Source organism: Streptomyces durocortorensis (assembly GCF_031760065.1).
In the GTDB taxonomy this organism is placed as follows: Bacteria; Actinomycetota; Actinomycetes; order Streptomycetales; family Streptomycetaceae; genus Streptomyces.
Map to the genome: position 1 here is coordinate 1,421,905 of NZ_CP134500.1, position 57,537 is coordinate 1,479,441.

Consider the following 57,537-nt stretch of genomic DNA (forward strand, 5'->3'; position numbering starts at 1 on the left):
ATTCATGTACGAGAACGGCTGCGTGTACGGGAACGTCCTGGACCTCCGACGGGAAGGCACCCCCCATGCGCACCCGCACTCCGTTCACCGTCCTGCTCGCCGCCTCCCTCGCGACCGGCTGGCTCGCCCTGACCTCCACCGCGAGCGCCTCCCCCACGACGAACACCGCAGCCATGATCGACGTGTCCACCGCCGCCCAGCTGAAGTCGGCGCTCACCTCCGCCTCCCCCGGCGACACGATCCGGCTCGCCGATGGCACGTACACCGGGAACTTCAAGGCCACCCGGCCCGGCACCTCCGGGGCCCGGATCACCCTGACCGGTTCCAGCAGGGCGGTCCTGACGGCGGGCGGCGGCTACGGGCTCCACCTGAACGGAGCGTCGCACTGGACCGTCCAGGGGGTCACGATCAAGGGCGGCCAGAAGGGCATCATGGCCGACGCGGCGAGAGGCGTCGTCATCGACTCGGTGACCGTGCACGATCTGGACATGGAGGGAGTCCACTTCCGTAAATCCTCCAGGGACGGCGTCCTGAAGAACTCCCGCATCTACGACACCGGACTCAACGGCCGCGGCATGGGCGAGGGCGTGTACGTCGGGTCGGCCGGTGATCTCTCCGACCGGAGCGACAACGTGCAGATCCTCAACAACACGATCGGCCCCGGTGTCGGCGGTGAGAACATCGACATCAAGGAAGGGACCACCGGCGCCCGGATCATCGGCAACACCTTCGACGGCAGCGGTCTCACCGGCGCCAACTACGACGACTCCTGGGTCGACGTGAAGGGCAACAACGTCCTGGTGGAAGGCAACAAAGGGTCCCGCACCACCAACAACGGCTACGAGACCCACACCCAGCAGAGCGGCTGGGGCTGCGGCACAGTCTTCCGCAACAACACCTCGAACCTGTCCGGTGCCACCGGCGGCCGGCAGCTCGCCATCAACGTCACCAACAACAGCGCCGGCTGCCGCACCACCGTGTACGCGAGCAACACCGTCACCGGCGGCAAGGGTCTGACCAACATCGCCGTCACGCCGTAGACGCGCGAAGAAGCCCCGCATACGCGAGTGAGGCCCGCCCCCCGAAGGGAACGGGCCTCACTCAGTGCTCTACAGCCTTACCGCAGCCGATGAGCCGTCGGGGTCGGAGCGTCAGCTCTGGCCGCCCGCCAGCTTCTCGCGCAGCGCGGCCAGGGCCTCGTCCGACGCCAGGGCGCCGGAGTTGTCCGCCGACTCCGAGGAGTACGAGCCGCCACCGGAGCCGCCGGAGGCGGCCGGAGCAGCGCCGGCCGGGGCGGCAGCGCCCTCGGCAGCGGCAGCCTCGTCGGCCTCGCGGGACTTGATGACCTGGGCCTGGTGCTGCTCGAAGCGCTGCTGCGCCTCGGCGTACTGCGTCTCCCAGACCTCGCGCTGCGCCTCGAAGCCCTCGAGCCAGTCGTTGGTCTCGGGGTCGAAGCCCTCGGGGTAGATGTAGTTGCCCTGGTCGTCGTAGGACGCGGCCATGCCGTACAGGGTCGGGTCGAACTCGACCGAGGCCGGGTCGCCACCGAAGGACTCGTTGGCCTGCTTCAGCGAGAGGCTGATGCGACGGCGCTCAAGGTCGATGTCGATGACCTTGACGAAGATCTCGTCGTTGACCTGGACGACCTGCTCCGGGATCTCCACGTGGCGCTCGGCCAGCTCGGAGATGTGGACCAGACCCTCGATGCCCTCGTCGACGCGGACGAACGCACCGAAGGGAACGAGCTTGGTGACCTTACCCGGGACGACCTGACCGATCTGGTGCGTCCGGGCGAACTGCTGCCACGGGTCTTCCTGCGTCGCCTTGAGCGACAGGGAGACGCGCTCGCGGTCCATGTCGACGTCGAGGACCTCGACGGTGACTTCCTGGCCGACCTCGACAACCTCGGAGGGGTGGTCGATGTGCTTCCAGGAGAGCTCGGAGACGTGCACGAGACCGTCGACGCCACCCAGGTCCACGAAGGCACCGAAGTTGACGATCGAGGAGACGACGCCGGAGCGGACCTGACCCTTCTGCAGGGTGGTGAGGAACGTCTGGCGCACCTCGGACTGGGTCTGCTCAAGCCAGGCACGGCGGGACAGGACCACGTTGTTGCGGTTCTTGTCCAGCTCGATGATCTTCGCCTCAAGCTCCTTGCCCACGTAGGGCTGGAGGTCGCGGACACGACGCATCTCGACGAGCGACGCCGGGAGGAAGCCGCGGAGGCCGATGTCGAGGATGAGACCACCCTTGACGACCTCGATGACGGTACCGGTGACGATGCCGTCCTCTTCCTTGATCTTCTCGATGGTGCCCCAGGCACGCTCGTACTGAGCGCGCTTCTTCGAGAGGATCAGGCGGCCTTCCTTGTCCTCCTTCTGGAGAACCAGGGCCTCGATCTCGTCGCCGACCTTGACGACCTCGTTCGGGTCGACGTCGTGCTTGATCGAGAGCTCGCGGCTCGGGATGACACCTTCGGTCTTGTAACCGATGTCGAGGAGAACCTCGTCCCGGTCAACCTTGACGATGACACCGTCAACGATGTCGCCGTCGTTGAAGTACTTGATCGTCTCGTCGATCGCCGCGAGGAACGCGTCCGCGTCGCCGATGTCGTTGACCGCAACCTGCGGAGTGGTGGCGGTGGTCTCGGTGCTGCTCGTCATGTGGGAAAGGGCTCCGGTACGGACAGAGAGTCGTAGGTACTGCTACGCCGAAAGCCCGTATCGCCTCTGCAGAAGCCGGACAGCCTGTAAAGCGCCCTACCCGTTTCCGGGGGAGGTGCCTCGACAACCGAGGGGACATGCAACAGACGCGAGCGCGGCCTGCTAGGTCTGAGGCGCGCAGGCTCGCAGCGCAACTTGTAGCATACGGGGGCAGCCGGACAGGGTCAATGCGCGAAGGCGCATACCCGGGGCACATCGCCCCATTCCCGGCGCAACTCATGTTCTCCGAGGCCGCATCGGCCCGAACACACTACGGCACGGCGTCGCGGACACGCGTCCGTACCCCCCGGGGCACACCCCCTGGTACGTACCGCGCGCGGCGGGTGAAGGCAAACTACAACGACGGGCACGATGAGCCAAGAGATCCACGGGACCCACTCCGCAGAGGCCGCCGGACCCGCCGAGCCGGAGGCCACCCGGCGGGCGGCGGACGAGGCGGAGAGCAGCCGGGCCAGCCGCGGCTGGTGGGACCGGAACGCCGACGAGTACCAGACGGACCACGGGAGCTTCCTCGGGGACGACCGCTTCGTCTGGGGCCCGGAGGGGCTGGACGAGGCGGAGGCCGCCCTGCTGGGCCCCGCGGCCTCGCTGAAGGGCCTGGACGTGCTGGAGATCGGCGCCGGGGCCGCCCAGTGCTCGCGCTGGCTGGCCGGCCGGGGCGCCCGCCCGGTGGCCCTCGACCTCTCCCACCGCCAGCTCCAGCACGCCCTGCGGATCGGCGGGAACGTCCCGCTCGTCGAGGCGGACGCGGGCCGGCTCCCCTTCCGGGACGCCTCCTTCGACGTGGCCTGCTCCGCGTACGGTGCGGTGCCCTTCGTCGCGGACCCCGTGCGGGTCTTCCGCGAGGTGCACCGGGTGCTGCGGCCCGGCGGCCGCTGGGTCTTCTCCGTGACCCACCCGGTCCGCTGGGCGTTCCCGGACGAGCCGGGGCCCGAAGGGCTGTCCGTCGCCGCCTCCTACTTCGACCGCGTCCCCTACGTCGAGCAGGACGAGCAGGGCAACGCCGTCTACGTGGAGCACCACCGCACCCTGGGCGACCGGGTCCGGGACGTGGTGGCGGGCGGATTCCGGCTGGTCGACCTGGTCGAACCGGAATGGCCCGCGTGGAACGACCAGGAGTGGGGCGGCTGGTCCCCGCTGCGCGGCAACCTGATCCCGGGCACCGCGATCTTCGTGTGCGAGCGGGACTGAGCCGCCGCTGACGGGCCGGGCCGGGCCGGGCGGAACCCTTGAGGACACTCCGTACGACACTGGGGGCGTGATCCGCACCGAAGCCCTGGAACGTCTGCCCGTCCGCACCGCCGTGCCCGCCCTGGAGCGTGCGCTCGACGACCGGGGCGTCGCCGTGCTGTGCGCACCGCCCGGTACCGGCAAGACAACCCTCGTGCCGCTGGTCCTGGCCGGGCTGACCGGCGACGGGCCGGTGCGCCGGGTCGTGGTCGCGGAGCCGCGGCGGATCGCCGCGCGGGCCGCGGCGCGGCGGATGGCCTGGCTGCTGGGCGAGCGGCCGGGCGGGCGGGTCGGCTTCACCGTGCGTGGCGAGCGGGTGGTGGGGCGGGACACGGTGGTGGAGGTCGTGACCACCGGGGTGCTGCTCCAGCGGCTCCAGCGCGATCAGGAGCTGGCCGGGGTCGATGCGGTGATCATCGACGAGTGCCACGAGCGCCATCTGGACGCCGACACGGTGGCCGCCTTCCTCCTGGACGTACGGGAGGCGATCCGGCCCGATCTGCGGCTGGTGGCGGCGTCCGCGACGACGGACGCGCAGGGCTGGGCCCGGTTGCTGGGCGATGCCCCGGTGGTCGAGGCACAGGGCGTGTCGCATGCGGTGGAGGTGGTCTGGGCGCCGCCCGTGCGGCCGGTGAGGCCGCCGCACGGGATGAGGGTCGATCCGGCGCTGCTGACGCATGTGGCGGCGACCGTGCGGCGGGCGCTGGCGGAGAGGGAGGGGGACGTGCTCTGCTTCCTGCCCGGTGTCGGGGAGATCGGGCGGGTGGCCGGGCAGCTGGCGGGGGTGGACGCCGAGGTGCTCCAGGTGCACGGGCGCGCCCCGGCCGCCGTGCAGGACTCGGTGCTCGCCGGGTCGTCCGGGGGCCGGCGGGTGGTGCTGGCGACCTCGGTGGCGGAGTCGTCGCTGACGGTGCCGGGCGTGCGGGTCGTCGTCGACTCGGGCCTCGCCCGGGAGCCCCGTACCGACCACGCCCGGGGCCTGAGCGCCCTGACCACCGTACGGGCCTCCCAGGCGTCCGGGCGGCAGCGCGCCGGGCGTGCGGGGCGGGAGGCTCCGGGAGCCGTGTACCGGTGCTGGGAGCAGGCCGAGGACGGGCGGCTCGCGCGCTTCCCGGCCCCGGAGATCAAGGTCGCCGACCTCGCGGCGTTCGCGCTCCAGGCAGCGTGCTGGGGCGACCCGGACGCCTCGTCGCTCGCTCTGCTGGACCCGCCGCCCGCCGGGGCGATGGGCGCGGCCCGCGAGGTGCTGGGCGCGGTCGGCGCGGTGGACGCTACGGGCCGGGTCACCGACCGGGGCGTACGGATGTCCCGGCTCGGGCTCCATCCCCGGCTGGCGCGGGCGCTGCTGGACGGGGCCGCGGAGGTCGGGGCGCGGCGGGCCGCGGAGGTGGTGGCGCTGCTGAGCGAGGAGCCGCCGAGGGAGTACGGGGACGATCTCGCGGTGGCGCTGCGGACCGCCCGCCGGGGCCAGGACGGCTACGCGGGGCGCTGGCGGCAGGAGGCGCGGCGGTTGTCGGCCTCGGTGGGCGACACCGGGACAGCACTCCCAGGAACCTCCGATGACGCCGCCGTCGGCCTCGTCGCCGCCCTGGCGTTCCCGGAGCGGGTGGCGCGGGCCCGGGGCGAGGGGGCGTTCCTGATGGTGTCGGGGACGGGTGCGGAGCTGCGGGAGGGGTCACGGCTGCGCAGTGCTCCCTGGCTGGCCGTGGCCGTCGCGGACCGGCCCGCCCACGCGGCCTCGGCCCGGGTGCGGCTGGCCGCGGTGGTCGACGAGGACACCGCGCTCCTCGCCGCCGGGCAGCTGCGGGTGCGGGGCGAGGAGGTCCGCTGGGTGGACGGCGATGTGGTGGCCCGGTCGGTGGACCGGGTGGGGGCGGTGGAGCTGGCGGTACGGCCCCTGAAGCAGCCGGACCCGGAGCTGGTGCGCGGCGCCCTGGTGGAGGGGCTCGGCCGGAACGGGCTCGGGCTGCTGAGGTGGACCCGGGACAGTGAGCAGTTGCGGCTGCGCCTGGCGTTCCTGCACCGGGTGCTGGGGGCGCCGTGGCCGGATGTGTCGGACGGGGCGCTGCTCGCGGATCCGGGTGCCTGGCTGGAGCCGGAGCTGTCGCGGGCGCGGCGGCGGTCGGACCTCGGCCGGATCGACGCGGGCCAGGCGCTGCGCCGGCTGCTGCCGTGGGCGACGGGCGAGGCCGTACGCCTCGACGAGCTGGCGCCGGAGCGGATCGAGGTGCCGAGCGGTTCCCGTATCCGGGTCGAGTACGGCGGCGAGCAGCCCGTACTGGCGGTGAAGCTCCAGGAGTTGTTCGGGCTGGCCGAGACGCCCCGGGTGGCCGGGGTGCCGGTCCTGGTCCACCTGCTCTCCCCCGCCGGGCGGCCCGCGGCCGTGACGGCGGACCTGGCGTCGTTCTGGCAGGACGGCTACAAGGCCGTACGGGCGGAGCTGCGCGGCCGCTATCCGAAGCATCCGTGGCCGGAGGACCCCTCGACCGTACGGGCGACGCGGTTCACCTCGGCGCGGCTCAAGCGCTCGTAGGGATCTTCGGGGTTCGGGAGCGCGCCTCCAGCCAGAGCGCCAGCGCGAGCAGTCCGATACCGAGGCAGAGGAAGCCCCAGGGCAGGTACGAGGTGAGGAGGAGGACCAGGACGCGCTGGGACTTGACCAGGTCGACGGTGTCCGCGATGTAGTCCTCGCGCATCTTCACATGGCCGTCGAACGCGGTGACCGTGTCCTTGGACATGCCCATCTTCTTCGCGTTGCGCAGCTCCTCCTTGTGGATCTCCTCGCCGTTGACGGGGGCGCCGGTGACCGGCTCGACCCAGAACATCCGCTTGGTGGTGTACCAGCGGGTCATGCCGGTCCGGGCGATCTGCTCGGCGGTGACGCCCTCGATGGGCATCTTCTTGGGCATCGGGACCTTCGTCCACGGGATGGTCTGCTCGAAGTAGTAGACCTCCAGGCCGCGGAAGGTGCGGGTGCCCTTGTAGTGGATGGGCGCGGTGGTGCGGGTCTGCGCGTCGAAGTACTCGTAGTCCCGTTTCTCGGTGAGGAAGGGCCACTTGAACTCGATGCCCTCGCGCCGGACGGGATCGCCGTCGACCATCTCGCCGGTGGCGTTGACGGGGGCCTGGCTGTGGGCGTCGAAGATGTAGCGCTCGGGGATCTGGGAGACCATCCTGCCGTCGGGGTCCTGGACGTAGGAGAGCGCGTCCCAGACGACGACGTCGCGCCCGGCGCTGCGTTCGATCTTCTCGGACTCCTCGACGTTGCCCTTGAGGGTCTGGACGATGGTGATCTTCTCGACCTCCTTCGCCTGGAGGGTGGAGTAGTCGAGGAGGGTGGCGGGCTTCGCCTCCAGGACGACTTCCTGGTACTGGTTCGGCGGGACCTTGGCCAGGCGGGGGAACGCGTACCAGCGCAGCAGCGGCGACATGGCGGCGAAGAACACGGCGAAGGCCAGGAGTACGAGACCGGCTCGGCGGCGCATGGTGGTGACCTCTCCGTCTGCGGTGCTACTTCTTCGGGCCGGGGACCGTGGTCAGCAGGGGTTCGGGCGAGGTCTCCCCGGCCGGGGGGCCGACGGCGGTGATCGTGAACACGAGCGCGAGGGCGGCGGCCAGCCCGACGGCGGCGGCGACGAGGGCACGCATGCTCGGCCTCCCGGGACAGTTATCTGATGGATCGTCAGGGTCGGGGCACCGTAGCAACCGGGGCGCGAGATGAGAACACAGCGGACAGCCCCCGCACCGGGTGGGTGCGGGGGCTGTCGGCTTCGGCCGGGCCGGCCGGATCAGGCCTCGGGGGGTGCCGTCTCCTCCGGTGCCTCGACCGTGTCCTCCGGCGCCTGGTCCGTCTCCTCCGCCGCCCGGACCGTCAGCTCGACGACGACCGTGGCGCCGCCCTCGGTGGTGAGGAGCAGCTTGTACGTGCCCGCGGTGTCGTCGGCGAAGATCTCCGGGAGCCGGAGCAGGCCGTCGGCGTCCGTGGCGAGATCCAGGGTCCGCAGCGGCTCGCCGTCCGCGTCCTCCTTGAAGTACGGGCCCTTGTCGTTCTCGACGGGCTTCTCGCCGTCCGTGATCATCGTGGCGGTGACGGCCACTCCGGCGGCGGCAGCGCCCTCGAAGGTCGCCTTGAGAGTGACGGCGTCCTCGAACTTCTCGCCGGGCGCGGCGACGAGCGCCTTCTCGTCGGTCCGGACGATCTCGTCGGCCTGTCGGGCGGTGACGGTCGCCGCGTAGGTCAGGGTGCGCGGCCTGACGGTGCCCGCGACGGCGGTCACGGTGAACTCCCCGGCCTCCTCGCCCGCCTGGAGTTCGGGGGCGGTTGCGGTGCCGTCGGCCCCCGTCTTCACGGTGACGGTCTTCTTGCCGCCCGCGAAGAGTGTTCCGGTGTCCCCGGTGACGGTGAAGGTGACGGGGACCTCGGCGAGCGGGGCGCCGAGCGCGTTGCGGGCGCGGACGGCGATCCGCTCGTCGAACGCGGTGCCCGCGGTGGCGCGCAGCGGGCCGGTGTCCGCGTTCTCCAGGGAGCCGAAGGTCTCGGACGGTGTCGGAGTGGGGGTCGGCGTAGGGGTCGGCGTGGGCGTGGGCTTCGGGCTGGTGGAGCCGCCACCGGGCTTCGAGGGCCCCGGGGTCGGCTTCGTGACGCCCGGCTTGGACGGGGAGGGCTTGGTGCCCGGGGTACCGCTCGGGGTGGGGGTCGGGCTCGGGGTGGAGCCGGACGGGGTGCTCGGGGCGGTCGGCAGCGCTCCGGTGCCGTCGGGCACCTCGTGCGTACCGCGCTGGTAGTACGCGAACCAGGAGCGGACCGTACGCAGATACTCCGTCGAGCGGTTGTAGCTCAGCACCGCCCGGTCGAGGTCGGCACCGACGGCCAGATCGCGGTCGTTCGCGCAGAGGTAGCGCCCGGCGGCGAGCGCCGCGTCGTAGATGTTGTTGGGGTCCTTGCGGCCGTCGCCGTTGGCGTCCTGCCCCCAGGCGGCCCAGGTCGACGGGATGAACTGCATCGGGCCCACCGCCCGGTCGTGGACCGCGTCGCTGTCGTACGCCCCGCCGTCGGTGTCCTTGATCAGCGCGAAGCCCTGGCCGTTGAGGGCCGGGCCGAGGATCGGGGAGATGGTGGTGCCGTTGGCGTCGACGCGCCCGCCACGGGCCTGGCCGGACTCGACCTTGCCGATCGCCGCGAGGAGCTGCCAGGGCAGCCGGCAGGTGGGGTCGGTGGTCGCGACGGTGCTCTCGGCCTGCTTGTACGCGGCGAGGATCGACGCCGGAATGCCCGCCTCCGTGCCGCCTGCCACCGGGAGGCTGCTGGAGGAGCCGGGCTTGTCGGGCGTGACGAGGGGCGGAAGGTCCGTGTAGTAGGGCGAGTTGCCGGTCGCGGCATCGTCCTCGGCGCCCGCGGTGTCCTCACCGGCCGCCGTCGGGTCCCCGCCGCCCGCGGAGCCGCCGGTCAGCGGTGCCGCGGGGGCCTGCGAGGCCGCCAGTGCCGCTACGGCGGCCGCCGCCATCGCGGTGTTCGCGGCCCCCTTGCGCAGACGTCGGCGAATGTGCGCTGCCATACGTTCCGGTCCCTCCCCCTCGAAGGCTGCTCGCGCTCCCCAGCGCAAGGCTCTGCCGACCCTACGGCACCATGTGCGGCCCGAGCGCCGAGCCCTGACCGCTTCTTACTGTTTTCTCATCGTTCCCGCGAGCCCGTTGTCCCAACGGTCACGCAATGGTGCCCGAACGGTCCCGCATACTTGCCGCCATGCCGTTCACGCTCAGTCATGCCGCCGCCGTGCTCCCGGCCATCCGCCGGAACGGGACCGCCCGGTCGCCGCTGATTCCCTCGGCCCTCGTCGCCGGTTCGTTCGCGCCGGACGTCACCTACTTCGCGGACACGGTGATTCCGGGCGCGATGGAGTTCGGGTCCTTCACCCACACGCTCCTGGGCGTCGCCACGGTGAACGTGCTGATCGCCGCGGTGCTGGTCGCGGTGTGGGCGCTGCTTCGGGAGCCTCTGGTGGCGCTGTTGCCCGTACGCGTACGGGGCCGGGTCCACGCCTTCGTCCGGGGGCAGCGCTGGACCCGGGCCTCGTTCGGGCCGTCCGCCCGGCTGTGGTTCGCCCTCTCGGCCGCGATCGGCGCGGCCACGCATGTGGTGTGGGACGCGTTCACCCACCACAGCCGGTGGGGGACCGAGCTGGTGCCGGTGCTGAGCCGGAGCGTCGGCGGGCTCCCGGTGTACCAGTTCGTCCAGTACGGCAGTTCGGCTCTGGCGCTGGTGGTGCTCGGCTGGTTCCTCACCACGGGCCTGCGGCGCACGGCCGCGACCCCGGTGCCGGAGGCGCTCCCGGTGCTCGGCCGGGGCGAACGGTGGGGCGCGATCGGTCTGCTGGCCGGCTGCGTGCTGCTGGGGACCGCCCACCGGTGCGCCCGCTGGTACGCCCACTTCGGAAGAGTCGAGAACCCGCTCGACATCATCCCGACCGCCTGCTTCGGCGCGGGCGCCGGGCTGGCGGCCGGGCTGCTGCTGTACGGGGTGGGGGTGCGGCTGCTGCGGGTGCGGCACGGCAGGGACCCGGGGCGGGCCGTGCCCGTACCGCAGGAGCGGCGCACGGAAGCAGTCGGCCGGGAGTAGCGGCAGCACGCGGAAGGGCCCGGAACCGCACTGGGCGGTTCCGGGCCCTTCCCTGTACGCCGGTCAGTGCGCCGCCGACTCCCAGTCCTTGCCGACGCCGACCGAGACGTCCAGCGGGGCGCGCAGCTCGACCGCGTGGGCCATCTCGTGGCGCAGGATCTCCTCCACCTGCTGCCGCTCACCCTCGGCGATCTCCAGGACGATTTCGTCGTGTACCTGGAGCAGCATCCGCGAGGTAAGCCTCGCCTCGGTCAGCGCCCGGTCCACCCGCAGCATCGCCACCTTCACGATGTCCGCGGCCGTGCCCTGGATCGGGGCGTTGAGCGCCATCCTCTCGGCGGCCTCGCGGCGCTGGCGGTTGTCGCTGTTGAGGTCGGGGAGATAGCGGCGGCGGCCGAGGATCGTCTCCGTGTACCCCGTGGCCCTGGCCTCCTCGACGACCCGGTGGAGATAGTCCCGCACCCCGCCGAACCGCTCGAAGTAGGTGTCCATCAGCACCCGGGCCTCGGCGGGGTCGATGTTCAGCTGCTGGGAAAGACCGAACGCGGAGAGGCCGTAGGCCAGGCCGTACGACATGGCCTTGATCTTGCGGCGCATCTCGGCGTCGACGGCCGGCTTCTCGACGCCGAAGACCTGGGAGGCGACCGTGGTGTGCAGGTCCTCGCCGGAGGTGAACGCCTCGATGAGACCGGCGTCCTCGGAGAGGTGCGCCATCACCCGCAGCTCGATCTGGCTGTAGTCCGCCGTCATCAGGGTCTCGAAGCCCTCACCGACGACGAAGCCCCGGCGGATCGCCCGGCCCTCGTCCGTGCGGACGGGGATGTTCTGCAGGTTGGGATCGGTGGAGGAGAGCCGGCCCGTCGCCGCCACGGTCTGGTTGAACGTGGTGTGGATACGGCCGTCGGCGGCGATCGTCTTGATCAGACCCTCGACGGTGACTCGGAGCTTCGCCTGCTCGCGGTGGCGCAGCATCAGGACCGGCAGCTCGTGCTCGGTCTGCGCGGCGAGCCAGGCCAGGGCGTCCGCGTCCGTGGTGTATCCGGTCTTGGTCTTCTTCGTCTTCGGCAGGCCCAGCTCGCCGAAGAGGATCTCCTGGAGCTGCTTGGGCGAACCGAGGTTGAACTCGCGGCCGACCGCCGCGTGCGCCTCCTTGATCGCCTGCTGCACGGTCCCGGCGAACTGCTGCTCCATGGACTCCAGATGGGCCCGGTCCGCGGCGATGCCGTGCCGCTCCAGACGGGCCAGGAGGATCGAGGTGGGCAGCTCCATGTCGTGCAGGAGCTCCGCCGCGCCCACCTCCTTCAGGCGGGTGGTGAACGCGTCGCCCAGGTCGAGCACGGCCCGCGCCTGCGCCATCAGGGCGTCCGCCTCGGCCCGGTCGTCCGCGCCGAAGGCCAGCTGCCCGTCGGAGGCGGCGGCCGGGGCCAGCTCACGGCCCAGGTACTCCACGGCCAGCGCGTCCAGAGCGAAGGAACGACGGCCCGGCTTCACCAGATACGCGGCGAGCGCGGTGTCCATCGTGACGCCTTCGAGCCGCCAGCCCATCTCGGGGAAGACCCGCATCACGTTCTTGGCGTTGTGCAGGACCTTGGGGCGCGCCGGGTCCGCCGCCCAGGCCTCGAACGCCTTCCCGTCGGCCTCGTCGAGCTGGGTCGGGTCAAGCCACGCGGCGGCCCCGTCGGCGGCGGCGAGGGCGACCTCGGTGACCGTGCCGGCCCCCAGCGACCAGGTGTCGACGGTCATGACGCCGAGCGGCTGCCCGCCGTGCGCCTCCAGCCAGGGGGTGACCTGGCCGGAGCCGAGGACCGCGCCGTCCAGCTCGATCCCCGCGGCGGGGGCGGGCGGCCCTGCCTCCTCCGCACCCGGGTCGACGGCGAGCAGCCGCTCGCGCAGGCTCGGATTGCGGATCTCCAGGACATCGAGGACGCCGGTGACCGCCGTACGGTCGTAGGGGGCGCGCTCCAGCTCGGTGGGGGTCTTCGGCAGCTCCACGTCGCGGACCATCTCGGTCAGCACGCGGTTCATCTTCACCGCGTCCAGGTGGTCGCGGAAATTCTGCCCGGCCTTGCCCTTGACCTCGTCGGCCCGCTCGACCAGCTCGGCGAAGGAACCGAACTGGTTGATCCACTTCGCGGCGGTCTTCTCACCGACCCCGGGAATCCCCGGGAGATTGTCGGACGGGTCGCCGCGCAGAGCCGCGAAGTCCGGATACTGCTGCGGGGTGAGTCCGTACTTCTCGACGACCTTCTCCGGGGTGAACCGGGTCAGCTCGGAGACCCCCTTGGTGGGGTAGAGCACGGTCACGTTCTCCGTGATCAGCTGGAAGGAGTCCCGGTCGCCGGTGACGATCAGCACCTCGAACCCGGCCGCCTCGGCCTGCGTCGCGAGCGTCGCGATGACGTCGTCCGCCTCGAAGCCGTCCACCGCGAACCGGTCCGCGTGCATCGCGTCCAGCAGCTCGCCGATCAGCTCGACCTGCCCCTTGAACTCATCGGGGGTCTTGGAGCGGTTCGCCTTGTACTCAGGGAACTCCTGGGCGCGCCAGGTCTTGCGGGACACGTCGAACGCGACCGCGAAGTGCGTGGGCGACTCGTCACGCAGGGTGTTCGCCAGCATCGACATGAAGCCGTACACGGCGTTCGTCGGCTGGCCCACCGAGGTCGTGAAATTCTCCGCGGGCAGGGCGAAGAACGCCCGGTACGCCAGGGAGTGCCCGTCCATGAGGAGCAGGCGCGGTCGGTTGTCTGCCGTCTTCTTCGATGCCGTCTCAGCCACGCCCCCGATCCTGCCACGGCCCACTGACAATCCGGACCGGGCGACCCCCGTACGGCCCCCACGCACCCTTGACCCGGTGCCCGGCCGGGTGCGATGTCGGTGGTGCGTGACAGGATCGATACCGAGGCAGAACACCCGCGGAAGAAGCGCTCGAAGGGGAGCAGCATCATGGCCACCAAGCCGCCCACCGGTGACCCGGTCCAGGACGCCCCTCAGGTGGAAGCCGCCCCGCACGCCGCGGCCGGGCTGCCCGCCGTCGCCCACTCCCTGCGCATCGCGCGGCAGCAGATGGGTGTGCGCCGCACGGCGCGGACCCTCCTCAAGGTCAACCAGAAGGACGGCTTCGACTGCCCGGGCTGCGCCTGGCCCGAGGGCGAGAAGCGGCACACCGCGGAGTTCTGCGAGAACGGGGCGAAAGCCGTGGCCGAGGAAGCCACGCTGCGCCGCGTCACCCCCGACTTCTTCGCCGCACACCCACTGGCCGACCTCGTCGGGCGCAGCGGCTACTGGCTGGGCCAGCAGGGCCGGATCACCCAGCCGGTGTATCTGGCCGAGGGCGCCGAGCGGTACGAGGCGGTGACCTGGGAGCGGGCGTTCGCAATCATCGCGGAGGAGCTGACGGCCCTCGACTCCCCCGACGAGGCCCTCTTCTACACCTCGGGGCGCACGAGCAACGAGGCCGCGTTCCTGCTCCAGCTCTTCGCCCGCGAGTTCGGCACGAACAACCTGCCGGACTGCTCGAACATGTGCCACGAGTCGTCCGGCTCCGCGCTCACGGAGACCATCGGCATCGGCAAGGGCAGCGTCTCCCTCGAAGACCTCCACCAGGCCGACCTGATCATCGTCGCCGGGCAGAACCCCGGGACGAACCACCCCCGGATGCTCTCCGCCCTGGAGAAGGCGAAGAAGTCCGGAGCGAAGATCATCTCGGTGAACCCGCTCCCCGAAGCGGGCATGGAGCGTTTCAAGAACCCCCAGACGCCCCACGGCATGCTCAAGGGCACCCCGCTCAACGACCTGTTCCTCCAGATCCGGATCGGCGGCGACCAGGCGCTCTTCCGCCTCCTGAACAAGCTGATCCTGACCACGGAGGGGGCCGTCGACACAACGTTCGTCGCCGAACACACCCACGGTTACGAGGAGTTCGCCAAGGCCGCCGAAGCCGCGGACTGGGAGGAGACCCTGACCGCGACCGGGCTCACCCGCGCCGAGATCGAGCAGGCCCTCGCGATGGTCCTCGCCTCGCAGCGCACCATCGTCTGCTGGGCGATGGGCCTCACCCAGCACAAGCACTCCGTTCCCACGATCCGGGAAGTCGTCAACTTCCTCCTGCTGCGCGGGAACATCGGCCGCCCTGGCGCCGGGGTCTGCCCGGTGCGCGGCCACTCCAACGTCCAGGGCGACCGCACCATGGGCATCTTCGAACGCCCCGCACCGGCGTTCCTGGACGCCCTGGACAAGGAGTTCGGCATCACCTCGCCGCGCCACCACGGCTACGACGTGGTGCGCTCGATCCAGGCACTGCGCGACGGCGAGGCGAAGGTCTTCTTCGCGATGGGCGGCAACTTCGTCGCGGCCACGCCCGACACCGCCGTCACCGAGGCCGCGATGCGCCGCGCCCGGCTCACCGTCCACGTATCGACCAAGCTCAACCGCTCCCACACCGTCACCGGCGCCCGCGCCCTGATCCTGCCGACACTGGGCCGCACCGACAAGGACGTCCAGGCAAGCGGCAAGCAGTTCGTGACCGTCGAGGACTCCATGGGCATGGTCCACTCCTCGCGCGGCAACCTCACCCCCGCCGGCCCCCACCTGCTGTCCGAGCCCGCCATCGTCGCCCGCCTGGCCCGCGCGGTCCTCGGACCCGATTCCCGTACGGAATGGGAGGCCTTCGAACGGGACTACGCCACGATCCGCGACCGCATCTCCCGCGTGGTCCCCGGCTTCGAGGACTTCAACACCCGCATCGCCCGCCCCGGCGGCTTCACACTCCCCCACGCCCCCCGCGACGAGCGCCGCTTCCCCACCGCCACCGGCCGCGCCAACTTCACCGCCGCCCCCGTCGAGTTCCCCGAACTCCCCTCCGGCAGGCTCCTGTTGCAGACACTGCGCTCCCACGACCAGTACAACACCACCATCTACGGCCTGGACGACCGCTACCGCGGCATCAAGGGCGGCCGCCGCGTCATCATGGTCAACCCCCAGGACGCGGCCGCCCTCGGCCTCGCCGACGGCGCGTACACCGACCTCGTCAGCGAGTGGAAGGACGGCGTGGAGCGCCGCGCGGAGGGCTTCCGCGTCGTCCACTACCCCACCGCCCGCGGCTGCGCCGCCGCCTACTACCCGGAGACCAACGTCCTGGTACCGCTGGACTCCACGGCGGACACCAGCAACACCCCGGCCAGCAAGTCGGTCGTCGTGCGTTTCGAGAGCCCCCAGGACCCCCGCTGACCACCGGTACCTCCCATTCCTCTAAGCGTTCGCTCAGTCGTCTGATAAGAACAGTGCAGACAGCAATGAACCAGCGCAGACGATCGGAGCCGGACCCATGGGCGAGCACACCGAACCCCTCTTCCCGCAGGAAGTCCTCGACGAGTACGCGGCACTGGGCGTCGACCTGCCCGCGCTCTTCTCCGCCGGTCACCTCGGCGAGCGCATGGGGGTGACCATCGTCGAGGCCGCGGCCGACCGCGTGGTGGGCACCATGCCCGTCGAGGGCAACACGCAGCCCTACGGCCTGCTCCACGGCGGGGCGTCCGCCGTGCTCGCCGAGACCCTCGGATCCATCGGGTCGATGCTGCACGGCGGGGCCGCCAAGCTCGCCGTCGGCGTGGACCTCAACTGCACCCACCACCGGGGGGTCCGCAACGGCCTCGTGACCGGCATCGCCACTCCCGTACACCGGGGACGCTCCACGGCCACGTACGAGATCGTCATCACCGACGAGCAGGACAAGCGCGTCTGCACCGCGCGTCTGACCTGCCTGCTCCGCGACGCCCCGCGGCCCGAGGCCGGCTGACCGCCCGCCCCGCCCGCCACCCCGGGCCGCCTACCGCCGCCCCGGGGCCGCCACACACCGCCATCCCGGGCCGCCCCGTCCGCCACCCCGCGGGCCGGGGCGGCCCGCGCACCGGGGCCGGGTGCCAAGTCCCCGCCCCCGGGCGCCGATCGGTCGTCAGCCTGGCCGGATGCGGCCGAACCGGAACCCATGGCGTCACCGCGAGTGACACCCACCCCGCCCCGCACCACCGCCGGACCAAAATGGTTACCGGGCGGTTGAGTTGAGGCCCCGCCCCACCGAACCGGGGCCCGGACGGCCATGCGACGAGCCCTCCGCCCAAGCCCCACGAGCCATGACGCACCGACCCGCCCTTCCCGACGGGCGCCACACCCTCCGGAAGATCGCCGGACGACGACGCCAGCACCGCCGGGCACCCTCAAGGACAGCCTCCCGCCAAGGGCGAACCCGCCCGGAACTCACCGAAAAAAGTAACCGAGCGTAACGATGGCGCGGGAAGCGAACCGGCCACCCGTCGACACCCCCACCGCATAGCGAACCCGGGGCGTCACAGTACGCACACACAGACCGCCGTCAGCACCATGATCCCCTCAAGCCCCTTAGCAGAGCTGCGCGTTCTCAGCATGCGGTCATTTCACTCTCCTACGCAAACCCCCGCAAATCACCACAGCAATCTCAAGCCTTGCTCAAGGGCATAACAAGAGAGTCACATCCGAGGCCGACCCGTGCCGCACTCCCCCACCTGCGCTTAGAGTCACGGCCAGTCACCGCGCCGCCGGGCGCGTCTGCTGCACGGCCCCCATGTACACCCCCAGTACGGCCCGGCGACCGACACGGCACCTCAAGCAGAGGAGGCCGCGCCAGGGAAAGGACTTTTCGTGCGACACCGTTCTTTGCTCATACTCACTGCCGTGCTCACCACCGGAGCACTGACGCTCACCGCCTGCGGTTCGCGCGACGACAGCAACGGCGACAGCGGTGACGGTGGCAACCAGACCGTCGTCATCGGCCTCGACGCCCCGCTGACCGGCGACCTGTCCGCCCTCGGCCTCGGCATCAGGAACTCCGTCGACCTCGCCGTCAAGCAGGCCAACGCCAAGAAGTACGTCGACGGCGTCACCTTCAAGATCGAGGCCCTCGACGACCAGGCCCAGCCGTCCTCCGGCCAGCAGAACGCCACCAAGCTCGCCGCCAACAAGGAAGTCCTCGGCGTCGTCGGCCCGCTGAACTCGAATGTCGGCGAGTCCATGCAGAAGGTCCTGGCCGACGAGAACCTCGTCCAGGTCTCCCCCGCGAACACCTCGCCCTCCCTCACCCAGGGCCAGGACTGGAACGGCGGCACCAAGGCCCGCCCCTTCGCCTCCTACTTCCGCACCTCCACCACGGACGCCGTCCAGGGCCCCTTCGCCGCGCAGTACCTCTTCAACGACGCCAAGAAGAAGAAGGTCTTCGTCATCGACGACAAGAAGACCTACGGTGCCGGCCTGGCCGGCACCTTCAAGGCCGAGTTCGAGAAGCTCGGCGGCACGATCGCCGGCACCGAACACATCGACCCCGAGACCAAGGACTTCTCCTCGGTCGCCACCAAGGTCAAGAGCTCCGGCGCCGACGTCGTCTACTACGGCGGCGAGTACCCCGCCGCAGGCCCGCTCAGCAAGCAGATCAAGAAGGCCGGCGCCAAGATCCCCCTCGTCGGCGGCGACGGCATCTTCAGCGGCGAGTACATCAAGCTCTCCGGCGCGGAGGGCGAGGGCGACCTCGCCACCTCCGTCGGCGCACCGATCGACACCCTCCCGTCCGCCAAGGAGTTCGTCGCGAACTACGAGAAGGGCGACTACAAGGAGCCCTTCGAGGCGTACGGCGGCTACTCCTACGACGCCGCCTGGTCGATCATCGAGGCCGTGAAGGCGGTCGTCGAAGCCAACGACGGCAAGCTCCCCAGCGACGCCCGGGTCAAGGTCGCCGAGGCCGTCGGCAAGGTCGACTTCGAAGGCGTGACCGGCAAGGTCTCCTTCGACGAGTTCGGCGACACCACCAACAAGCAGCTCACCGTCTACGAGTACAAGGACGGCGACTGGGCGGCGGTCAAGTCCGGCACTCTCACCAGCTGACACCACCAGCCTGACCTTCCACCGGCAGCGCGGGGCGCCGCACACCAGGCGCCCCGCGCTGCTCTATATCCGGCGAAAGACACGGAGGACCCGCGGTGAACGAACTGCCGCAACAGCTGGTCAACGGCCTGCTACTCGGATCGATGTACGGGCTGGTCGCCATTGGCTACACGATGGTCTACGGCATCGTCCAGCTCATCAACTTCGCCCACGGCGAGATCTTCATGACCGGCGGCTTCGGGGCCCTCACGGTCTGGCTCATACTCCCCAGCGGCACCAGCGTCCTGCTCGCACTGCCCCTCATGCTCATCGGCGCGATCATCGTCGCCACCACCATCGCGGTCGGAGCGGAACGATTCGCCTACCGGCCACTGCGCGGCGGACCACGCCTCGCACCACTCATCACCGCCATCGGCCTGTCACTCGCCCTCCAGCAGGCCGTATGGGCCTGGTACCCCGACGCCAAATCCGCCCGCACCTTCCCCGAAATCCCCGGCGGCCCCTTCGAACTCGGCCCCGTCACCATCCAGACCGGTGACGTCTTCCTGCTCATAGCCGCCCCCATATCCATGGCCGTCCTCGGCTACTTCGTCATGAAGACCCGCACCGGCCGCGGCATGCAGGCCACCGCGCAGGACCCGGACACCGCCAAGCTCATGGGCATCAACACCGACCGCATCATCGTGGTCGCCTTCGCCCTCGGCGCCGCGTTCGCCGCCATCGGCGCCGTCGCCTACGGCCTCAAATACGGCGAAGTCCAGTTCCGCATGGGCTTCCTCCTCGGCCTCAAGGCCTTCACCGCAGCCGTCCTCGGCGGCATCGGCAACATCTACGGCGCCATGATCGGCGGCCTCACCCTCGGCGTCGCCGAGACCATGGCCGCCGCCTACGTCGCCGAAATCCCCGGCCTCGAACAACTCGGCGGCCAGTCCTGGGCCAACGCCTGGGCGTTCGTACTCCTCATCCTCGTGCTCCTCTTCCGGCCCCAGGGCATCATGGGCGAGCGCGTCGCGGACAGGGCGTGACCACGATGACCACTACACAGACCACCACGGTCACCGCACCCGCACAGGCCACCCCGGCCACCCGCGGCACCCTCCCACCGCACATCGCACGGGCAACCGCCACCGCCGGCGGCGCACTCACCATCATCTCCGCCTTCCTCGCCTGGACCTGGACCTCCGCCTTCCCCGGCAACCTCACGGTCTACGGCTACCCCGGCGGACTCCAGTGGCTCGTCCTCGTCAGCGGAGCCCTGCTCACCCTCTTCGGCCTCTCCTCCTACGGAATCAAAGGCCTGAACTGGCTCACCCCCCAAGGCGCCGACGCCGCCATCCGGCTCTCCGCCTACGCAGCCCTCGCCACCGCCTGGTTCACGATGGCCGCCATCAGCGTCCAGCTCGGCGGCGCCGTCAACCTCGAACCCGGCGCCTACTTCGCCCTCGTCGCCACCCTCATCGGCTGGCTCGGCGCCCGCTCCCTCCCCTACGAGCGACCCGAAACCACCCCCGCCGACCCCGAGGACACCGGCTTCGGACAGTTCAAGCACAACCTCGGCAACCGCTGGGAAACCTACAAGGGCACCCTCACCACCGGCACCGCCCGCCCCGCGAAAACTCTCCCCTCGTACATCGAGATCCTCATCGTCGCCGTCGTCCTCGCCCTCGGCCTGGTCGTCTTCACCTACGGCATCAGCACCGAGTACGACGAGCTGTTCATCGGCTTCCTCATCACCGCCGGCTTCGGCTTCGCAGCCATCCAGAAAGCCGGACTCATCCAACGCGTCGCCACCCTCACGGCACGCCACCGCAACGTGACCCTCATCGGCGCCTTCGTCGCCGCTGCGGCCTTCCCCTTCACCCAGTCCGACGACCAGTACGCGACCATCGGCGTCAACATCCTCATCTTCGCCACCGTCGCCCTCGGACTGAACATCGTCGTCGGCCTCGCCGGACTCCTCGACCTCGGCTACGTCGCCTTCCTCGGCGTCGGCGCCTACGCCGCCGCCCTCGTCTCCGGCTCACCGACCTCCCCACTCGGCATCCAGCTGCCCTTCTGGCAGGCAATCCTCGTCGGCGCCGCCGCCTCCATGGTCTTCGGCGTCCTCATCGGCGCCCCCACCCTGCGGCTCCGCGGCGACTACCTCGCCATCGTGACCCTCGGCTTCGGAGAGATCTTCCGCATCGCCGTCCTCAACCTCGACGGCACCTCCGGACCCGACGTCACCAACGGCTCCAACGGCATCTCCTCGATCCCGAACCTCAGCATCCTCGGCTTCGACTTCGGCGCCACCCACTCCATCGCCGGGTTCACCATCGGCCGCTTCGCCAACTACTTCTTCCTGATGCTGCTGGTCACCCTCATCGTGGTCGTGGTCTTCCGCCGAAGCGCCGAATCCCGCATCGGCCGCGCCTGGGTCGCCATCCGCGAAGACGAGACCGCCGCCGAAGCCATGGGCATCAACGGCTTCCGCACCAAACTCGTCGCCTTCGCCCTCGGCGCCACCCTCGCCGGCCTCGCCGGAGCCGTACAAGCACACGTCACCTACACCGTGACACCCGAGCAGTACCAGTTCGCCCACGCCGTCCCGCCCAACTCGGCCTTCCTCCTCGCAGCGGTCGTCCTCGGCGGCATGGGCACCATCAGCGGACCCCTCGTCGGCGGCGCACTCCTCTTCCTCATCCCGAACAAGCTCCAGTTCATGAGCGACTACCAGCTCTTCGCCTTCGGGCTCGCGCTGGTCCTGCTGATGCGCTTCCGCCCCGAGGGCCTCATCGCCAACCGCCGTCGACAGCTCGAATTCCACGAGAAGGACGAAGCGCCCGCCACTCTCACCAAGGCAGGGTCCTGACGATGACCACCGACACCACCACCGCCGAGGCAGCAGCCGTGAGCGCACCCGGCGAGACCGTCCTCGACGCCCGCGGCGTCACGATGCGATTCGGCGGCCTCACCGCCGTCCGATCCGTCGACCTCACCGTCAACTCCGGTGAGATCGTCGGCCTCATCGGCCCCAACGGCGCAGGCAAGACCACCTTCTTCAACTGCCTCACCGGCCTCTACACCCCCACCGAGGGCGAAGTCCTCTACAAGGGCACCGTACTCCCCGCCAAATCCTTCAAGATCACGGCGACCGGCATTGCCCGCACCTTCCAGAACATCCGCCTCTTCTCCAACATGACCGTCCTGGAGAACGTCCTCGTCGGACGCCACACCCGCACCAAGGAAGGCCTCTGGTCCGCCCTCCTGCGCGGCCCCGGCTTCCACCGCGCCGAGGCCGAGTCCAAGGCCCGCGCCATGGAACTGCTGGAGTTCATCGGCCTCGACCACAAGGCCGAACACCTCTCCCGCAACCTCCCCTACGGCGAACAGCGCAAGCTGGAGATCGCCCGCGCGCTCGCCAGCGAGCCCGGCCTCCTCCTGCTCGACGAACCCACCGCCGGCATGAACCCGCAGGAGACCCGCGCGGCCGAAGAACTCATCTTCGCCATCCGCGACAAGGGCATCGCCGTCCTCGTCATCGAGCACGACATGCGCTTCATCTTCAACCTCTGCGACCGCGTGGCCTGCCTCGTCCAGGGCGAGAAGCTGGTCGAAGGCACCGCCGCCGAAGTCCAGGGCGACGAACGCGTCGTCGCCGCCTACCTCGGCGAACCCTTCGAAGGCGACCCGGGCGCGGCGGAAGTCGCGGAAGTCGAAGCCGCGGAGGCCCACACCACGGCCACCACCGCACCGGAGACCACCGAGGCCACCACCCCGGAACCAGCCGCTCCGGACGCAGAGGCCCCGGCGGCAGAGGCCCCGACGGCAGACACACCGGAGGCAGACGCCGCGTCCGACACCACCCCGGACACACCCGGCGCGAGCACCAGCAAGGAGAACGACCGATGACCGCACTTCTCGAAGTCGAGGACCTGCGCGTCGCCTACGGCAAGATCGAGGCCGTCAAGGGAATCTCGTTCAAGGTCGAGGCCGGCGAAGTCGTCACCCTCATCGGCACCAACGGCGCCGGCAAGACGACAACACTCCGCACCCTCTCCGGACTGATCAAGCCGCTCGCCGGCCAGATCAAATTCAACGGCAAGTCCCTGCGCAAGGTCCCGGCCCACCAGGTCGTCTCCCTCGGACTCGCCCACTCCCCCGAAGGCCGCCACATCTTCCCCCGCATGTCCATCGAGGACAACCTGCGCCTCGGCGCCTTCCTCCGCAAGGACAGCGACGGCATCGCCAAGGACATCCAGCGCGCCTACGGCCTCTTCCCCATCCTCGGGGAACGCCGGAAGCAGGCCGCGGGCACCCTCTCCGGCGGCGAACAGCAGATGCTCGCCATGGGACGCGCCCTGATGTCCCAGCCCAAACTGCTCATGCTCGACGAACCCTCCATGGGCCTCTCCCCGATCATGATGCAGAAGATCATGGCAACCATCACCGAACTCCGCGACCAGGGCACCACCATCCTGCTCGTCGAGCAGAACGCCCAGGCGGCACTCTCGCTCGCCAACAACGCGCATGTCATGGAGGTCGGCAACATCGTCCTCTCCGGCACCGGACAGGACCTGCTGCACGACGACTCCGTCCGCAAGGCGTACCTCGGCGAGGACTGACGTCCTTCCCGTACGCGAGAGGCCCGCACCCCGGTTCTTCCTCCGGGGTACGGGCCTCTCTCCTTCGTACGTACGCGCGTACGGGGCGGGCTACTCGGCCGCCTTCTTCTCCTCCGCGTCCGCGATCAGCGCCTCCGCAAGCTGCTGCATCGACATCCGGCGGTCCATCGACGTCTTCTGGATCCACCGGAACGCGGCAGGCTCGGAGAGCCCGTAATCCGTCTGGAGGATGCTCTTCGCCCGGTCCACCAGCTTGCGGGTCTCCAGCCGCTGGGACAGGTCCGCGATCTCGCTCTCCAGCGCCTTCAGCTCCGCGAACCGGGAGACGGCCATCTCGATGGCGGGCACCACGTCGCTCTTGCTGAACGGCTTCACCAGATACGCCATGGCCCCCGCGTCCCGGGCCCGCTCGACCAGGTCGCGCTGCGAGAAGGCGGTGAGCATGAGGACGGGCGCGATGGACTCCTCGGCGATCTTCTCGGCGGCGGAGATCCCGTCGAGGACCGGCATCTTCACATCGAGGATCACCAGGTCCGGCTTGTGCTCCCGGGCCAGCTCGACGGCCTGCTGGCCGTCGCCCGCCTCACCGACGACGGAGTAGCCCTCCTCCTCCAGCATCTCCTTGAGGTCGAGGCGGATGAGGGCCTCGTCCTCGGCGATGACGACGCGGGTCGTCAGCGGCGGGACGTGCGACTTGTCGTCGTCGACGGCGTCTACGGGCTGGGGCGACTCGGGGGTGGTCACGGGGCTCCTTGGGAAGGACAGGGGTGCAGCTCCCAAGAGCCTACCTAGTTACGGTATGTTTGAGGCACGGAGGGTCCTCGGTATCCTTCGTTTCGAAGGGGCCCCGGTAGCCCAGCGGCAGAGGCGATGGATTCAAAACCCATACAGCGTCGGTTCGAATCCGACTCGGGGCACTTCTCCTTCGATTCCAAGGTCGAGCAAGAATTTCGTGATCTTCACCCTTGCCGGTGAACGTACCTTCGATCCGGGTACGCGCCTTCGAAGGTCGCAGGAAACTGCGCCGCATGCAGCAGCACAACCCCTCGATACGTGACGAAGCGCTTACCCTCCTGCGGAGCGGAACCGCCAATCGAGCAGTGGCGGAACACCTCAACGTCCCACGCGGCACTGTCGGCTGGTGGCTACACGAGGACCGCAAGCGACGCGGAGTGCAGTACGAACAGCCCACCGACTGCCCCGTGTGCACGGGCCGGGAGCTTGATCACCCCGCCTACGGCTACTTACTGGGGCTGTACCTCGGCGACGGCCACATCACGTCGAAGCCCAAGCAGCATCACCTGTCGATCTTCTGCGACGCCATCTGGCCGGGCGTGATCGACGAGGCGGAATCAGCCATGCGCAAAGTCATGCCCCTGCCACGCACCGGTCGGCGCCAGAGGAACAACTGCGTCGAGGTGAAGTCGTACAGCAAGCACTGGACCTGTGCCTTTCCTCAGCACGGGCCGGGCAAGAAGCACGAACGGCCGATTGTCCTCGAACCGTGGCAGCAGCAGATCGTCACCGCTCAGCCCTGGCACTTCGTCCGCGGCCTCATCCACTCCGACGGCTGCCGGAACATGAACTGGACGACCAGGATCGTCCAGGGTGAACGCAAGCGGTACGAGTACCCCCGCTACTACTTCACCAACGCCTCCGACGACATCCGTCGGCTCTACACCGACGCCCTCGACGCGCTCGGCGTCGCCTGGACGCACTGCACACGCGCGGGCAAGCCCTACAACATCTCCGTAGCCCGACGGGCATCCGTCGCCCTCATGGATGCGCACGTCGGGCCTAAGTACTGAGCCGCCCTACTTCGGGCTGTCGTCCTCGCCGATGTGGTGGACGCGGACCAGGTTCGTGGAGCCCGCCACACCGGGCGGGGAGCCGGCCGTGATCACCACGGTGTCGCCCTTCGCGCAGCGGCCGATGCGCAGGAGTTCCTCGTCGACCTGGGCGACCATCGCGTCCGTGGAGTCGACCTTCGGGCCGAGGAAGGTCTCGACGCCCCAGGTGAGGTTGAGCTGGGCGCGGGTGGCTTCGTCGGGGGTGAAGGCGAGGAGGGGGATGGGTGAGCGGTAGCGGGAGAGGCGTTTGACCGTGTCGCCGCTCTGGGTGAAGGCGACGAGGAACTTGGCGCCGAGGAAGTCGCCCATCTCGGCGGCGGCCCTGGCTACCGCGCCGCCCTGGGTGCGGGGCTTGTTGCGTTCGGTGAGGGGCGGGAGGCCCTTGGCGAGGATGTCCTGCTCTGCCGCTTCGACGATGCGGGACATGGTGCGTACGGTCTCGATGGGGTATTTGCCGACGCTGGTCTCGCCGGAGAGCATCACCGCGTCGGTGCCGTCGATGATCGCGTTGGCGACGTCGGAGGCTTCGGCGCGGGTGGGGCGGGAGTTGTCGATCATCGAGTCGAGCATCTGGGTGGCGACGATGACCGGTTTGGCGTTGCGCTTGGCGAGTTTGATGGCGCGCTTCTGGACGATCGGGACTTGTTCGAGGGGCATTTCGACGCCGAGGTCGCCGCGGGCGACCATGATGCCGTCGAAGGCGGCGACGATGTCGTCGATGTTCTCGACGGCTTGGGGTTTTTCGACCTTGGCGATGACGGGGAGGCGGCGGCCTTCTTCGTCCATGATGCGGTGGACGTCGTCGATGTCGTGGCCGGTGCGGACGAAGGAGAGGGCGATGATGTCCGCTCCGGTGCGCAGGGCCCAGCGGAGGTCGTCGATGTCCTTTTCGGAGAGGGCGGGGACGGAGACGGCGACTCCGGGGAGGTTGAGTCCCTTGTGGTCGGAGACCATGCCGCCTTCGATGACGGTGGTGTGGACGCGGGGGCCGTCGACGTCGGTGACTTCGAGGGTGACGCGGCCGTCGTCGACGAGGATGCGTTCGCCGGTGGTGACGTCGGCGGCGAGGCCGTTGTAGGTGGTGGAGCAGATGTCGCCGTTGCCTTCGTTTTGGAGGGGTTCGACGGTGATGGTGAAGGTGTCGCCGCGTTCAAGGAGTACGGGGCCTTCGCGGAAGCGTCCGAGGCGGATCTTCGGGCCTTGAAGGTCGGCGAGGATGCCGACGCTGCGGCCGGTTTCCTCGGACGCCTTGCGCAGGTGGTGGTAGCGCTCTTCGTGTTCGGCGTAGGTGCCGTGGCTCAGGTTGAAGCGGGCGATGTCCATTCCCGCTTCGAGCAGGGCTTTGATCTGGTCGTATGTGTCGGTTGAGGGTCCCAGGGTACAAACGATTTTCGCTCGGCGCATACGTCGAGCCTAAACCTTACCTACGGGTAGGTATTTGGCTCCGTGTGACACCTCAACAACCTTTGAGTGAAGGGTTATTGACAAGTGTTGAATTGTGCGGCGGGGTGCTCTGATGAGCGTTTATCCGAGGTCCGGCGGGATGAGGGTGAAGGACGCTTCGACGTGGGCGTCGACGGTCTGGCGTACGGGTTCGAGGTCGACGGGGGCGGCGTCGGCGGTGGCTTCCGTTCCGGAGCCCCGGAAGGGCATGGCCGTGCCGGCGAAGGCGGCGCGGGTGAGGTGGCCTCCGGTGTGGGTGCCGGTGTCGCTGAGTTCGAGGAGGGCGCCGAGGCGGGTGTCGAGGGCGTCGGCGTATTCGCGAGCCCGTTGAAGGGCTTCCTGGACGGCTTGTCGGCGGGCGGCCGCGTGGACGGGGGATGTCGGGCGCAGGGCCCACCAGGGGCCGTCGACGCGGGTGAGGTCGTGGTCGGCGAGGCGGGTGATGAGTTCACCGAGGGTGGTGAAGTCGTTGAGGGTGACGGTGAGTTGGATGCTGCCGTGGTAGGCGCGGATGCGTTCGGCGCGGCCGCGGCGGGTGAGTTCGGGGTTGATGGTGAGGGTGCCGGTTTCGAGCTTTTCGATGGCGTCGCCGTAGGTCTTGATGAGGTCGAGGGCGGTGGCGTTGCGGCGGGTGAGGTCGTCGAGGGTGGTGCGGCGGTCGGTGCCGCGGGCGGTGAGGGTGACGGCGATGTGGGCGGTCTCGGGGTCGACTTCGAGGTGGGCTTCGCCGCGGACGGTGACGTGGGGGGTGGTGGGGGTGCCGTAGGGGTGGTGGGTGGCGGGGGTGGGGGTTTCGGTCATGCGTTCACTGTGGCACGGGGGGTGGTGTGTCGTGGTGTGTGGCGTGGTCATCTGATCGAAACCTGCGTGGGGTGTTGTGCGTGGTGGGTGCCGGGTCAGAATCTACGCGCGTTGCCCTACTGAATGAGGAGTGAAGAGATGCCGTTGAACCGTAGGACGTTTCTGGGCCGTTCGGCTGCCGCCGGTGCGGGTGTGGCGATGGCGGGCGGTGCGGTCGTGGGCTCGGCCGGTGCGGCGGAGGCGGCGGAGGCGGGGCGCGGGCACGGGCACGGGCACGGGCGGCCTGCGAAGCGGTACTCGTTCACGGTGATGGGCACGACCGATCTGCACGGGAACGTCTTCAACTGGGACTACTTCACGGGCGCGGAGTACGACGACGCCGCCCACAACGACGTCGGTCTGGCGAAGATCTCGACGCTGGTGGATCGGGTGCGCCGGGAGAAGGGCGGCCGCAACACCCTGCTGATCGATGCGGGCGACACGATCCAGGGCACGCAGTTGTCGTACTACTACGCGAAGGTCGACCCGATCACGGCCCGGCGCGGCCCGGTGCATCCGATGGCGCGGGCGATGAACGCGATCGGCTACGACGCGGCGGCGCTCGGGAATCACGAGTTCAATTATGGGATTCCGGTGCTGCGGAAATTCGAGGAGCAGTGTGATTTTCCGCTGTTGGGGGCCAATGCGCTGGATGCGAGGACGTTGCGGCCGGCTTTCGCTCCGTATGTCATCAAGCGGATGCACACGCCGTGCGGGCGTGATGTGCGGGTGGCGGTTCTGGGGCTGACGAATCCCGGTATCGCTATCTGGGACAAGGCGCATGTGGGCGGGAGGATGGTGTTCCCGGGTCTGGAGGAGCAGGCGGCGAAGTGGGTGCCGAAGTTGCGTTCGATGGGTGCTGATGTGGTGATCGTGTCGGCGCACTCGGGTTCCTCGGGGACGTCGTCGTACGGGGACCAGTTGCCGTACGTGGAGAATGCCGCGGCCCTGGTGGCGGAGCAGGTTCCGGGGATCGACGCGATCCTGGTGGGACACGCGCATGTGGAGATCGCCGAGCACTTCGTGACGAACAAGGAGACGGGCAGGCGGGTTGTTCTCTCGGAACCCGCGAAGTGGGGCCAGCGGCTGACGCTGTTCGACTTCGATCTGGTGTGGGAGAAGGGCCGGTGGGTGGTGGAGAAGGCCGGTTCGCAGGTGCTGAACTCCAACACGGTGCCGGAGGACCGGAAGGTGACGTCGCTGCTGCGCGAGGAGCACCGCAAGGTGGTGGCGTACGTCAACCAGGTCATCGGTACGTCGGTGGTGGCGATGTCGACGGCGGACGCGCCGTGGAAGGACGAGCCGATCATCGATCTGATCAACCAGGTGCAGACGGACACGGTGACGGCGGCGCTGGCGGGTGGGGAGTACGCGGCGCTGCCGGTGCTGTCGCAGGCCTCGTGCTTCTCGCGTACGGCGGGGATTCCGGCCGGTGATGTGACGATCCGGGATGCGGCGGGGCTGTATCCGTTCGAGAACACGTTGGAGGCACGTCTGATCACGGGTGCGCAGTTGAAGGAGTACTTGGAGTATTCGGCGCGCTATTACGTGCAGACGCCGGCGGGTGGTCCGGTGGACCCGGCGAAGCTGACGAACGCGGACGGGATTCCGGACTACAACTATGACGCGGTGTCGGGGGTGACGTACGACATCGATATCGCGAAGCCGGTGGGTTCGCGGGTCGCGGGGCTGTCCTTCGAGGGGGAGGCGGTCGATCCGGCGGCGCGGTTCGTGTTCGCGGTGAACAACTACCGGGCGAGCGGCGGGGGCGACTTCCCGCATGTGCCGGGGGCGCGGCAGCTGTGGGCGGATTCGGACGAGATCCGGAACACGATCATCGGGTGGGTGCGGGAGAAGGGGTCGGTGGACCCGGCTTCGTTCGCTTCGGTGGGGTGGCGGCTGACGCGTGAGGGGGCCCCGGTGTTCCCGTAGCCCGGGCTGCGCGGTGGTGCTTGGCCCGGGGCTCCGAGGGTGGGGTCCCGGGCCGTTCTGTGTCCGGATCGACCGGGTCTGTCTGGGCTGGTTCGGTGTCCGGATCGACCGGGTCTATCGGATCTACCGGATCGACTGGCTCTACCGGATCGACCGGATCGGCTAGATCGACTGGCTCAGGGGGGTGAGCTCAAGGGCCTGGGCGGGGATTCTCGGCGGTTGGGGGGTGAGGCCGAAGGTGGTGAAGGCGGTGCGTTCGGGGAGGGGGTAGGGGGTGGCGCCGGTGAGGTTGTTGAGGATGGTGGCGCTGCGCCAGGCGGCGAGTCCGAGGTCGGGGGCGCCGACGCCGTGGGTGTGGCGTTCGGCGTTCTGTACGTAGACGTGTCCGGTGACGGCGGGGTCGAGGACGAGGCGGTATTGGTCGTCGATGCGGGGGCGGTGGGAGGCGTCGCGGCGGAGGTAGGGGTCGAGGCCGCCGAGGATGGTGTCGAGGGGTCGTTCGCGGTAGCCGGTGGCGAGGATGACGGCGTCGGTGGTGAGGCGGGAGCGGGTGCCCTGCTGGGTGTGTTCGAGGTGGAGTTCGACGCGGGTGTTGGCGACCCGGCCCGCGGTGCGGACGCTGACGCCGGGGGTGAGGGTGGCGTCCGGCCAGCCGCCGTGGAGGGTGCGGCGGTAGAGCTCGTCGTGGATGGCGGCGATGGTGTCGGCGTCGATGCCCTTGTGGAGCTGCCATTGCCGGGGGACGAGTTCGTCGCGGGCGGATTCGGGGAGGGCGTGGAAGTAGCGGCTGTAGTCGGGAGTGAAGTGTTCCAGGCCGAGTTTGGAATATTCCATGGGGGCGAAGGCCTGGGTACGGGCCAGCCAGTGGATCTTCTCGGCGCCTTCGGGGCGGGCGCGCAGGAGGTCGAGGAAGATCTCGGCGCCGGACTGGCCTGATCCGATGACGGTGATGTGTTCGGCGGCCAGGAGCCGTTCGCGGTGGCGGAGGTAGTCGGCGGAGTGGAGTACGGGGACGGATTCGGCCTGGGCGAGTGGCTTGAGGGGTTCGGGGACGAAGGGTTCGGTGCCGATGCCGAGGGCGATGTGGCGGGCGTGGGCGCGGCCGAGGGCTTCGGCTTCGCCGTCGCGGTCGAGTTGGGTGAAGTCGACTTCGAAGAGGGCGCGTTCGGTGTTCCAGCGGACGGCGTCGACCTGATGGCCGAAGTGGAGGCCGGGGAGTTGTTCGCTGACCCAGCGGCAGTAGGCGTCGTACTCGGCTCGTTGGATGTGGAAGCGCTCGGCGAAGTAGAAGGGGAAGAGGCGGTCGCGGGTGCGGAGGTAGCTGAGGAAGCTCCAGGGGTTGGCGGGGTCGGCGAGGGTGACGAGGTCGGCGAGGAAGGGGACTTGGAGACTGGCGCCGTCGAGGAGGAGGCCGGGGTGCCAGTGGAAGGCGGGGCGCTGTTCGTAGAAGGTCGCGGCGAGGGGGCGGGGGTCGCCGGGGGCGGCGGGGATGTTGTGGGCGAGGGCGGCGAGGGAGAGGTTGAAGGGGCCGATGCCGATGCCGACGAGGTCGTGTGGCGGGTCGGGTTCGGGGGCGGGCCGGTCGGGGCCGGGGCGGGCCGGTCGGTCATCGCGGGGTGTCGCCTTCCGTGGGGTGGTGATGGGGGGTGGCTTCGTGCGGTGCCAGGTGGGTGGGGGCGGTTGTTGGGTGCGGGGTGGGGTGGGCGGGGGTGATCGTGGGTTCCGGTGAAGCAGGTGGGGTGGGGGCGGCTTCCGGTGAGGCGGGTTGGGCGGTGGTGGTCGCGGGGTGCGGCGGGGTGGGGGGCTGGGCGAGGAGGCCGGTGGTGGTGGCGGTGACGAGGTCCAGGAGGGTCTGGAGTTCGCCGGGGGTGGTGTGGGGGTTGAGGAGGGTCGCCTTGAGCCAGAGGCGGCCGTCGGCGTGGGCGCGGCCAAGGACGGCGTGGCCGCGGTTGAGGAGGGTGCGGCGGACGGTGGCGACGGTGTGATCGTCGGTGCCGGTGGGGCGGAAGAGGACGGTGCTGATGGTGGGGCGGTCGTAGAGGTCGAGCGTCGGGGTCTTGGTGACGAGGTCTGCGAGGTGGTGGGCGGAGGCGACGGTGCGGTCGATGAGGTCGGCGAGCCCGTCGCGGCCGAGCGCCTGGAGGGTGACGGCGATCTTCAGCGCGTCGGGGCGACGGGTGGTGCGCAGGGAGCGGCCGAGGAGGTCGGGGAGGCCTGCCTCGGTGTCGTCGTCGGCGTTGAGGTAGGGGGCGAGGTGGTGGAGGGGGTCGAGGTGGTGGCGGTCGGGGACGGCGAGGATGCCGGCGGATGCGGGCTGCCAGCCGAGTTTGTGCAGGTCGAGGGTGACGCTGTGGGCCCGTTCGAGGCCTTGGACGAGGGGGCGGTGGGTGGGGCTGAGGAGGAGGGGCCCGCCGTAGGCGGCGTCGATGTGGAGTTCGGCGCCGTGGGTGGTGCAGAGGTCGGCGATGGCGTCGAGGGGGTCGATCTCGCCGGTGTCGGTGGTTCCGGCGGTGGCGACGACGAGGAGTGGCCGGTGGAGTTCGGTGAGGGCCTGGTCGAGTGCGGCGGGGTCCATGGTGCCGGTGGGGGCGGGGACGACGACGGGTTCGGGCAGGCCGAGGAGCCAGGCGGCGCGGGCGACGCTGTGGTGGGCGTTGGCGGCGCAGACGGTCTGGACGGGGCCGTGGCGTTCGCGGGCGAGGAGCAGGGCGAGCTGGTTGGCCTCGGTGCCGCCGGAGGTGATGACGGCGTCGGGTGCGGGCGCGTGCGGGTAGACCTCGGCGGCCAGGGCGGTGGTCAGGTCGGCCTCGATGGCCGAGGCGGCGGGGGCCTGGTCCCAGGAGTCCATGGAGGGGTTGAGGGCGCTGGCGGCGAGGTCGGCTGCGGCGGCGAGCGCGAGGGGCGGGGTGTGGAGGTGGGCGGCGCAGTGTGGGTGGGCGGGGTCCGCGGCGCCTTCGGCGAGGGCGGTGACGAGGCTGCGCAGGGCGTGCTCGGCGCCGGTGCCCCGGTTGGGGATGAGGGGGTGGGTGGCGCTGCGGGTGCGGGAGGTGACGGTGTCGGGTCCGCCGGCCGGGAGGGGCCCGCCGCGACGGGCGGCGCCATCGTGGAGAGCGGCCAGGACGGTTTCGACGAGGGGGCGCAGTGCGGCGGGGCCTGCGGTGCCTCCTGCGAGGGGCGGGGTGGGCATGGGTGGGGTGGTCCTTCGGAAGCGCGGGGTGGACATGCCAGCTTGTCCCGGGTTTCGGGTGGCGCGGCCGAAGAGCCCAACGATCTCAACTCGAAAGGGGTACTGGCGACCGGTGTGGCCGGCCGGTGAGGGGGTGGGGTGGTAAGGGTGTGCGGTCGTTGGACGGCTGTACGGGGTCGGGGGGCGGGTCGGGGCGGGTCGGGTCAGGTCGGGTCGCGCATTGGCCGCGCCTCGGGCCGCACACCTCAGGTCCCGCCGACTCCCTTGGTCAGGGCAGCCTCTCCACAAATTGCATAATGAGCGAATTGCTAATTTACGCAACTCACTACATGCTGTACGGGTCGTTCCCTCGCCGCCCGCGAGGTGCGGCCCCGCAGGGCGTTCCCGTCCGCGGTGGTGATGCCCTGCCGAGGAGAGGTCCGAGCCGTGTCGGTCCCCCTGCATCCGGCCCGGAATCGGGACCGGGTGCGCTCATTGCTTCCGGTGCGGGCGGACTTCGTGGCCATGACCCGTGACCCGCGTCGCGATCTGCTCGCCGGTCTGACGGTGGCGATCGTGGCACTGCCCCTCGCCCTCGGCTTCGGGGTGGCGTCCGGGCTGGGCGCGGAGGCCGGGCTCGCGACGGCCGTGGTGGCGGGTGCGCTGGCGGCGCTGTTCGGCGGGTCGAACCTTCAGGTGTCGGGGCCGACCGGGGCGATGACGGTGGTCCTGGTGCCGATCGTCGCCGAGTACGGTCCTGGCGGGGTGCTGACCGTGGGGCTGATGGCGGGGGCCCTGCTGATCGTGCTGGCGCTGCTGCGGGCGGGCCGGTCGATGCGGTACGTCCCGGCGCCGGTGGTCGAGGGGTTCACGTTCGGTATCGCGTGCGTCATCGCTCTCCAGCAGGTTCCGAACGCCCTCGGAGTGGCCCCGCCGGAAGGTGACAAGGTGCTGGTGGTGGCGTGGCGGGCGCTCGGGGAGTTCGCCGCCGACCCGAACTGGGCTGCCCTCTCGATCACCGTCGGGGTGGCGGGGCTGATGCTCGTGGGGGCGCGCCGCTTCCCCGGTGTTCCGTTCTCGGTGGTCGCGGTGGTCGTCGCGACGCTGTCGGCGCAGCTGTTCCGCCTGGAGGGGGCGACACCGATCGGGGCGCTGCCCGCCGGGCTCCCCGCCCCCTCGCTCGGGTTCCTGGATCTGTCGGCGGTGGGCTCGCTGCTGGCCCCGGCGGTCGCGGTCGCGGCCCTGGCGGCGCTGGAGTCCCTGTTGTCGGCAACCGTGGCGGACGGCATGACGACCGGGCAGAAGCACGACCCGGACCGGGAGCTGTTCGGGCAGGGCATCGCGAATCTGGCCGCCCCGCTGTTCGGCGGGGTGCCCGCGACGGCCGCCATCGCGCGGACGGCGGTCAATGTCCGTAGCGGTGCGGCCTCCCGGCTGGCGGCGCTGACGCATGCGGCCGTACTGGCGGTGATCGTCTTCGCGGCGGCTCCGCTGGTGTCCCGGATCCCGCTGGCCGCGCTGGCCGGGGTGCTGCTGGCCACGGCGGTCCGGATGGTCGAGGTGGGGGCTCTGCGGGCGATGGCGCGGGCGACGCGTTCGGACGCGGTGGTGCTGGTGCTGACGGCGGTCGCGACGCTGGTGCTGGATCTGGTGCTCGCGGTCGTCATCGGGCTGGCGGTGGCGGGGGTCCTGGCCCTGCGTGCGGTGGCGGGCGAGGTGCGGCTGGACCGGATGGATCCGCGCGACGGTTCGGACTACGGCGAGCACGCGCGCTACGAGGGCGACGCGAACGACGCTCGCGATGCACGCGATGCACGCGATGCACGCGATGCACGCGATGCACGCGATGCACGCGATGCGGTGAACGCCGTGGGTGGGCCGACGGTACCGGCGACCTCGCCCGGTGTCGAGAAGCTCGCCGAGCACATCGTGGCGTACCGGATCGAGGGGCCTTTGTTCTTCGCGGGGGCGCACCGTTCCTTGCTGGAACTCTCCGAGCTCGCCGAGCTCTCCGGCGTCCGCGTGGTGATCCTGCGCATGTGCCGGGTGACGACGGTCGACGCCACCGGTGCTCTGGCGCTGAAGGACACCGTGCACGGGCTGAACCGGCGCGGCATCACCGTGCTGGCCTCCGGTATCCGCCCCGGGCAGCGGCGGGTGCTGGAGTCCGTCGGGGCGCTGGACCTGCTGCGGCGGGAGGGCCGGGAGTACGCCACCGCGTCCGAGGCGTTCACCGGGGCCCGGGACCGCCTGGCGGCGGCTGCCCGCGACGGTTCGCGTCCGGCGTCGAGAGATGTCCCGGTGCAAGAGCTGCACAGGGTGGAGAAGGGCAGGAACGCACCATGAGCGACATCGTCGTGAAGGACAGCAACGGGACCGTGCTGGCGGACGGTGACTCCGTGACCACGGTCAAGGACCTGAAGGTGAAGGGCACGTCGGAGACGCTCAAGCGCGGCACGCTCGTGAAGAACATCCGGCTCACGGGGCGCGCCGGTGAGATCGAGTGCAACACCAAGAAGGTCAAGGGGCTCGTGCTGAAGACCGAGTTCCTGAAGAAGGCCTGACCCGGCCGGTCCCCGGGTTCATCCTCGTGGGACGAAGGCGCGAGGATGAACCCATGGAGAAGAGTTCTGGTCAGCTGCGGTGCGGCGGGTTTCCGGCGCGCGGAACGGGGCGCCGGTGAGTACGCCGCTGTACCGCTTGAAGGCGGAGTTCTTCAAGACGCTGGGACACCCGGTCCGGATCAGGGTCCTCGAACTGCTCAGCGAACGCGATCACGCGGTCTCGGAGATGCTGGGCGAGGTGGGGATCGAGGCTGCCCATCTTTCGCAGCAGCTGGCCGTGTTGCGCCGGGCCGGTCTCGTGACGGCCCGGCGGGAGGGCTCGGCCGTCCACTACACGCTGGCCGACCCGGAGGTGGCGGAACTGCTGCGGGTCGCACGGACGATCCTGTCCGGGGTGCTGGCGGGCCAGGCGGAGCTGCTCGCCGATCTGCGGGCGACGGGCGGCCGGGAGAACGGCACACCGGACGGCGGCGACTGAGACCCGGCCGCGTACCGCCGCCGCGGTGATCCTTTACGGCTGTGGTGGCGTGGACCGGTCCACGCCACCACAGCCGTACGTGAAGGTGCGTCGGTGCGTCGGGTCAGTCGGCGGTCGATGTCCGTACGGCCAGGGCGCGGCGCAGGTCGTCGAGCTGGTCGACGAGCTTGCGGCGGAGGGCCGGGGTGAGGGCGGGGTCCTCCAGGGCGCGGGTGCCGGTGGCGAGGCTGTCGGGGTCGACGGCGTACGCGGGGAATGCGTGGCGTCCGGCGGCCTCGGCGATGGCGGGGCCCCGGCGGGCGGCGAGGGCGATGGCGTCCGGGTAGAAGCGGGGCACGTACGCGGTCAGGAGGTCTTCCTGTCCGGGCTGCCAGAAGCCTTGGGCCGTGGCGGTGAAGAGGTAGTTGGACAGGGTGTCGTCGGTGAACAGGGCGTCCCAGGCGGTGGCCTTGGCCTCGGGTGTGGGCAGCGCGGCCCGGCAGCGGGCGGCGCCTTCGCGGCCGGTGGCGCTGGGGTCAGCCGCGAGCGCGGCGGCGATGGCGGCCTCGTCGGTGGCGCCGAGGACGGCGAGGCGGGTGAGGATGCGCCAGCGCAGCTCGGGGTCGAGCTCGGGTCCGCCGTGGACGGTGTCCTCCTCCAACCAGCTCTGGAGGGTGTCGGGCTGGGCTGCGGCGTCGATGAAGTGGCGTACGGCGATGAGGCGCAGGCCGGGGTGGGACCCGTCCTCGGTGCGGCGGATGAGGTCGCGGCAGAGGCCGGTGAGGGTGGCGAGGGCGGAGGGGCGGTCCTCGGGGGCGACGTAGCGGGCGGCGATCTGCCCTGCGGCGAAGGACAGGACGCCCTGGACGAGGGCGAGATCGCTCTCGTACGGGAGGTGGGTGCGGGCGGTCGCGAGGTAGGTGGCGGGGGCCAGGTCGCCGTCGCGGACCATGTCGCGGGCGGTGTTCCAGACGACGGCCCGGGTGAGGGCGTCGGGAATGGCGGAGAGGTCGGTCAGGACGGTGTCCCAGGAGGCGGCGTCGAGGCGGACCTTGGCGTAGGTGAGGTCGCCGTCGTTGAGGACGACGAGGGCGGGGCGGCGGCCGGGGCGGACCGTGGGCGTCCCGTCACCGGGTACGTCGATCTCGAAGCGGTCGCGCGGGGCGAGGTGGCCGGGGCCCGCCTGGGTGTTGAGGGCGTGGTCGAAGGTGGAGACGGCGATGCGGTGGGGGCGGCTGCCGTCCCGGGTGACGGTGAGGGCCCAGGACTGGCCGTTGCCCTGCCCATGGCCCTGACCGTTCCCGGCGGGACCGGCAGAACCGCCAGAACCGGCGGGGGCGGCGGGGGCGGCGGGCGCGGTGCCGTCGGCCACCTCCGCGGTCAACGTGTCGATGCCTGTGGTGCGCAGCCACTGCTCGGCCCAGGCGTGGACGTCGCGGTCGGTGGCGGAGGCCAGGTTGTCGATGAAGTCCGCGAGGGTGGCGTTGGAGAACTTGTGCCGGGCGAAGTGGGTGTTGATGCCCGTGAGGAAGTCCTTCTCCCCGAGCCAGGCGACGAGTTGGCGCAGGGCGGAGGCGCCCTTGGCGTAGCTGATGCCGTCGAAGTTGAGGAGCGCGGACGCGGTGTCGGGGACGGCGTCGGGGTCGGGCGCGACGGGGTGCGTGGAGGGCCGCTGGTCGGCGTCGTAGCCCCAGCCCTTGCGGGCGACGCCGAAGTCGACCCAGGTGTCGGGGAATGGGGTCTCCCCTGCTCGGACGGAGTTGAGAGCTCGGGGAAGGGCGATCTCGGTGAGCGTCTGGTAGCCCATGTACTCGGCGAAGGACTCGTTCAGCCAGATGTCGTCCCACCAGGCAAGGGTGACGAGGTCGCCGAACCACATGTGGGCCATCTCGTGCGCGATGACCATGGCCCGGGTCTGGCGCTCGGTGTCGGTGACGGCGGAGCGGTAGACGAACTCGTCGCGGAAGGTGACGAGTCCGGGGTTCTCCATGGCGCCCGCGTTGAACTCGGGGACGAAGGCCTGGTCGTAGGAGTCGAAGGGGTAGGGCTCGTCGAACTTCTCGTGGAAGCGGTCGTAGCAGGCGCGGGTGATGTCGAGGATCTCGTCGGCGTCGGCGTCCAGGTACGGCGCGAGGGAGCGGCGGCAGTGGATGCCGAAGGGCAGTCCGGCGTGCTCGGTGGTGACCGAGTGCCAGGGGCCCGCGGCGACGGCGACGAGGTAGGTGGAGATGAGAGGGGTGGGGGCGATGGACCAGCGGCCCTCCCCCGTGTGCTCGGCGACCCCGTTGCCGAGGACGGTCCAGCCCTCGGGGGCGGTCACGTCGATGGCGAAGACGGACTTGAGGTCGGGCTGGTCGAACGCGGCGAAGACCCGCTGGACGTCCTCCATGAACAGCTGGGTGTAGAGGTAAGTCTCGCCGTCGGTGGGGTCGGTGAAGCGGTGCATGCCCTCGCCGGTGCGCGAGTAGCTCATGGTGGCGTCGATGTGCAGCTCGTGGGGGCCTGCGGCGAGGCCGGTGAGCGGGTAGCGGTTGCCGTCGAGGAGGGCGGGGTCCAGGGGCTGTCCGTCGAGGCTGACCGAGCGCAGGGTGGCGGGCTTGACCTCGACGAAGGTGTCTCCGGCCGCGCGGGCGGTGAACCGGATGGCGGTGCGGGAGTCGAAGGTCTCCTCACCGGTGGTGAGGTCGAGGGCGATCGTGTACCGCTCCACGTCGAGGATCTGGGCTCGGGTCTGCGCTTCGTCGCGCGTCAGTACGGACATGCGCCCCATGCTGCCGTACGGGGTACGGCGGGCGCAGCGGGGTTCTCCCTCGGCGGACGGGCGGAGCGGGGGCGGGCGGGCCGGGCGGAACGGGGGCGGGCGGATACCCCCGGGGGGCTGTTGCGCGTACCATCTCCTCGGCGCGGCACATCGAGTACCGGGGTTGTTCCTCATGACGCTCACGCCTGCGCACGGTCCGATCATTCCGCCGGTTCCGCCGGTTCCGCCGGTTCCGCCGGTTCCTGTGATTCAGACCGTTCCGGTTCCGGTTCCGGTTGTCGAGATCGTTCCGCTGGTTCCGGTTGTTCCGCCGCCCTCGGACGGCCGCCCGGCGCCGCAGCCATCGTACGATCCCCTTCTGCCGCGGGCCGTCTGCGAGTTCGCGCTGACCGCGCTGCTGCTGTTCCTCATCGTGTCGAGCGTGCGGTGGCTCGTCGGTCCGGACCCGGCGGCCCCGGTCGCCCACCCGGCCGTGCTGGGCTGCGTCGTCGGGACCGTGCTCGTCCTGCTGCTGACGTCCCCGCCCGGGCGGCGCTCGGGAGGCCATCTGAACCCGGCCGTCACGCTCGCGCTGTGGCGGCTCGGGGCCTTCCCGGGCCGTGACGTCGTCCCGTACGCCGTGGGACAGCTGGCCGGGTCGGTGCTCGGGGCGTGGCTGGGCGGGCTGGTATGGGGGCCGGCGGCGGTACTGCCGCCGGTCCGTCACGCCTCGGTGCGGGCGGATCCGGCGTGGGGCGGCGCCGCCATCCTGGCGGCCGAGGCGGGAGTCCTCGCCGGGTTCACGCTGCTGCTCGCCGTGCTCCTCGGGTCTCCGGGCGGGCGAAGACTTCTGCCGTACGCGGTGGGTCTGGTGGTGGCCCTGGTCGTCGCGGTGCTGGGTCCGTTGAGCGGCGGATCGGCGAACCCCGCCCGGCAGTTCGGCCCGGCGCTGCTGGCCGGGGACGCCGGGCGGCTGTGGGTGTACCTGCTGGGGCCGGTCCTGGGGGCGGTGCTCGGCGCGTGGCTGGCGGGGTGGGTGGGGCTGCGGCGGTACCGGTAGCGGTCCAGGGGGGCGCCGCCAGCGGGGTGGGTAGCGGTCCGGGTGGCAGTCCGGGGGTCCGGGGGGGGGGCGGTCCGTCTGTGCTCAGCCGTTCGCCACCTCGCTCTTCGCCACCTCGCTCTTCTCCGCCCCGCTCTTCTCCGCCCCGCCGTTCTCGGCCTCTTCGGCGATGCGCTCGTGGTGGCGGATCACCTCGGCGATGATGAAGTTCAGCAGCTTCTCGGCGAACGCCGGGTCCAGGTTCGCGCTCTGCGCCAGCTGCCGCAGGCGGGCGATCTGGCGGGTTTCCCGGGCGGGGTCGGCGGGCGGCAGCCGGTGGTCCGCTTTGAGGCGGCCGACCTGCTGTGTGGCCTTGAAGCGCTCGGCCAGCATGTGGACGACGGCGGCGTCGATGTTGTCGATGCTCTCGCGCAGCCGGTTCAGCTCGGCCTGTACGGACGCGTCGATCTCGCTCGTGCTCATGGTGAGCGAGCTTAGACGCCCGGGTTCACGGCCCGATCGTCGGCGGGTCGTCCGGGTCGGGCACCCGGTCGCTCCAGCCGCCCGGCACGCTGCGGCCCTGCTGTTCACGGAAACGGACGGGGGCCGTGCCGACGCGGCGGGCGAAGAGGCGGGAGAAGTAAGCGGGGTCGTCGTAGCCGACGCGGCGGGCGACGGCGGCGACGGGGAGGTCGGTGGCGGCGAGAAGCTCCTTGGCCCGGCCGAGGCGGATGCCCAGCAGGTAGTCCTTGGGGCTGCACCCGGCTCCGCGCCGTACGGCGGTACGCAGTTCGGCGGGGGTCATGCCGTGCCGGGCGGCGTGCTCGGCGACCGTGAGCGGCTGGAACGCGTCGCGGGCCAGCGCCTGGAGCACCGGGTCGCCGTCGGGCCCGATGTCGGCGCGGACGCGGCGCAGGGAGACGAGGAGTTCGTGGACGGCGGCCCCGGTCTCGACCTCCAGGAGGGGGTTGCCGCGGCGGGCGGCGCGCACGATGCGGCCGACGGCGGCGCGGGGGGCGGCTGTGTCGGAGAGGGGGACCAGGGGGCGGTCGGGCTCGATGTAGCCGAGTTCGGTGTAGGTGGCGGTGGCGGGCCCGGTGAAGTCGACGAAGCTCTCGTCCCAGCCGGTGCCGGGGTCCGCGCCGTAGTGGTGGGGGGTGCCGGGAGTGAGCCAGATGAGGCTGGGTCCGGTGACGGGGGTGCGGCGACCGTCGGGGCCCTTGAACCACCCGGTGCCGGAGTTGACGATCACGGCGACGTGGTGGTCCAGGGTGCGCGGTCCGACGGTGGGCAGCGCGCCGTGCTGGAGGCCGACGCCGAGGCAGGCGAGGCCGAGGCGGTGGTGGAGCGGGCTCGGCGTGAAGAAGCGCATCCAGGTGTGGTACATCGCGGCCTTCCTCTCCCGGGCGGTTCGCTGCGTCCAACCAGCAGCGATCTTTGTCCATGGACCCGGTGCGCGCCAGAGGTGAAGGTGGTCGGACCAATTCACCCGGGGCCTCCCGGGGACGGGAGAGCAGGAGAGCACGAGCGCGATGACGGACTTCACCGTGGGGGACGACCACTTCCGGCTCGACGGGAAGCCCGTACGGCTGCTGTCGGGCGCCCTGCACTACTTCCGGGTGCACGAGGCGCAGTGGGAGCACCGGCTCGGGATGCTGGCGGCGATGGGGCTGAACTGCGTGGAAACATACGTCCCGTGGAATCTGCACGAGCCGCGCGAGGGCGACCTGCGGGATGTGGGGGCGCTCGGCCGGTTCCTGGACGCGGTGCGGCGGGCCGGGCTGTGGGCGATCGTGCGGCCGGGCCCGTACATCTGTGCCGAGTGGGAGAACGGCGGGCTGCCGGTCTGGGTGACGGGCCGGTTCGGGCGGCGGGTGCGGACGCGGGACGCGGAGTACCGGGCGGTGGTGGAGCGGTGGTTCCGGGTGCTGCTGCCGCAGGTGGTGGAGCGGGAGATCGGCCGCGGCGGCCCGGTGGTCCTGGTGCAGGCCGAGAACGAGTACGGAAGCTACGGTTGCGACGCGGTGTATCTGGAGTGGTTGGCGGGGCTGCTGCGGGAGTGCGGGGTGACCGTTCCGCTGTTCACCTCGGACGGGCCCGAGGACCACATGCTGACGGGCGGGTCGGTGCCCGGGCTGCTGGCGACGGCGAACTTCGGTTCCGGTGCGCGGGAGGGCTTCGCGGTGCTGCGCCGTCATCAGCCGAAGGGGCCGTTGATGTGCATGGAGTTCTGGTGCGGCTGGTTCGACCACTGGGGGTCCGAGCCCGTCGTACGGGACGCCGTGCGGGCGGCCGACGCGCTGCGGGAGATCCTGGAGTGCGGGGCGTCGGTGAACATCTACATGGCGCACGGCGGGACGAACTTCGCGGGCTGGGCGGGGGCGAACCGGTCCGGTCCGCTTCAGGACGGGGCGTTCGAGCCGACGGTGACGTCGTACGACTACGACGCGCCCGTCGATGAGTACGGGCGGGCGACGGAGAAGTTCCGGCTGTTCCGGGAGGTCCTGGAGGGCTACGCCGAGGGCCCGTTGCCCGCGCTGCCGCCGGAGCCGGTGGGGCTCGCGGGGCCGGTGCGGGCGGAGCTGGACCGGTGGGCGCCGCTCGGGGGCGTACTGGAGGCGCTGGGTGATCCGGAGTGGCCGGAGTCCGGGGTGCCGCCGACCTTCGAGGAGCTGGGCGTGGACCGGGGGCTGGTGCGCTACCGGGTGGCGGTGCCGGGGCCGCGTGTTCCGTATCCGCTGCGTGCGGTGGGGCTGCGGGACCGGGCGGTGGTGTATGTGGACGGGGTCCGGGCCGGGGTGCTGTCCGAGGAGAGCGGCACGCTGCCGGAGCCGGTGGCGGGCCCGGCGGAGGTCGAGTTGTGGGTGGAGTCGCTGGGCCGGGTCAACTACGGGCCGAGGCTGGGCGAGGCGAAGGGTGTCACGGGCGGGGTACTGCACGAGCGGCAGTATCTGCACGGGGTACGGGCCCGGGCGCTGCGGCTGGACGCCTTCGGGGACGCGGACGCGGTGGCGGCGGTCCCGTTCCGCCCGGTGGGGGCGGCCGGCGGGGCCGCTGGCCTGTCCGGTGCCGGTGACGGGGCCGGTGGTGCGGGGCGGACGGGGCTGTTCCGGGGGACGTTCGTGATCGGCGACGGTATCGGGGGCATCGCGGGCGTGGATCACGCGGGGTTCGAGCTGCCGGGCTGGACGCGCGGATTCGCGTGGGTGAACGGCTTCTGCCTGGGCCGGTACTGGTCGGCGGGCCCGCAGCGAACCCTGTACGTCCCCGGGCCGGTGCTCCGCGAGGGCGTCAACGAGGTGTGGGTGCTGGAGCTGGAGGGTGCGGGCGAGCCGTGGGCCGAGCTGGGTCCGGGGGCGCCCGTGCGGACGGGCACCCCCGGGGTGGTTCAGCCGTGATCACTCACGGGTGTCAGAGCAAGGCGGCCGCGGAGGCGATGGCGGACGCGAAGGTCGAGACCTCGGCGTAGACCCCCGGGTAGCCGGGCCGGGCGCAGCCGTAGCCCCAGCTGACGATGCCGACCTGGATCCACTCACCCGCGTTGTCCTTGCGGAACATGGGGCCGCCGGAGTCGCCCTGGCAGGTGTCGACGCCGCCGGTGTCGGGGTATCCGGCGCAGATCTCCTCGGCCGCGACGAGTTCGTTGCCGTAGGCGGCGCGGCAGGCGGCGTCGGAGACGAACGGGACGTTGGCCTTGAGCAGGTGGCGCTGCTGGCTGCCGCCCTCGCGGTTGGCACCCCAGCCCGCGACGGTGAAGGTGCCCTGGTTGTAGGCGGTGATGGTGGCGATCTTCAGAGTGGGCTGGTTGATGGGCCGGGCGAGCTTGATGAGCGCCCAGTCCTTTCCGACGCCGTTGTAGCCGGGGGCCCGCAGGACCTTGGTGGACCGGACCTTGACGGCGTTGGGCGACCGGAGGTCGACGACGCCGCCGGTGGCGGTGATCGAGGTGTTGTTGCCCGATCGGCTCACGCAGTGGGCGGCGGTGAGGACGATGTCCTGGGCGTAGAGGGCGCCGCCGCAGCCCATGGAGAGCCGGACCATGAACGGGAACTCGCCCTGGGCGGCGCGGGTTCCGCCGACGACGGGGTTGGGGGCGGCGGACGCGGTGACGGGCTGGAGGCCGACGACCGCGATCGCGACGGTGGCGACGGCTACGGAACATCTCTTCAGCGCACGCAGGAGCTGCTTCACGGGCTGCCTACTTTCGTGGGGGGTTCGCTGTGGGAACCACGACAGGGCACGTCGACGTACTAGTCATGCACCCGTCAAGGCGATCCGATTATCGGGAAATCGCCACCACCCCCACAAGGCGCACTTTTCGGCCAGGCCGTGACGGCGGGTTCCTCCCCTCCGCCGCTGCGGATTCCGGCCCCTTCCGGCGCCCCGGCCTACAGTGGAGGTCCGTTGAACGTCCGAACGTCACGGAGGATGGGGGTTTCGACGTGGCGAACGGCCCTCCGGGCGCACCGGTCGTCCGCGGCTTTCCGCACCTGGACACGGTCCGCTCCGCCATCACCGCCCTCTACCGGCGGCTCTCCCGGGACGGCGTCCACGCCTACGCCACCAGCCTCGCCCCCGCCGACGCCGCCTTCGGCGACGAGGACGATCTGCATCTGGGCGCCCAGCGGGTGGCGCGCGCCCTGGTCCAGCACCTCCGCCTGCCCGACGCCCGCATGATCGTCGGCTTCCGGACGATGGAGCACGCGGCGAGCGTCGAACTGACCGCGGGCCCCGAGTACTTCATCGAGCTCAACGACCGCTTCCGCACCCACCGCAGGGACGTCGGCGCGGCGCTCGCGCACGAGATCACCCATGTACTGCTGCACCGGCTCGGCCTGGAGTTCCCCGGCACCCGCGCCAACGAGATCCTGACCGACACGACGACGGCCTACCTCGGCGCGGGCTGGCTGCTGCTGGACGCCTTCCGGGAGGACGCCACCTCCCGCCAGAAGCTCGGCTACCTGACCCCGGAGGAGTACGGATACGTCCTGGCCAAGCGGGCGTTCGCGTTCGGCGAGGACCCCTCTCCGTGGTTCACCAGCCCGCAGGCGTACACCGCGTACACCAAGGGGCGGGAGCGGGCCCTGCACGACCTGCGCAGACCCCCGCTGGCCGCCGCGGGCTGGGCGGGCCGCCGCCGCTACGCCAAGGACCGGCGCTACGCCCAGGACCACCCCGGCGCCGGCCCGGACCTGAACGTTCCGTACGCCTTCGAGACCGGCGGCGAGGGGCTGCGCGTCTCCTTCCCCTGCCCCACCTGCCACCAGCGCATCCGGCTTCCCGTCCGGGGCCGGGTCAGCGCACGCTGCGGGCTGTGCCGTACGCGCCTGGAGTGCGACACCTGACCTCGGGCGTCGTCGCCGGCCCACCGTAGGGTCGAAGCATGACGAACGAGCCGATCAGGGACGAACCAAGCCTGTTCGACGCGCTGTACGAGGACGAGAACGCGGTCGTACGGGCGCTGCGCGCCGGTGCGCGGGCCGAGTCGAGCGACGAGGAGGGCACGACCGCGCTCTATCTGGCATCGGTCCACGATCGCCCGGGGACGGTGCGCCTGCTGCTCGCGGCCGGGGCCGACCCCGACCGGGCGAGCGGACCCGGGGCGAGCGATCTGCCGCTGTGCGGGGCGGCGTGCGGCGGTCACACCAAGGTGGTGGAGGCGTTGCTGTCCGCCGGGGCCCGGCCGGACCTGCGCGAGGCGTTCGGCTTCACGGCGCTGCGCTGGGCGGTCGGCCTGGGCCACGCCCCGACGGTGGAGCTGCTGCTCTCCCGGGGCGCGGACCCGCTGCTGCCCGGCCCGCAGGGGGAGTCGATGCTCGTCCTGGCGGCGCGGCGCGGATCGGTACGGACGGTACGGGCGCTGCTCACGCACGGCGCGGGGGCGCCGGGCCAGGAGCCCGTGGTGGCCCTCGCGCTGGCCGAGGCGCGGCGGCTGGCCGGGCTCGATCCAGAACGGGAGTTGCTGCGGCGCCTGGAGGAGACGTACGGCACCGGGCTCGACGCGGTGGTGCGGCGTGAGCGGAGGGACGGCGAGGAGACCGTGACGGTGGAGCTGCTCCGGGACGGGGCGCCGTCGGCGGGAGCCGACCAGCACACGGGGCACGAGGAGATCGCGGCGCTGCTGGAGGAATGGTGACGGCAGCCCCTACTCCTCCCGCTGCCACGCCTCCCGGGTGAGTCCGTACTCCACCTCTCCGTGCTCCGAGCCCTCGATGGCATCCGGCCAGTCCTCGGTGTAGGAGCGGAGGAAGGCCAGCCCGGCCTTCTCCATCACCCGGCGGGACCCCGCGTTGACGGCCATGGTGTTGGCGGTCACGCGTTGCGCCCCGAGGTCGGTGAACCCCTTGCGCACCAGGGCCCGCGCGCCCTCGGTGGCGTAACCACGGCCCCAGGCGGCCCTGTTCAGCCGGTAGCCGAGTTCGACGACGGCGGGGTCGTGGTCGTCCAGCGGCCGGAGTTCGAACCAGCCGAGGAACGCGCCGGTGGTCTTCTCCTCGGCGGCCCAGAATCCGCGGGTCCCGGTGCACGGGTGGTCGTGCAGGAGCCGGGGCAGGGTGCGTTCCTGGATGTCCTCGCGGCTCGTGGGGCGGCCGCCGTTGATGTAGCGCATGACCTCGGGGTCGTTGTCGAGCGCGAGCAGGTCGGGGGCGTCGGCGGCCGTGAACGGCCGCAGCACGAGCCGGTCGGTCTCCAGGAAGGCCTGGGACGCCTGGGAGCGCTGGATACGGAAAGCCAGCCCCTCCGGGCTCCGCGGCAGCGTCAGGCCTTCGGAGCCGCTGACGAGATCACCGCCGTGTTCACAGGCCCGGGCGGCGACGGCGTCCGGATCGTCCGGATCTCGGGCCTGAAGGTCCATCCAGCAGAACTCGTTCATCGGGTCGGTGCCGTGTTCCTCTCGTCGTTCCTGCCATCGTTCCTGTGGTCGGGTGCGCTCCGCGCGTGCCCTCTGCTGGATACCGGGTGCCGGAACGCCCGCGCAAGCGGGTTTCCGGTGCAAGCGGGTTTCCGGCGCACCGCACGGACCGGCTACGGAGCCCCGTACACCGGCTGCGGCTTCTCCGCGCCCGCCAGCAGCCGGCGTACCGTCTCCCCCGCCTCGGCCGGGGTCCTGCGGGCTCCCCGGTCGTCGCCTGGGCCCGGGCGCCAGCCCTCCATGAGGGTGATGCGGCCCGCCTCGGCCTCGAAGACGCGGCCGGTGACGCCGTCGCTCGCGGCGGAGCCGAGCCAGACGACGAGGGGCGAGACGTTCTCGGGGGCCATCGCGTCGAACCGCCCCTCCCCCGGGGCCGCCATCGTCCCGGCGAAGGTCTGCTCGGTCATCCGGGTCCGGGCAGCCGGGGCGAGGGCGTTGACGTGGACTCCGTACCGGCCCAGTTCGGCCGCCGCGACGAGGGTGAGGGCCACGATGCCCGCCTTGGCGGCCGCGTAGTTGCCCTGGCCGACGCTGCCGAGGAGCCCCGCGCCGGAGCTGGTGTTGATCACCCGGGCCATCGGCGTCCGCCCGGCCTTGGCCTCGGCCCGCCAGTGGGCGGCGGCGTGTTTCAGGGGCAGGAAGTGGCCCTTGAGGTGGACCCGCGTCACCGCGTCCCAGTCGTCCTCGTCCAGGTTGACGAGCATCCGGTCGCGCAGGAAGCCCGCGTTGTTGACCAGGGTGTCGAGCCGCCCGAAGGCTCCCAGGGCGGTGGTGACCAGGGAGGAGGCGCCCTCGGTGGTGGCGATGTCGCCGCCGTGGACGACGGCCTCGCCGCCCGCCGCCACGATCTCCTCGACGACCTCCCGGGCCGGGCCGCCGGAACCTCCGTCCCCGCCCGGCCCGACACCCAGGTCGTTGACGACGACGCGGGCCCCCTCGGCGGCGAAGGCGAGCGCGTGGGCCCGGCCGAGGCCGCGCCCGGCGCCCGTGACGGCGACGACCCGGCCCGCGCAGAGTCCGGCAGCAGTGGGTGCGGTCATCTCATCTCCCGTGGAAGTGGGACCGGTTGGCGGGCGGGGGCGTGACTGCTACCGTCCACCTAACAAATGTTTGGTGGAAAGGTAGCTGATCCTCCGATGACTGTCTCCACCGCGCACCCCGCCGACGGCGTCCGCGTCGTCACCGTCGACCGCCCGCCCGTCAACGCGCTTCCCGTACAGGGCTGGTACGACCTGGCCGACGCCGTACGGGCGGCGGGCCGCGATCCGGAGGTGCGCTGCGTCGTCCTGGCCGCCGCCGGGCACGGCTTCAACGCGGGCGTCGACATCAAGGAGCTGCGGCGCGACCCGGGGCACAGCGCCCTGATCGGCGCCAACCGGGGCTGCGCCGAGGCGTTCGCGGCGGTGTACGCGTGCGAGGTCCCGGTCGTCGCCGCGGTACAGGGCTTCTGCCTGGGCGGCGGCATCGGGCTCGTCGGGAACGCCGACGCGATCGTGGCGAGCGAGGACGCCGTCTTCGGTCTGCCCGAGCTGGACCGGGGCGCGCTCGGCGCCGCGACGCACCTGGCCCGGCTGGTCCCGCAGCACCTGATGCGGACGCTGTACTACACCTCGCGCACGGTCACGGCCGCCGAGCTCCTCACTCACGGCTCGGTCTGGCGTGTGGTGCCGGCCTCGGAACTCCTGGACTCCGCACTGGAGTTGGCGGCGGAGATCGCCGCCAAGGACGGCCATCTGCTGCGCCTGGCCAAAGCTGCCCTCAACGGCATCGACCCCGTCGACGTACAGCGCAGCTACCGCTTCGAGCAGGGATTCACCTTTGAAGCGAACCTCGCCGGGACCGCCGCCCGGGTCCGCGACACCTTCGGCAAGGAGGCCTGAACCATGAGCACGGTGCCCCCGGCGCGCGACAAGACCATGACGCCCGAGGAGGCCGTCGCCCGGCTCAGCAGCGGCATGACGGTCGGCATCGGCGGCTGGGGGTCGCGCCGCAAGCCGATGGCCCTGGTCCGGGCGCTGCTCCGGTCCCCCGTCACCGATCTCACGGTGATCTCCTACGGCGGCCCGGACGTCGGGCTGCTCGCCGCCGCGGGCCGGATCCGCCGGCTGGTCACAGCGTTCGTGACGCTCGACTCGATCCCGCTGGAGCCGCACTACCGGGCCGCCAGGCAGCGCGGGGCCTTCGCGCTGACGGAGATCGACGAGGCGATGTTCATGTGGGGGCTGCACGCGGCGGCGAACCGGCTGCCCTTCCTGCCGGTGCGGGCAGGCATCGGATCGGACGTCATGCGGGTCAACCCCGAGCTGCGGACGGTGACTTCACCGTACGAGGACGGCGAGGAGTTCGTCGCGATGCCCGCCCTGCGGATGGACGCGGCACTGGTCCACCTCAACCGGGCGGACCGCCTCGGCAACGCCCAGTACCTGGGCCCCGACCCGTACTTCGACGATCTGTTCTGCGAGGCCGCCGACACCGCGTTCGTCTCCTGCGAACGCCTCGTCGGCACAGCGGAGCTGACGGGTGACGGAGACCGCTCCCCGCAGACCCTGCTGGTGGGGCGGCACTCGGTCACAGGGGTCGTGGAGACGCCGGGCGGGGCGCACTTCACCTCGTGCGTCCCCGACCACCCGCGCGACGAGCCGTTCCAGCGGGCGTACGCGGCCGCGGCGGCGGCCCCCGCCGCCTGGGCGGAGTTCAGCGCGCGCTTCCTGCCCCCGGACGGCGACGAGAAGAGCTACCGAGAAGCGGTCCGCACCTGGCACGAGGAGCAGCAGTGAACGCACCCGCACCCGTCTCCGGGAACCCCACCCGCGCCGAGCACTGCGTGATCGCCTGCGCGGAGGCCTGGCGCGGCGACGGCGAGGTGCTGGCCAGCCCGATGGGCGCGGTGCCGTCCGTCGGCGCACGGCTGGCCCGCCTCACCTTCGCCCCCGAACTGCTGCTCACGGACGGTGAGGCGACGATCGTCGGCCCGGACGGCGCGGCCGAGGGCTGGCTCCCCTACCGCAGGCACCTCACCCTGGTCACCGGCGGGCGGCGGCACGTGATGATGGGCGCGAGCCAGATCGACCGGTTCGGCAACCAGAACATCTCCTGCATCGGCGACTGGGAACGGCCCTCCCGCCAGTTGCTCGGCGTACGCGGCGCCCCCGTCAACACCCTGAACAACCCGGTGAGCTACTGGGTGCCGCGGCACTCCCGGCGGGTCTTCGTCGAACGCGTAGACATGGTCTGCGGAGTCGGCTACGACCGGGCCGCGGCGGCGGGCCCCTCGGCCACCCGTTTCCACCGCATCCCCCGGGTCGTCAGCGATCTCGGGGTCTTCGACTTCGCGACCCCCGACCGCTCGATGCGGCTGGTCTCGGTCCACCCGGGCGTCACGGTGGACCAGGTCCGCGAGGCGACGGCCTTCACACTGACGGTCCCCGACGACGTCCCTCGCACCCGGTCCCCCTCCCCGGCCGAGCTCCGCCTGATCCGCGAGGTCATCGACCCCTCGGGCACCCGCGACCGCGAGGTCCGGGCCTGATGCGCACCGCCCTGACCGACCTCACCGGCGTCCGCCACCCGATCGTCCAGACCGGGATGGGCTGGGTGTCGGGCCCCCGCCTGGTCACCGCGACCGGGCGCGCCGGGGCGCTCGGCATCCTGGCCTCCGCGACCATGTCACCCGAGCAACTGCGTTCTGCCGTACGGGAGGTGAGGTCCCGGACCGACGCCCCGTTCGGGGTGAACCTGCGGGCGGACGCGGGGGACGCGCGGGAGCGGGTGCGGATCATCGTCGAGGAGGGCGTACGGGTGGCGTCGTTCGCGCTCGCCCCGTCGCGGGAGCTCATCGCGGAGCTGAAGGACGCGGGCGTGGTCGTCGTCCCGTCGGTGGGCGCCCGGCGGCACGCGGAGAAGGTGGCGGCCTGGGGCGCGGACGCGGTGATCGTGCAGGGCGGGGAGGGCGGCGGCCACACGGGAGAGGTCGCCACCACGGTGCTGCTGCCGCAGGTGGTCGACGCGGTGGACATCCCGGTGGTCGCGGCGGGCGGCTTCCACGACGGGCGCGGCCTGGTCGCGGCGCTGGCGTACGGGGCGGCGGGCGTGGCGATGGGGACCCGGTTCCTGCTGACCTCGGACTCGACGGTCCCGGACGCGGTGAAGGCCCGCTATCTGGCGGCCACGGTCAAGGACATCACCCTGACGAGCGCCGTGGACGGGCTCCCGCACCGGATGCTCCGTACGGAGATGGTTGCCGCGCTGGAGAGCGCGGGCCGGCTGCGCTCGCTGTCGCAGGCGGTGCGCCGGGCGTCGCACTTCCGCCGGATCTCCGGGCTGAGCCTGCCGCGCATGGTGCGGGACGGGCTGGCGATGCGGCACGGCAAGGACCTGAGCTGGAGCCAGGTGCTGCTGGCGGCGAACACGCCGATGCTGCTGCGGTCGGCCATGGTGGACGGCCGGACGGACGCCGGCATCATGGCGTCGGGCCAGGTGGCGGCCCTGATCGAGGATCTGCCGAGCGTGGCGGAGCTGGTGGCCCGGATCATGGCGGAGGCGGACGAGGCCCTGGCGGCCCTGCTCGACCCGTACGCAGCACACCGGCATCCCCAGGACCGGACGGCCGCCCCCGGCCCGTCCGGCGCCGAGGGCACCCCCGTCGATCCCCCGCCCGACGACCGGGGGGCCGTCGCAGGCCCGTCCGGCGCTTGAGGGCACCCGCCGTGCCCGGCGACCGGACCGGGGCCTTCGGGGCTCCGCCCCGGCCCCCGGTCCTCAGTCGCCGGACAGGCCCGGGCCGGTGCCCTACGCGGCCCGGCGCCCCCGCGAAGGCGCGCCGGAGCGGCCCGTACCCCGGGACTCCCCACCGGAACGCGCGACGCCGCCGGAACGGCCCGCGCCCCCGCCCTGGGCGCCGCCACCGGCACCACCGGAACCGGCCCCGCGCCGTCCCCGCCCCCGGCTCCCGGAGCGCACCGCGCCCCCGCCGGAGCCCGCCGGACCGCCCGAGCGGGTCCGCTGCTTCGGCGGGGTCGGCTGCGGGACCTCGATCACGATCGCGACGCCCGAAGGCTCCCGCGCTCCCGTGATCCGGGACAGCTCGGCGTCGCTGGAGGTGACCCGGGTGGTGCGCGGCGCGATGCCCGCGTCCTGCATCAGCCGGGTCATCTCGCGCTTCTCCTCGGGCAGCACGAGCGTGACGACGCTGCCGGACTCCCCGGCGCGCGCCGTGCGCCCGCCGCGGTGGAGGTAGTCCTTGTGGTCGGTCGGCGGGTCCACGTTGACGACCAGGTCCAGGTCGTCGACGTGGATGCCGCGGGCGGCGACGTTCGTCGCGACGAGCGCGGTGACCTGGCCGTTCTTGAACTGGTCCAGGGTCCGGTTGCGCTGCGGCTGGGAGCGCCCGCCGTGCAGGGCGGCCGCCCGGACACCGCTGGCGAGCAGCCGCTTGGCGAAGCGGTCGGCGGCGCGCTTGGTGTCGACGAACATGATCACCCGGCCCTCACGGGCGGCGATCTTCGTGGCGACGGCCTTCTTGTCGGTCTCGTCCAGGACGTGGAGCACGTGGTGCTCCATCGTGGTGACCGCACCGGCGGACGGGTCGACGGAGTGCACGACCGGGTCGGTGAGGAACATCTTGACGAGCCGGTCGATGTTCTTGTCGAGGGTCGCGGAGAACAGCATCCGCTGGCCGTCCGCCTCGACCTGCTTGAGCAGGGCGACGACCTGCGGCATGAAGCCCATGTCGGCCATCTGGTCGGCCTCGTCGAGGACGGTGATGGAGACCTCGTCCAGGCGGCAGTCGCCGCGCTCGATGAGGTCCTTGAGCCGGCCGGGGGTGGCGACGAGGACTTCGGCGCCGCGCCGCAGGGTGGCGGACTGCTTGGTGATCGACATGCCGCCGACGACGGTGGCGAGCCGCAGGTTCACGGAGGTCGCGTACGGGGTCAGCGCGTCGGTGACCTGCTGGGCCAGCTCACGCGTGGGGACGAGGACCATGGCGAGCGGGGCGCGCGGCTCGCTGCGGCGTCCGGCGGTGCGGGCCAGCAGCGCCAGGCCGAAGGCGAGGGTCTTGCCGGAGCCGGTGCGGCCGCGGCCGAGGATGTCCCGGCCGGCCAGCGAGTTCGGCAGGGTCGCGCCCTGGATCGGGAACGGCTCGGTGACGCCCTGCGCGGCGAGGGTCTTCAGCAGCGCGGCGGGCATGTCCAGGTCGGCGAAGGCGTCGACGGACGGCAGTGCGGGAGTCACCGTCTCGGGCAGGGCGAACTCGGCGGGCGGTGCGACGGCGGCCTTGCGGCGGGCCGGAGCCTTGGAGCCCTGGACCTTGGAGCGGGGTGCGCCGCCCCGGCCGTTCGACGGCGACTGGGCTGCCCCGCCCTGGCCGCGGCCTCGGCCACGGGCCGGACGGGAGCGGGGGGTGCGGTCCTGGCGTTCGGAGCTGGTCATACGGAATTGCCCTCCTGGGGGATTCCTGGGCAACTGCCGAATGGGTTTACTGCGATGTGCCGGCCCGGCCGTCCGTGGTGCGCCCCCAGGATGTGCGCACAGAACGGTTTGTTGCTCGGACAGCACAAACCGGGGCCCGCACCTTCACGGTGCGGGCCCCGGTCAGCGAGGTACGCGTCCGGCAATTAGGCCGGGACGATGTTCTCCGCCTGCGGGCCCTTCTGGCCCTGCGTGACGTCGAAGGAGACCTTCTGGCCCTCCTGGAGCTCACGGAAGCCCGAGGTGGCGATGTTGGAGTAGTGGGCGAAGACGTCGGCGCCGCCGCCGTCCTGCTCGATGAAGCCGAAGCCCTTTTCCGAGTTGAACCACTTCACGGTTCCAGTAGCCATGTCATTCTCCTAAAAGAGGTGCAGTGCCGGAAATCCGCACTTTACGGATTCCAAGTCGCCGCATTGAGCCCCATCCGGAGAAAGCCGGAAAACAATAAAGCGCCTGAGGAAGCATTCCCGTCAGGCGCACATAAAGTTCATGGGTACCAAAACTGCAACGGGAAACACCTTAGCACGTCCTCCCCCGCGGCGGTGGATCACACCGCAGGGTGTTCAGAGCCGTTCGACGATGGTGACGTTGGCCTGCCCGCCGCCCTCGCACATGGTCTGGAGGCCGTAGCGGCCGCCGGTGCGTTCCAGTTCGTGCAGGAGTGTCGTCATCAGTCTGGCGCCGGTGGCACCCAGCGGGTGTCCGAGCGCGATGGCGCCGCCGTTGACGTTGACCCGCTCCGGGTCCGCGCCGGTCTCTTTCAGCCAGGCGAGCACGACCGGTGCGAAGGCCTCGTTGATCTCGACGAGGTCGATGGCGTCGATGGTGAGGCCGGTCTTCTTGAGTGCGTACGCGGTGGCGGGGATCGGGGCCGAGAGCATCCGGATCGGATCCTCGCCCCGTACGGACAGGTGGTGGATGCGGGCGCGGGGGGTGAGGCCGTGTTCGGCCACGGCCCGCTCCGAGGCGATGAGCAGGGCGGCGGCGCCGTCGGAGACCTGGGAGGAGCAGGCGGCGGTGATGGTGCCGCCCTCCACGACGGGGCGCAGTCCGGCCATTTTCTCCAGGGTGGTGTCGCGGCGCGGCCCCTCGTCCACGGTGACGTCCCCGTGGGCGACGGTCTCGCGGGCGAAGCGGCCCTCGTCGATGGCGCGGACCGCGCGCCGGTGGGAGGTGAGCGCGAACTCCTCCATGTCCCGGCGGCCGATGCCCCACTTCTCCGCGATGAGCTGGGCTCCGTGGAACTGGTTGACGGGGGCGTCGCCGTAGCGGGCGCGCCAGCCCTCGCTGCCCGCGTAGGGCCCCTGCGTGAGGCCGAGGGGTTCGGCGGCCTGGCGGGAGGCGAACGCGATGGGGATCTGGGTCATGTTCTGCGTGCCGCCCGCGACGACGAGGTCCTGGGTGCCGGAGAGGACCCCCTGGGCGGCGAAGTGGACGGCCTGCTGGGAGGAGCCGCACTGCCGGTCGATGGTGACGCCGGGCACCTCCTCGGGCAGCCCGGCGGCGAGCCATGACGTACGGGCGATGTCCCCGGCCTGCGGCCCGACGGTGTCCAGGCAGCCGAAGACGACGTCCTCCACGGCCGCCGGGTCGACGGCCGCGCGGGCGATCAGCTCCTTCAGCACATGCGCGCCGAGGTCGGCGGGGTGGACGGCCCCGAGGCCTCCCCCGCGCCGCCCGACGGGGGTGCGTACCGCTTCGACGATGTAGGCCTCGGCCATGGCTGCTGCTCCTCGATGCGCTCGGGGTGAACGGGCGGGGGTTACGTACGCGGGGCGATCCCGTCGAGCACCATCGAGAGGTACTGGCGGGCGATCTCCTCGGGGCTGTGGTGTCCGCCGGGCCGGTACCAGGAGGCCGCGACCCAGACGGTGTCGCGGACGAAGCGGTAGGTGAGGCGGATGTCGAGGTCGTCGCGGAAGACGCCTTCGGCGACACCGCGTTCCAGGGTGCCGAGCCAGGCCTTCTCGAACCTGGTCTGCGAGTCGGCGAGGTAGGCGAAGCGCGGCTGGGTGGCGAGGTGCTTGGACTCCTTCTGGTAGATCGCGACGGCGGGGCGGTGCCGGTCGATCTCCCGGAAGGACTCGGTGACCAGGGCCTCGATGGTCTCGCGGGGGCCGAGCCCGGCCGCCAGGACCGCGTCGTAGCCCTGCCAGAGCTCGTCGAGGAAGGTGGCGAGGATCTCGTCGAGCATCGACTCCTTGGAGTCGAAGTGGTAGTAGAGGCTGCCCGCGAGCATGCCCGCCTCGTCCGCGATGCGGCGCACTGTGGTGGCGTTGTATCCCTGGGCGGCGAAGACCTCGGCGGCGGTGGCGAGCAGTTCGCGACGCCGCTCGGGCGTGGGGGTCACCTGGGGCTTCTTCTTGGTAGGCACCCGGCCATTGTCCGCCCGCCGCCGCTCTCCTCACGCATGCTGGCTGCTGACGGGGACGACCTCGCCGGTCATGTACGAGGAGTAGCCGCTGGCGAGGAAGACGATCACGTTGGCGACCTCCCACGGTTCCGCGTACCGGCCGAAGGCCTCCTTCCCGGTGAGTTCGGCGAGGAGTTCGGCGGAGGTGACCTTGGCCAGGTGGGGGTGCATGGCGAGACTGGGGGCGACGGCGTTGACGCGGACCCCGTAGTCGGCGGCCTCGACGGCGGCGCAGCGGGTGAGGGCCATGACGCCCGCCTTGGCGGCGGCGTAGTGGGCCTGGCCGCGCTGGGCGCGCCAGCCGACGACGGAGGCGTTGTTGACGACGGCTCCCCCTCTCCCGGCGGCCTTGAGGGAGCGGAGGGCGGCGCGGGTGCAGCGGAAGGTGCCGTTCAGGGTGACGTCGAGGATCTTCGTCCACTGGTCGTCGGTCATCTCGGTGAGCTCGGCGGTGCCGCCGAGTCCCGCGTTGTTGACGACGACGTCGAGGCCGCCGTGGACGCGTTCGGCGTGTGCGAAGAGGGCCCCCACCTGGTCCTCGTCGGTGACGTCGCAGGTCAGGGCGGAGACGTGGTCGGTGCCGAACTCCTCGGCGAGGGCGTCCGCGCTCTCCTTCAGCCGTCGGGCGTGAGCGTCGCTGATCACCACGCGGGCGCCCTCCTCCAGGAAGCGGCGGGCGGTCGCGCCGCCGATCCCGGCTCCGGCGGCGGCGGTGACGACGGCGGTTCGGCCGGTCAGCAGTCCGTGTCCCGGCAGGTACTGCGGTGCGCTCATGGCCTCTCTCCCCGCGACTTCTCGACGGTGCCTGGGCCGTACGTTAACCTACCAAACACTTGTTAGGGAACGGTCGGCGGTGAGGCACGCGGAAGGCGGGCGCGTCATGGATCTGGCGCAGACAGCACGGACCGAAGCGCTGCGGGCCGAGGCCCGGGCCTGGCTGCGGGACCACGTACCCGCCCGGCCGCTGCCCTCCCTGGAGACGGAAGAGGGCTTCGCCGCGCACCGGGAGTGGGAGGCGCTGCTGCACACGGGCCGGTGGTCGGCGGTCTCCTGGCCCGAGGAGTACGGGGGCCGGGGCGCGGATCTCTTCGGCTGGCTGGCGTTCGAGGAGGAGTACTGGGCGGCGGGCGCGCCCGGCCGGGTCTCGCAGAACGGCGTGAGCCTGCTCGCCCCGACGCTCCTGGCCCACGGCACGGCGGAGCAGCGGGCCCGGGTGCTGCCCCCGATGGCGGGCGGCGAGGTGGTCTGGGCGCAGGCCTGGTCGGAGCCGGAGGCCGGGTCGGACCTGGCGGCGCTGCGGTCGCGGGCGGTGCGCACGGAGGGCGGCTGGCTGCTGTCGGGGCAGAAGACCTGGTCCTCGCGGGCGGCGTTCGCGGACCGGGCGTTCGGGATCTTCCGTACGGACCCGGGGGCGGCGAGACCGCATCAGGGGCTCACGTACCTGATGTTCGGGCTGCGGGACCCCGGGGTCACCGTGCGTCCCATCGGCCGGCTCGACGGGAAGCCCGCGTTCGCCGAGATCTTCCTGGACGAGGTGTTCGTACCGGACGAGGACGTCATCGGGGAGCCGGGGCAGGGGTGGCGCATCGCCATGTCGGCCACCGGCGACGAGCGCGGCCTCACCCTGCGCTCCCCCGGCCGCTTCCTGGCCGCCGCCGACCGGCTGGCCGAGCTGTGGCGGCAGGCGGGCGACCCGGCGGACACGGCGATACGCGACCGGGTGGCGGACGCGGTGATCGGGGCACGGGCGTACCGGCTGTTCACGGCCGCCTCCGCGTCCCGGTTCGCGGCGGGGGCGGCCCTCGGCCCGGAGTCCAGCCTGAACAAGGTGTTCTGGTCGACGTACGACATCGCGCTGCACGAGACGGCGCTCGACCTGCTGGACCCGGACGCGGAGGCGGCGGACGGGGAGTGGGCGCAGGGGTACGTCTTCGCGCTGGCGGGGCCCGTCTACGCCGGGACGAACGAGATCCAGCGCGACATCATCGCCGAGCGGCTGCTCGGCCTGCCGAAGGGACGGCGCTGATGCGTTTCCTCCTGGACGACGAGCAGCGGGAGTTCGCGCGTTCGCTGGACGCGCTGCTGACGGCGGCGGACACCCCGGCGGCCGTACGCGCGTGGGCCGCCGGGGACCACGGTCCGGGGCTGGCCCTGTGGCGGCGGCTGGCGGAGGCGGGGGTGTTCGGCCTGGCGGTCCCGGAGGCGTACGGGGGTGCGGGCCCGCTCCCCGTGGAGACGGCCGTCGCCTGCGTGGAGCTGGGGCGGCACGCGGTGGCGGGCCCGGTGGCGGAGAGCGTGGCGGCTGGGGTGCTGCTGGGCGGGGTGGGCGGCCCGGCGGCCAAGGAGTGGCTGCCGAGGATCGTGTCCGGTACGGCGGTGGTGTCGCTGGTCCTGGAGGGGTACGGGCCGTACGCGCTGGACGGGGACGCGGCGGACGCGGTGTTCACGGTGACCGGCGACGAACTGCGGCTCGCACCGGGACCGGGCGCGACGCCCCCCTCCATGGACCCGGCGCGGCGGCGCTCCCGCCCGGTGGCGGGCGGCGAGGTGCTGGCCGCCGGGGCGGGGGTGGGCGAGGCGGCGCGGGCGGCGGGCGACTGGGCCGCGTTCGCGACGGCGGCGCAGGCGCTGGGC

48 protein-coding genes and 1 tRNA gene (1 of these 49 only partly in view) are annotated in these 57,537 nt (G+C 71.4%); 28 read left to right on the plus strand and 21 right to left on the minus strand.

Annotation, left to right across the window (positions count from 1 at the left end; translation table 11 throughout):
- Positions 1-65 precede the first annotated feature (65 nt).
- Positions 66-1,040: a right-handed parallel beta-helix repeat-containing protein gene (locus tag RI138_RS06270; RefSeq protein ID WP_311119095.1), complete on the plus strand. Its 975-nt coding sequence runs from the start codon at positions 66-68 to the stop codon at positions 1,038-1,040.
- 111 nt (positions 1,041-1,151) lie between these two features.
- Here RI138_RS06270 and rpsA read toward each other — a convergent pair whose 3' ends face one another.
- A complete protein-coding gene (gene rpsA, locus RI138_RS06275) occupies positions 1,152-2,663 on the minus strand; it encodes a 30S ribosomal protein S1 (RefSeq protein WP_018512105.1) in 1,512 nt (503 codons plus the stop codon).
- Between the two features lie 411 nt (positions 2,664-3,074).
- On the opposite strand from rpsA, the gene RI138_RS06280 reads away from it, so the two are divergent.
- Positions 3,075-3,914 (plus strand): class I SAM-dependent methyltransferase, encoded by an 840-nt coding sequence (locus tag RI138_RS06280; protein ID WP_311119096.1) that lies wholly within the window; start codon positions 3,075-3,077, stop codon positions 3,912-3,914.
- A 67-nt stretch (positions 3,915-3,981) separates the two neighbouring features.
- On the plus strand, positions 3,982-6,486 hold the full coding sequence (hrpB, locus tag RI138_RS06285; protein ID WP_311119097.1) for an ATP-dependent helicase HrpB: 2,505 nt from the start codon (positions 3,982-3,984) through the stop codon (positions 6,484-6,486).
- Here the strand turns inward: hrpB and RI138_RS06290 are convergent.
- The 3 genes from RI138_RS06290 to RI138_RS06300 form a co-directional block, all read right to left on the minus strand.
- Complete coding sequence (locus RI138_RS06290) at positions 6,473-7,438, minus strand: DUF3068 domain-containing protein (protein ID WP_311119098.1); 966 nt, start codon at positions 7,436-7,438, stop codon at positions 6,473-6,475. The two genes, hrpB and RI138_RS06290, sit on opposite strands and share 14 nt — an antisense overlap.
- 25 nt (positions 7,439-7,463) lie before the next feature.
- A complete protein-coding gene (locus RI138_RS06295; protein WP_107470973.1) occupies positions 7,464-7,601 on the minus strand; it encodes an SPW_0924 family protein in 138 nt (45 codons plus the stop codon).
- 140 nt (positions 7,602-7,741) lie between these two features.
- Entirely contained in the window at positions 7,742-9,508 is a 1,767-nt protein-coding gene (locus RI138_RS06300) for a lytic transglycosylase domain-containing protein (RefSeq protein ID WP_311119099.1), read from the minus strand.
- A gap of 188 nt (positions 9,509-9,696) precedes the next feature.
- On the opposite strand from RI138_RS06300, the gene RI138_RS06305 reads away from it, so the two are divergent.
- Positions 9,697-10,569, plus strand: a complete 873-nt coding sequence (locus RI138_RS06305) for a DUF4184 family protein (protein WP_311119100.1) — start codon at positions 9,697-9,699, stop codon at positions 10,567-10,569.
- 63 nt (positions 10,570-10,632) lie between these two features.
- Here the strand turns inward: RI138_RS06305 and polA are convergent, their stop codons facing one another.
- Positions 10,633-13,344 carry a DNA polymerase I gene (gene polA, locus RI138_RS06310; protein WP_311119101.1) on the minus strand — a complete coding sequence of 904 codons (2,712 nt, stop codon included), beginning with the start codon at positions 13,342-13,344 and terminating at the stop codon, positions 10,633-10,635.
- Between the two features lie 168 nt (positions 13,345-13,512).
- Here polA and RI138_RS06315 point away from each other — a divergent pair, with 168 nt between their 5' ends.
- From RI138_RS06315 to RI138_RS06345, 7 genes are all read left to right on the plus strand, one after another.
- Positions 13,513-15,795, plus strand: a complete 2,283-nt coding sequence (locus RI138_RS06315) for an FdhF/YdeP family oxidoreductase (protein ID WP_311119102.1) — start codon at positions 13,513-13,515, stop codon at positions 15,793-15,795.
- A gap of 97 nt (positions 15,796-15,892) precedes the next feature.
- A complete protein-coding gene (locus RI138_RS06320; RefSeq protein WP_311119103.1) occupies positions 15,893-16,363 on the plus strand; it encodes a PaaI family thioesterase in 471 nt (156 codons plus the stop codon).
- Positions 16,364-17,241: 878 nt separating this feature from the next.
- Complete coding sequence (locus RI138_RS06325; RefSeq protein ID WP_311119104.1) at positions 17,242-18,474, plus strand: branched-chain amino acid ABC transporter substrate-binding protein; 1,233 nt, start codon at positions 17,242-17,244, stop codon at positions 18,472-18,474.
- Between the two features lie 95 nt (positions 18,475-18,569).
- Complete coding sequence (locus RI138_RS06330) at positions 18,570-19,499, plus strand: branched-chain amino acid ABC transporter permease (RefSeq protein WP_311119105.1); 930 nt, start codon at positions 18,570-18,572, stop codon at positions 19,497-19,499.
- Entirely contained in the window at positions 19,496-21,325 is a 1,830-nt protein-coding gene (locus tag RI138_RS06335) for a branched-chain amino acid ABC transporter permease (protein ID WP_311119106.1), read from the plus strand. Before RI138_RS06330 ends, RI138_RS06335 begins: the two co-directional genes overlap by 4 nt.
- Positions 21,326-21,327: 2 nt before the next feature.
- The gene (locus RI138_RS06340) at positions 21,328-22,365 is read left to right on the plus strand and encodes an ABC transporter ATP-binding protein (protein WP_311119107.1); all 1,038 of its coding nucleotides are present in this window, start codon (positions 21,328-21,330) and stop codon (positions 22,363-22,365) included.
- Complete coding sequence (locus tag RI138_RS06345; protein WP_096629088.1) at positions 22,362-23,078, plus strand: ABC transporter ATP-binding protein; 717 nt, start codon at positions 22,362-22,364, stop codon at positions 23,076-23,078. The genes RI138_RS06340 and RI138_RS06345 overlap by 4 nt, the downstream gene beginning before the upstream one ends.
- Positions 23,079-23,168: 90 nt before the next feature.
- On the opposite strand, the gene RI138_RS06350 is transcribed toward RI138_RS06345, so the two are convergent.
- Positions 23,169-23,822: an ANTAR domain-containing response regulator gene (locus RI138_RS06350; RefSeq protein ID WP_114930278.1), complete on the minus strand. Its 654-nt coding sequence runs from the start codon at positions 23,820-23,822 to the stop codon at positions 23,169-23,171.
- A gap of 100 nt (positions 23,823-23,922) precedes the next feature.
- Here RI138_RS06350 and RI138_RS06355 point away from each other — a divergent pair.
- Positions 23,923-23,995 (plus strand) — tRNA-Leu (locus RI138_RS06355).
- A gap of 111 nt (positions 23,996-24,106) precedes the next feature.
- A complete protein-coding gene (locus RI138_RS06360) occupies positions 24,107-24,886 on the plus strand; it encodes a helix-turn-helix domain-containing protein (protein WP_311119108.1) in 780 nt (259 codons plus the stop codon).
- Positions 24,887-24,892: 6 nt separating this feature from the next.
- Here the strand turns inward: RI138_RS06360 and pyk are convergent, their stop codons facing one another.
- The gene (pyk, locus tag RI138_RS06365) at positions 24,893-26,332 is read right to left on the minus strand and encodes a pyruvate kinase (protein WP_311119109.1); all 1,440 of its coding nucleotides are present in this window, start codon (positions 26,330-26,332) and stop codon (positions 24,893-24,895) included.
- 120 nt (positions 26,333-26,452) lie between these two features.
- A complete protein-coding gene (locus RI138_RS06370) occupies positions 26,453-27,172 on the minus strand; it encodes an SIMPL domain-containing protein (RefSeq protein ID WP_311119110.1) in 720 nt (239 codons plus the stop codon).
- A 138-nt stretch (positions 27,173-27,310) separates the two neighbouring features.
- On the opposite strand from RI138_RS06370, the gene RI138_RS06375 reads away from it, so the two are divergent.
- The gene (locus RI138_RS06375; RefSeq protein WP_311119111.1) at positions 27,311-29,143 is read left to right on the plus strand and encodes a bifunctional metallophosphatase/5'-nucleotidase; all 1,833 of its coding nucleotides are present in this window, start codon (positions 27,311-27,313) and stop codon (positions 29,141-29,143) included.
- A 13-nt stretch (positions 29,144-29,156) separates the two neighbouring features.
- The gene (locus RI138_RS06380) at positions 29,157-29,309 is read left to right on the plus strand and encodes a hypothetical protein (protein ID WP_311119112.1); all 153 of its coding nucleotides are present in this window, start codon (positions 29,157-29,159) and stop codon (positions 29,307-29,309) included.
- Here the strand turns inward: RI138_RS06380 and RI138_RS06385 are convergent.
- On the minus strand, positions 29,306-30,784 hold the full coding sequence (locus RI138_RS06385) for a SidA/IucD/PvdA family monooxygenase (RefSeq protein WP_398864211.1): 1,479 nt from the start codon (positions 30,782-30,784) through the stop codon (positions 29,306-29,308). The two genes, RI138_RS06380 and RI138_RS06385, sit on opposite strands and share 4 nt — an antisense overlap.
- On the minus strand, positions 30,750-32,330 hold the full coding sequence (locus tag RI138_RS06390; protein ID WP_311119113.1) for a pyridoxal phosphate-dependent decarboxylase family protein: 1,581 nt from the start codon (positions 32,328-32,330) through the stop codon (positions 30,750-30,752). Before RI138_RS06390 ends, RI138_RS06385 begins: the two co-directional genes overlap by 35 nt.
- A 504-nt stretch (positions 32,331-32,834) precedes the next feature.
- Between RI138_RS06390 and RI138_RS06395 the strand changes: the two genes are divergently transcribed.
- From RI138_RS06395 to RI138_RS06405, 3 genes are all read left to right on the plus strand, one after another.
- Positions 32,835-34,655 carry a SulP family inorganic anion transporter gene (locus RI138_RS06395; RefSeq protein ID WP_311122811.1) on the plus strand — a complete coding sequence of 607 codons (1,821 nt, stop codon included), beginning with the start codon at positions 32,835-32,837 and terminating at the stop codon, positions 34,653-34,655.
- Entirely contained in the window at positions 34,652-34,873 is a 222-nt protein-coding gene (locus tag RI138_RS06400) for an alkylphosphonate utilization protein (RefSeq protein ID WP_030079631.1), read from the plus strand. Before RI138_RS06395 ends, RI138_RS06400 begins: the two co-directional genes overlap by 4 nt.
- 115 nt (positions 34,874-34,988) lie before the next feature.
- The gene (locus tag RI138_RS06405; RefSeq protein WP_311119114.1) at positions 34,989-35,351 is read left to right on the plus strand and encodes an ArsR/SmtB family transcription factor; all 363 of its coding nucleotides are present in this window, start codon (positions 34,989-34,991) and stop codon (positions 35,349-35,351) included.
- A 103-nt stretch (positions 35,352-35,454) separates the two neighbouring features.
- Here RI138_RS06405 and pepN read toward each other — a convergent pair whose 3' ends face one another.
- Positions 35,455-38,091 carry an aminopeptidase N gene (gene pepN / locus RI138_RS06410; protein WP_311119115.1) on the minus strand — a complete coding sequence of 879 codons (2,637 nt, stop codon included), beginning with the start codon at positions 38,089-38,091 and terminating at the stop codon, positions 35,455-35,457.
- 244 nt (positions 38,092-38,335) lie between these two features.
- Here pepN and RI138_RS06415 point away from each other — a divergent pair, with 244 nt between their 5' ends.
- Positions 38,336-39,130 carry an MIP/aquaporin family protein gene (locus RI138_RS06415; RefSeq protein ID WP_311119116.1) on the plus strand — a complete coding sequence of 265 codons (795 nt, stop codon included), beginning with the start codon at positions 38,336-38,338 and terminating at the stop codon, positions 39,128-39,130.
- Between the two features lie 84 nt (positions 39,131-39,214).
- Here the strand turns inward: RI138_RS06415 and RI138_RS06420 are convergent, their stop codons facing one another.
- The gene (locus RI138_RS06420) at positions 39,215-39,592 is read right to left on the minus strand and encodes a chorismate mutase (RefSeq protein WP_311119117.1); all 378 of its coding nucleotides are present in this window, start codon (positions 39,590-39,592) and stop codon (positions 39,215-39,217) included.
- A 25-nt stretch (positions 39,593-39,617) separates the two neighbouring features.
- Positions 39,618-40,496 (minus strand): AraC family transcriptional regulator, encoded by an 879-nt coding sequence (locus tag RI138_RS06425; RefSeq protein ID WP_311119118.1) that lies wholly within the window; start codon positions 40,494-40,496, stop codon positions 39,618-39,620.
- 145 nt (positions 40,497-40,641) lie between these two features.
- On the opposite strand from RI138_RS06425, the gene RI138_RS06430 reads away from it, so the two are divergent.
- Positions 40,642-42,507 carry a glycoside hydrolase family 35 protein gene (locus tag RI138_RS06430; protein WP_311119119.1) on the plus strand — a complete coding sequence of 622 codons (1,866 nt, stop codon included), beginning with the start codon at positions 40,642-40,644 and terminating at the stop codon, positions 42,505-42,507.
- Positions 42,508-42,520: 13 nt separating this feature from the next.
- Here RI138_RS06430 and RI138_RS06435 read toward each other — a convergent pair whose 3' ends face one another.
- Entirely contained in the window at positions 42,521-43,300 is a 780-nt protein-coding gene (locus RI138_RS06435) for a serine protease (RefSeq protein WP_311119120.1), read from the minus strand.
- 251 nt (positions 43,301-43,551) lie between these two features.
- Between RI138_RS06435 and RI138_RS06440 the strand changes: the two genes are divergently transcribed.
- On the plus strand, positions 43,552-44,454 hold the full coding sequence (locus RI138_RS06440; protein WP_311119121.1) for a hypothetical protein: 903 nt from the start codon (positions 43,552-43,554) through the stop codon (positions 44,452-44,454).
- A 38-nt stretch (positions 44,455-44,492) separates the two neighbouring features.
- Positions 44,493-45,245 carry an ankyrin repeat domain-containing protein gene (locus RI138_RS06445; protein WP_311119122.1) on the plus strand — a complete coding sequence of 251 codons (753 nt, stop codon included), beginning with the start codon at positions 44,493-44,495 and terminating at the stop codon, positions 45,243-45,245.
- Between the two features lie 9 nt (positions 45,246-45,254).
- Here the strand turns inward: RI138_RS06445 and RI138_RS06450 are convergent, their stop codons facing one another.
- Both RI138_RS06450 and RI138_RS06455 read right to left on the minus strand, forming a co-directional pair.
- Positions 45,255-45,833: a GNAT family N-acetyltransferase gene (locus RI138_RS06450; RefSeq protein WP_311122812.1), complete on the minus strand. Its 579-nt coding sequence runs from the start codon at positions 45,831-45,833 to the stop codon at positions 45,255-45,257.
- A gap of 302 nt (positions 45,834-46,135) precedes the next feature.
- A complete protein-coding gene (locus RI138_RS06455; RefSeq protein ID WP_311119123.1) occupies positions 46,136-47,062 on the minus strand; it encodes an SDR family oxidoreductase in 927 nt (308 codons plus the stop codon).
- 96 nt (positions 47,063-47,158) lie between these two features.
- Between RI138_RS06455 and RI138_RS06460 the strand changes: the two genes are divergently transcribed.
- Genes RI138_RS06460 through RI138_RS06475 form a run of 4 tightly spaced genes read left to right on the plus strand, consistent with a single transcriptional unit; the run spans position 47,159 to position 50,717 of the window.
- The gene (locus RI138_RS06460) at positions 47,159-47,902 is read left to right on the plus strand and encodes an enoyl-CoA hydratase family protein (RefSeq protein WP_311119124.1); all 744 of its coding nucleotides are present in this window, start codon (positions 47,159-47,161) and stop codon (positions 47,900-47,902) included.
- Between the two features lie 3 nt (positions 47,903-47,905).
- A complete protein-coding gene (locus tag RI138_RS06465) occupies positions 47,906-48,799 on the plus strand; it encodes a CoA transferase subunit A (protein WP_311119125.1) in 894 nt (297 codons plus the stop codon).
- Positions 48,796-49,551 carry a CoA-transferase subunit beta gene (locus RI138_RS06470; protein WP_311119126.1) on the plus strand — a complete coding sequence of 252 codons (756 nt, stop codon included), beginning with the start codon at positions 48,796-48,798 and terminating at the stop codon, positions 49,549-49,551. The genes RI138_RS06465 and RI138_RS06470 overlap by 4 nt, the downstream gene beginning before the upstream one ends.
- Positions 49,551-50,717, plus strand: coding sequence for an NAD(P)H-dependent flavin oxidoreductase (locus tag RI138_RS06475; protein WP_311119127.1), 1,167 nt, complete (start codon positions 49,551-49,553; stop codon positions 50,715-50,717). The genes RI138_RS06470 and RI138_RS06475 overlap by 1 nt, the downstream gene beginning before the upstream one ends.
- Positions 50,718-50,810: 93 nt before the next feature.
- On the opposite strand, the gene RI138_RS06480 is transcribed toward RI138_RS06475, so the two are convergent.
- From RI138_RS06480 to RI138_RS06500, 5 genes are all read right to left on the minus strand, one after another.
- Positions 50,811-52,451, minus strand: a complete 1,641-nt coding sequence (locus RI138_RS06480; RefSeq protein ID WP_311119128.1) for a DEAD/DEAH box helicase — start codon at positions 52,449-52,451, stop codon at positions 50,811-50,813.
- A gap of 185 nt (positions 52,452-52,636) precedes the next feature.
- Positions 52,637-52,840 carry a cold-shock protein gene (locus tag RI138_RS06485; protein WP_003969786.1) on the minus strand — a complete coding sequence of 68 codons (204 nt, stop codon included), beginning with the start codon at positions 52,838-52,840 and terminating at the stop codon, positions 52,637-52,639.
- A 213-nt stretch (positions 52,841-53,053) separates the two neighbouring features.
- The gene (locus RI138_RS06490) at positions 53,054-54,211 is read right to left on the minus strand and encodes an acetyl-CoA C-acetyltransferase (protein WP_311119129.1); all 1,158 of its coding nucleotides are present in this window, start codon (positions 54,209-54,211) and stop codon (positions 53,054-53,056) included.
- A 41-nt stretch (positions 54,212-54,252) separates the two neighbouring features.
- Entirely contained in the window at positions 54,253-54,864 is a 612-nt protein-coding gene (locus RI138_RS06495) for a TetR/AcrR family transcriptional regulator (RefSeq protein WP_179500309.1), read from the minus strand.
- Positions 54,865-54,894: 30 nt separating this feature from the next.
- Positions 54,895-55,677, minus strand: a complete 783-nt coding sequence (locus tag RI138_RS06500) for an SDR family oxidoreductase (protein WP_311119130.1) — start codon at positions 55,675-55,677, stop codon at positions 54,895-54,897.
- Positions 55,678-55,783: 106 nt separating this feature from the next.
- Here RI138_RS06500 and RI138_RS06505 point away from each other — a divergent pair, with 106 nt between their 5' ends.
- Positions 55,784-56,929, plus strand: coding sequence for an acyl-CoA dehydrogenase family protein (locus RI138_RS06505; RefSeq protein ID WP_311119131.1), 1,146 nt, complete (start codon positions 55,784-55,786; stop codon positions 56,927-56,929).
- A protein-coding gene (locus RI138_RS06510) for an acyl-CoA dehydrogenase family protein (protein WP_311119132.1) crosses the window boundary here: on the plus strand, positions 56,929-57,537 show its 5' portion. The gene runs 378 nt beyond the window's last position; 609 of the gene's 987 nt are visible here — the first part of the coding sequence; the start codon lies at positions 56,929-56,931; its stop codon lies off the right edge, out of view. Before RI138_RS06505 ends, RI138_RS06510 begins: the two co-directional genes overlap by 1 nt.

Bases quoted from the DNA above. Each gene is read 5' to 3' on its own strand.
- RI138_RS06270 (WP_311119095.1), top strand. From the start codon at position 66: ATGCGCACCCGCACTCCGTTCACCGTCCTGCTCGCCGCCTCCCTCGCG.
- rpsA (WP_018512105.1), bottom strand. From the start codon at position 2,663: ATGACGAGCAGCACCGAGACCACCGCCACCACTCCGCAGGTTGCGGTC.
- RI138_RS06280 (WP_311119096.1), top strand. From the start codon at position 3,075: ATGAGCCAAGAGATCCACGGGACCCACTCCGCAGAGGCCGCCGGACCC.
- RI138_RS06290 (WP_311119098.1), bottom strand. From the start codon at position 7,438: ATGCGCCGCCGAGCCGGTCTCGTACTCCTGGCCTTCGCCGTGTTCTTC.
- RI138_RS06295 (WP_107470973.1), bottom strand. From the start codon at position 7,601: ATGCGTGCCCTCGTCGCCGCCGCCGTCGGGCTGGCCGCCGCCCTCGCG.
- RI138_RS06300 (WP_311119099.1), bottom strand. From the start codon at position 9,508: ATGGCAGCGCACATTCGCCGACGTCTGCGCAAGGGGGCCGCGAACACC.
- RI138_RS06305 (WP_311119100.1), top strand. From the start codon at position 9,697: ATGCCGTTCACGCTCAGTCATGCCGCCGCCGTGCTCCCGGCCATCCGC.
- RI138_RS06315 (WP_311119102.1), top strand. From the start codon at position 13,513: ATGGCCACCAAGCCGCCCACCGGTGACCCGGTCCAGGACGCCCCTCAG.
- RI138_RS06320 (WP_311119103.1), top strand. From the start codon at position 15,893: ATGGGCGAGCACACCGAACCCCTCTTCCCGCAGGAAGTCCTCGACGAG.
- RI138_RS06340 (WP_311119107.1), top strand. From the start codon at position 21,328: ATGACCACCGACACCACCACCGCCGAGGCAGCAGCCGTGAGCGCACCC.
- RI138_RS06345 (WP_096629088.1), top strand. From the start codon at position 22,362: ATGACCGCACTTCTCGAAGTCGAGGACCTGCGCGTCGCCTACGGCAAG.
- RI138_RS06360 (WP_311119108.1), top strand. From the start codon at position 24,107: ATGCAGCAGCACAACCCCTCGATACGTGACGAAGCGCTTACCCTCCTG.
- pyk (WP_311119109.1), bottom strand. From the start codon at position 26,332: ATGCGCCGAGCGAAAATCGTTTGTACCCTGGGACCCTCAACCGACACA.
- RI138_RS06370 (WP_311119110.1), bottom strand. From the start codon at position 27,172: ATGACCGAAACCCCCACCCCCGCCACCCACCACCCCTACGGCACCCCC.
- RI138_RS06375 (WP_311119111.1), top strand. From the start codon at position 27,311: ATGCCGTTGAACCGTAGGACGTTTCTGGGCCGTTCGGCTGCCGCCGGT.
- RI138_RS06390 (WP_311119113.1), bottom strand. From the start codon at position 32,330: ATGCCCACCCCGCCCCTCGCAGGAGGCACCGCAGGCCCCGCCGCACTG.
- RI138_RS06395 (WP_311122811.1), top strand. From the start codon at position 32,835: ATGACCCGTGACCCGCGTCGCGATCTGCTCGCCGGTCTGACGGTGGCG.
- RI138_RS06400 (WP_030079631.1), top strand. From the start codon at position 34,652: ATGAGCGACATCGTCGTGAAGGACAGCAACGGGACCGTGCTGGCGGAC.
- pepN (WP_311119115.1), bottom strand. From the start codon at position 38,091: ATGTCCGTACTGACGCGCGACGAAGCGCAGACCCGAGCCCAGATCCTC.
- RI138_RS06420 (WP_311119117.1), bottom strand. From the start codon at position 39,592: ATGAGCACGAGCGAGATCGACGCGTCCGTACAGGCCGAGCTGAACCGG.
- RI138_RS06425 (WP_311119118.1), bottom strand. From the start codon at position 40,496: ATGTACCACACCTGGATGCGCTTCTTCACGCCGAGCCCGCTCCACCAC.
- RI138_RS06430 (WP_311119119.1), top strand. From the start codon at position 40,642: ATGACGGACTTCACCGTGGGGGACGACCACTTCCGGCTCGACGGGAAG.
- RI138_RS06445 (WP_311119122.1), top strand. From the start codon at position 44,493: ATGACGAACGAGCCGATCAGGGACGAACCAAGCCTGTTCGACGCGCTG.
- RI138_RS06455 (WP_311119123.1), bottom strand. From the start codon at position 47,062: ATGACCGCACCCACTGCTGCCGGACTCTGCGCGGGCCGGGTCGTCGCC.
- RI138_RS06460 (WP_311119124.1), top strand. From the start codon at position 47,159: ATGACTGTCTCCACCGCGCACCCCGCCGACGGCGTCCGCGTCGTCACC.
- RI138_RS06465 (WP_311119125.1), top strand. From the start codon at position 47,906: ATGAGCACGGTGCCCCCGGCGCGCGACAAGACCATGACGCCCGAGGAG.
- RI138_RS06475 (WP_311119127.1), top strand. From the start codon at position 49,551: ATGCGCACCGCCCTGACCGACCTCACCGGCGTCCGCCACCCGATCGTC.
- RI138_RS06480 (WP_311119128.1), bottom strand. From the start codon at position 52,451: ATGACCAGCTCCGAACGCCAGGACCGCACCCCCCGCTCCCGTCCGGCC.
- RI138_RS06485 (WP_003969786.1), bottom strand. From the start codon at position 52,840: ATGGCTACTGGAACCGTGAAGTGGTTCAACTCGGAAAAGGGCTTCGGC.
- RI138_RS06490 (WP_311119129.1), bottom strand. From the start codon at position 54,211: ATGGCCGAGGCCTACATCGTCGAAGCGGTACGCACCCCCGTCGGGCGG.
- RI138_RS06500 (WP_311119130.1), bottom strand. From the start codon at position 55,677: ATGAGCGCACCGCAGTACCTGCCGGGACACGGACTGCTGACCGGCCGA.
- RI138_RS06505 (WP_311119131.1), top strand. From the start codon at position 55,784: ATGGATCTGGCGCAGACAGCACGGACCGAAGCGCTGCGGGCCGAGGCC.